General features: G+C 65.9%; 54 protein-coding genes and 3 pseudogenes (1 of these 57 only partly in view). 32 read left to right on the top strand and 25 right to left on the bottom strand.

Translation table 11 applies throughout. From position 1 onward, the window contains the following. On the bottom strand, positions 1 to 1,183 hold the beginning of the coding sequence (locus tag K0O64_RS25840) for a PQQ-dependent sugar dehydrogenase (RefSeq protein ID WP_096312371.1). 1,373 nt of this gene lie to the left of the window's left edge; 1,183 of the gene's 2,556 nt are visible here — the first part of the coding sequence; it begins with the start codon at positions 1,181 to 1,183; its stop codon lies off the left edge, out of view. A 195-nt stretch (positions 1,184 to 1,378) separates the two neighbouring features. Here K0O64_RS25840 and K0O64_RS25835 point away from each other — a divergent pair, with 195 nt between their 5' ends. Then, positions 1,379 to 1,783, top strand: a complete 405-nt coding sequence (locus K0O64_RS25835) for a hemophore-related protein (RefSeq protein WP_071948995.1) — start codon at positions 1,379 to 1,381, stop codon at positions 1,781 to 1,783. Here K0O64_RS25835 and K0O64_RS25830 read toward each other — a convergent pair whose 3' ends face one another. Beyond that, the gene (locus K0O64_RS25830; RefSeq protein ID WP_071948996.1) at positions 1,784 to 2,692 is read right to left on the bottom strand and encodes an IclR family transcriptional regulator; all 909 of its coding nucleotides are present in this window, start codon (positions 2,690 to 2,692) and stop codon (positions 1,784 to 1,786) included. Positions 2,693 to 2,816: 124 nt separating this feature from the next. On the opposite strand from K0O64_RS25830, the gene K0O64_RS25825 reads away from it, so the two are divergent. From K0O64_RS25825 to K0O64_RS25815, 3 genes are read left to right on the top strand one after another with little or no spacing between them, the layout of a single operon-like run. Beyond that, a complete protein-coding gene (locus tag K0O64_RS25825; RefSeq protein ID WP_071948997.1) occupies positions 2,817 to 3,944 on the top strand; it encodes a hypothetical protein in 1,128 nt (375 codons plus the stop codon). Between the two features lie 3 nt (positions 3,945 to 3,947). Beyond that, the gene (locus K0O64_RS25820) at positions 3,948 to 4,730 is read left to right on the top strand and encodes an SDR family oxidoreductase (protein WP_096312370.1); all 783 of its coding nucleotides are present in this window, start codon (positions 3,948 to 3,950) and stop codon (positions 4,728 to 4,730) included. Continuing rightward, complete coding sequence (locus K0O64_RS25815; protein ID WP_096312369.1) at positions 4,730 to 5,869, top strand: sulfotransferase family protein; 1,140 nt, start codon at positions 4,730 to 4,732, stop codon at positions 5,867 to 5,869. Before K0O64_RS25820 ends, K0O64_RS25815 begins: the two co-directional genes overlap by 1 nt. 77 nt (positions 5,870 to 5,946) lie before the next feature. Here the strand turns inward: K0O64_RS25815 and K0O64_RS25810 are convergent, their stop codons facing one another. Both K0O64_RS25810 and K0O64_RS25805 read right to left on the bottom strand, forming a co-directional pair. Further along, complete coding sequence (locus K0O64_RS25810) at positions 5,947 to 6,408, bottom strand: hypothetical protein (RefSeq protein ID WP_096312368.1); 462 nt, start codon at positions 6,406 to 6,408, stop codon at positions 5,947 to 5,949. A 2-nt stretch (positions 6,409 to 6,410) separates the two neighbouring features. Beyond that, positions 6,411 to 7,553 carry a 3-ketosteroid-9-alpha-monooxygenase, oxygenase component gene (locus tag K0O64_RS25805; protein WP_071949001.1) on the bottom strand — a complete coding sequence of 381 codons (1,143 nt, stop codon included), beginning with the start codon at positions 7,551 to 7,553 and terminating at the stop codon, positions 6,411 to 6,413. 119 nt (positions 7,554 to 7,672) lie between these two features. Between K0O64_RS25805 and K0O64_RS25800 the strand changes: the two genes are divergently transcribed. Together K0O64_RS25800 and K0O64_RS25795 are read left to right on the top strand one after the other, a co-directional pair. Next, complete coding sequence (locus K0O64_RS25800; RefSeq protein ID WP_096312367.1) at positions 7,673 to 8,197, top strand: gamma carbonic anhydrase family protein; 525 nt, start codon at positions 7,673 to 7,675, stop codon at positions 8,195 to 8,197. A gap of 251 nt (positions 8,198 to 8,448) precedes the next feature. Beyond that, the gene (locus K0O64_RS25795) at positions 8,449 to 8,718 is read left to right on the top strand and encodes a DUF2510 domain-containing protein (RefSeq protein WP_071949003.1); all 270 of its coding nucleotides are present in this window, start codon (positions 8,449 to 8,451) and stop codon (positions 8,716 to 8,718) included. A gap of 20 nt (positions 8,719 to 8,738) precedes the next feature. Here K0O64_RS25795 and K0O64_RS25790 read toward each other — a convergent pair whose 3' ends face one another. Genes K0O64_RS25790 through K0O64_RS25770 form a run of 5 tightly spaced genes read right to left on the bottom strand, consistent with a single transcriptional unit; the run spans position 8,739 to position 13,275 of the window. Further along, positions 8,739 to 9,140, bottom strand: a complete 402-nt coding sequence (locus K0O64_RS25790; protein WP_256385462.1) for a nuclear transport factor 2 family protein — start codon at positions 9,138 to 9,140, stop codon at positions 8,739 to 8,741. Then, entirely contained in the window at positions 9,137 to 10,018 is an 882-nt protein-coding gene (locus tag K0O64_RS25785; protein ID WP_096313027.1) for a TIGR03619 family F420-dependent LLM class oxidoreductase, read from the bottom strand. Before K0O64_RS25785 ends, K0O64_RS25790 begins: the two co-directional genes overlap by 4 nt. 5 nt (positions 10,019 to 10,023) lie before the next feature. After that, a complete protein-coding gene (locus tag K0O64_RS25780) occupies positions 10,024 to 11,205 on the bottom strand; it encodes a thiolase family protein (RefSeq protein WP_096312366.1) in 1,182 nt (393 codons plus the stop codon). Beyond that, entirely contained in the window at positions 11,205 to 12,269 is a 1,065-nt protein-coding gene (locus tag K0O64_RS25775; protein WP_071949005.1) for a thiolase family protein, read from the bottom strand. Before K0O64_RS25775 ends, K0O64_RS25780 begins: the two co-directional genes overlap by 1 nt. Positions 12,270 to 12,282: 13 nt before the next feature. Continuing rightward, positions 12,283 to 13,275 (bottom strand): Zn-ribbon domain-containing OB-fold protein, encoded by a 993-nt coding sequence (locus tag K0O64_RS25770; protein WP_225933546.1) that lies wholly within the window; start codon positions 13,273 to 13,275, stop codon positions 12,283 to 12,285. A 67-nt stretch (positions 13,276 to 13,342) separates the two neighbouring features. Between K0O64_RS25770 and K0O64_RS25765 the strand changes: the two genes are divergently transcribed. Beyond that, a complete protein-coding gene (locus tag K0O64_RS25765; protein WP_096312365.1) occupies positions 13,343 to 14,374 on the top strand; it encodes an LLM class F420-dependent oxidoreductase in 1,032 nt (343 codons plus the stop codon). 58 nt (positions 14,375 to 14,432) lie between these two features. Here the strand turns inward: K0O64_RS25765 and K0O64_RS25760 are convergent, their stop codons facing one another. Next, positions 14,433 to 15,152 (bottom strand): acetoacetate decarboxylase family protein, encoded by a 720-nt coding sequence (locus K0O64_RS25760; RefSeq protein ID WP_096313026.1) that lies wholly within the window; start codon positions 15,150 to 15,152, stop codon positions 14,433 to 14,435. 74 nt (positions 15,153 to 15,226) lie between these two features. Between K0O64_RS25760 and K0O64_RS25755 the strand changes: the two genes are divergently transcribed. Beyond that, entirely contained in the window at positions 15,227 to 16,438 is a 1,212-nt protein-coding gene (locus tag K0O64_RS25755) for a cytochrome P450 (protein ID WP_096312364.1), read from the top strand. A gap of 204 nt (positions 16,439 to 16,642) precedes the next feature. Next, complete coding sequence (locus K0O64_RS25750; protein ID WP_225933786.1) at positions 16,643 to 17,329, top strand: cutinase family protein; 687 nt, start codon at positions 16,643 to 16,645, stop codon at positions 17,327 to 17,329. Here K0O64_RS25750 and K0O64_RS25745 read toward each other — a convergent pair. After that, positions 17,316 to 18,116: a crotonase/enoyl-CoA hydratase family protein gene (locus K0O64_RS25745; RefSeq protein WP_071949009.1), complete on the bottom strand. Its 801-nt coding sequence runs from the start codon at positions 18,114 to 18,116 to the stop codon at positions 17,316 to 17,318. The two genes, K0O64_RS25750 and K0O64_RS25745, sit on opposite strands and share 14 nt — an antisense overlap. A gap of 69 nt (positions 18,117 to 18,185) precedes the next feature. On the opposite strand from K0O64_RS25745, the gene K0O64_RS25740 reads away from it, so the two are divergent. The 4 genes from K0O64_RS25740 to K0O64_RS25725 are packed head-to-tail and all read left to right on the top strand — an operon-like array spanning position 18,186 to position 23,374. After that, positions 18,186 to 19,838 carry a medium/long-chain-fatty-acid--CoA/3-oxocholest-4-en-26-oate--CoA ligase gene (locus K0O64_RS25740; RefSeq protein ID WP_071949010.1) on the top strand — a complete coding sequence of 551 codons (1,653 nt, stop codon included), beginning with the start codon at positions 18,186 to 18,188 and terminating at the stop codon, positions 19,836 to 19,838. Next, positions 19,838 to 20,959, top strand: coding sequence for an NAD(P)H-dependent flavin oxidoreductase (locus tag K0O64_RS25735; RefSeq protein WP_071949011.1), 1,122 nt, complete (start codon positions 19,838 to 19,840; stop codon positions 20,957 to 20,959). Before K0O64_RS25740 ends, K0O64_RS25735 begins: the two co-directional genes overlap by 1 nt. Before the next feature lie 28 nt (positions 20,960 to 20,987). After that, positions 20,988 to 21,821: an amidohydrolase family protein gene (locus tag K0O64_RS25730; protein WP_096312362.1), complete on the top strand. Its 834-nt coding sequence runs from the start codon at positions 20,988 to 20,990 to the stop codon at positions 21,819 to 21,821. After that, positions 21,818 to 23,374, top strand: coding sequence for an acetolactate synthase large subunit (locus K0O64_RS25725; RefSeq protein WP_096312361.1), 1,557 nt, complete (start codon positions 21,818 to 21,820; stop codon positions 23,372 to 23,374). The genes K0O64_RS25730 and K0O64_RS25725 overlap by 4 nt, the downstream gene beginning before the upstream one ends. Here K0O64_RS25725 and K0O64_RS25720 read toward each other — a convergent pair. From K0O64_RS25720 to K0O64_RS25705, 4 genes are read right to left on the bottom strand one after another with little or no spacing between them, the layout of a single operon-like run. Then, positions 23,371 to 24,033 (bottom strand): cutinase family protein, encoded by a 663-nt coding sequence (locus tag K0O64_RS25720; protein WP_071949014.1) that lies wholly within the window; start codon positions 24,031 to 24,033, stop codon positions 23,371 to 23,373. The two genes, K0O64_RS25725 and K0O64_RS25720, sit on opposite strands and share 4 nt — an antisense overlap. A gap of 18 nt (positions 24,034 to 24,051) precedes the next feature. After that, positions 24,052 to 25,575 carry a long-chain-fatty-acid--CoA ligase FadD17 gene (gene fadD17 / locus K0O64_RS25715; RefSeq protein WP_096313025.1) on the bottom strand — a complete coding sequence of 508 codons (1,524 nt, stop codon included), beginning with the start codon at positions 25,573 to 25,575 and terminating at the stop codon, positions 24,052 to 24,054. Between the two features lie 8 nt (positions 25,576 to 25,583). Continuing rightward, positions 25,584 to 26,681: an acyl-CoA dehydrogenase family protein gene (locus K0O64_RS25710; protein ID WP_096312360.1), complete on the bottom strand. Its 1,098-nt coding sequence runs from the start codon at positions 26,679 to 26,681 to the stop codon at positions 25,584 to 25,586. Between the two features lie 33 nt (positions 26,682 to 26,714). Then, the gene (locus K0O64_RS25705; protein ID WP_096312359.1) at positions 26,715 to 27,899 is read right to left on the bottom strand and encodes an acyl-CoA dehydrogenase; all 1,185 of its coding nucleotides are present in this window, start codon (positions 27,897 to 27,899) and stop codon (positions 26,715 to 26,717) included. A gap of 177 nt (positions 27,900 to 28,076) precedes the next feature. On the opposite strand from K0O64_RS25705, the gene K0O64_RS25700 reads away from it, so the two are divergent. The 12 genes and pseudogenes from K0O64_RS25700 (at position 28,077) to K0O64_RS25645 (ending at position 39,787) form a co-directional block, all read left to right on the top strand. After that, positions 28,077 to 28,268: a ferredoxin gene (locus K0O64_RS25700; protein ID WP_071949017.1), complete on the top strand. Its 192-nt coding sequence runs from the start codon at positions 28,077 to 28,079 to the stop codon at positions 28,266 to 28,268. Positions 28,269 to 28,293: 25 nt separating this feature from the next. Beyond that, entirely contained in the window at positions 28,294 to 29,202 is a 909-nt protein-coding gene (locus K0O64_RS25695; protein ID WP_096312358.1) for a 3-oxoacyl-ACP reductase, read from the top strand. A 320-nt stretch (positions 29,203 to 29,522) separates the two neighbouring features. After that, positions 29,523 to 30,238, top strand: a pseudogene (locus tag K0O64_RS25690) (MlaE family ABC transporter permease). After that, the gene (locus K0O64_RS25685; RefSeq protein ID WP_096312357.1) at positions 30,235 to 31,077 is read left to right on the top strand and encodes an MlaE family ABC transporter permease; all 843 of its coding nucleotides are present in this window, start codon (positions 30,235 to 30,237) and stop codon (positions 31,075 to 31,077) included. Before K0O64_RS25690 ends, K0O64_RS25685 begins: the two are co-directional and overlap by 4 nt. 4 nt (positions 31,078 to 31,081) lie before the next feature. Beyond that, on the top strand, positions 31,082 to 32,281 hold the full coding sequence (locus K0O64_RS25680) for an MCE family protein (RefSeq protein ID WP_071949020.1): 1,200 nt from the start codon (positions 31,082 to 31,084) through the stop codon (positions 32,279 to 32,281). Then, positions 32,281 to 33,318 carry an MCE family protein gene (locus tag K0O64_RS25675; protein WP_071949021.1) on the top strand — a complete coding sequence of 346 codons (1,038 nt, stop codon included), beginning with the start codon at positions 32,281 to 32,283 and terminating at the stop codon, positions 33,316 to 33,318. Before K0O64_RS25680 ends, K0O64_RS25675 begins: the two co-directional genes overlap by 1 nt. Then, positions 33,311 to 34,392: pseudogene (locus tag K0O64_RS25670) on the top strand (MCE family protein). Before K0O64_RS25675 ends, K0O64_RS25670 begins: the two are co-directional and overlap by 8 nt. After that, positions 34,389 to 35,756, top strand: a complete 1,368-nt coding sequence (locus K0O64_RS25665) for a virulence factor Mce family protein (protein WP_096312356.1) — start codon at positions 34,389 to 34,391, stop codon at positions 35,754 to 35,756. Before K0O64_RS25670 ends, K0O64_RS25665 begins: the two are co-directional and overlap by 4 nt. Next, a pseudogene (locus K0O64_RS25660) lies at positions 35,753 to 36,937 on the top strand (MCE family protein). The gene K0O64_RS25665 and the pseudogene K0O64_RS25660 overlap by 4 nt, the downstream one beginning before the upstream one ends. After that, positions 36,937 to 38,622 carry a virulence factor Mce family protein gene (locus K0O64_RS25655; RefSeq protein WP_096312355.1) on the top strand — a complete coding sequence of 562 codons (1,686 nt, stop codon included), beginning with the start codon at positions 36,937 to 36,939 and terminating at the stop codon, positions 38,620 to 38,622. Before K0O64_RS25660 ends, K0O64_RS25655 begins: the two are co-directional and overlap by 1 nt. After that, on the top strand, positions 38,622 to 39,305 hold the full coding sequence (locus tag K0O64_RS25650; protein ID WP_096312354.1) for an Rv1363c family protein: 684 nt from the start codon (positions 38,622 to 38,624) through the stop codon (positions 39,303 to 39,305). Before K0O64_RS25655 ends, K0O64_RS25650 begins: the two co-directional genes overlap by 1 nt. After that, positions 39,305 to 39,787, top strand: coding sequence for an Rv1363c family protein (locus tag K0O64_RS25645; RefSeq protein WP_096312353.1), 483 nt, complete (start codon positions 39,305 to 39,307; stop codon positions 39,785 to 39,787). Before K0O64_RS25650 ends, K0O64_RS25645 begins: the two co-directional genes overlap by 1 nt. On the opposite strand, the gene K0O64_RS25640 is transcribed toward K0O64_RS25645, so the two are convergent. The 5 genes from K0O64_RS25640 to K0O64_RS25620 are packed head-to-tail and all read right to left on the bottom strand — an operon-like array spanning position 39,784 to position 42,659. Further along, positions 39,784 to 41,241 carry an alpha,alpha-trehalose-phosphate synthase (UDP-forming) gene (locus K0O64_RS25640; protein ID WP_096312352.1) on the bottom strand — a complete coding sequence of 486 codons (1,458 nt, stop codon included), beginning with the start codon at positions 41,239 to 41,241 and terminating at the stop codon, positions 39,784 to 39,786. The two genes, K0O64_RS25645 and K0O64_RS25640, sit on opposite strands and share 4 nt — an antisense overlap. A 3-nt stretch (positions 41,242 to 41,244) precedes the next feature. Continuing rightward, on the bottom strand, positions 41,245 to 41,409 hold the full coding sequence (locus K0O64_RS25635; RefSeq protein ID WP_096312351.1) for a hypothetical protein: 165 nt from the start codon (positions 41,407 to 41,409) through the stop codon (positions 41,245 to 41,247). A 31-nt stretch (positions 41,410 to 41,440) separates the two neighbouring features. Beyond that, complete coding sequence (locus tag K0O64_RS25630; protein WP_096312350.1) at positions 41,441 to 41,884, bottom strand: hypothetical protein; 444 nt, start codon at positions 41,882 to 41,884, stop codon at positions 41,441 to 41,443. 27 nt (positions 41,885 to 41,911) lie between these two features. Then, positions 41,912 to 42,298, bottom strand: a complete 387-nt coding sequence (locus tag K0O64_RS25625) for an intersectin-EH binding protein Ibp1 (protein ID WP_071949029.1) — start codon at positions 42,296 to 42,298, stop codon at positions 41,912 to 41,914. 52 nt (positions 42,299 to 42,350) lie between these two features. Then, a complete protein-coding gene (locus tag K0O64_RS25620) occupies positions 42,351 to 42,659 on the bottom strand; it encodes a hypothetical protein (RefSeq protein ID WP_071949030.1) in 309 nt (102 codons plus the stop codon). 412 nt (positions 42,660 to 43,071) lie between these two features. Between K0O64_RS25620 and K0O64_RS25615 the strand changes: the two genes are divergently transcribed. After that, positions 43,072 to 43,902, top strand: coding sequence for an SDR family oxidoreductase (locus tag K0O64_RS25615; RefSeq protein WP_071949031.1), 831 nt, complete (start codon positions 43,072 to 43,074; stop codon positions 43,900 to 43,902). Here the strand turns inward: K0O64_RS25615 and K0O64_RS25610 are convergent. Both K0O64_RS25610 and K0O64_RS25605 read right to left on the bottom strand, forming a co-directional pair. Further along, a complete protein-coding gene (locus tag K0O64_RS25610; RefSeq protein WP_071949032.1) occupies positions 43,885 to 44,775 on the bottom strand; it encodes an NAD(P)-dependent oxidoreductase in 891 nt (296 codons plus the stop codon). The genes K0O64_RS25615 and K0O64_RS25610 overlap by 18 nt on opposite strands. Before the next feature lie 25 nt (positions 44,776 to 44,800). Then, on the bottom strand, positions 44,801 to 46,369 hold the full coding sequence (locus K0O64_RS25605) for an LCP family protein (protein ID WP_071949033.1): 1,569 nt from the start codon (positions 46,367 to 46,369) through the stop codon (positions 44,801 to 44,803). A 292-nt stretch (positions 46,370 to 46,661) separates the two neighbouring features. Between K0O64_RS25605 and K0O64_RS25600 the strand changes: the two genes are divergently transcribed. Together K0O64_RS25600 and K0O64_RS25595 are read left to right on the top strand one after the other, a co-directional pair. Next, positions 46,662 to 47,537 carry an FAD binding domain-containing protein gene (locus K0O64_RS25600; RefSeq protein WP_071949034.1) on the top strand — a complete coding sequence of 292 codons (876 nt, stop codon included), beginning with the start codon at positions 46,662 to 46,664 and terminating at the stop codon, positions 47,535 to 47,537. Beyond that, positions 47,530 to 48,012, top strand: coding sequence for a (2Fe-2S)-binding protein (locus K0O64_RS25595; protein ID WP_071949035.1), 483 nt, complete (start codon positions 47,530 to 47,532; stop codon positions 48,010 to 48,012). The genes K0O64_RS25600 and K0O64_RS25595 overlap by 8 nt, the downstream gene beginning before the upstream one ends. Here K0O64_RS25595 and K0O64_RS25590 read toward each other — a convergent pair. After that, on the bottom strand, positions 48,009 to 50,324 hold the full coding sequence (locus K0O64_RS25590) for a xanthine dehydrogenase family protein molybdopterin-binding subunit (protein ID WP_220045827.1): 2,316 nt from the start codon (positions 50,322 to 50,324) through the stop codon (positions 48,009 to 48,011). The genes K0O64_RS25595 and K0O64_RS25590 overlap by 4 nt on opposite strands. Before the next feature lie 101 nt (positions 50,325 to 50,425). Next, a complete protein-coding gene (locus K0O64_RS25585; protein ID WP_425574809.1) occupies positions 50,426 to 50,851 on the bottom strand; it encodes a YkvA family protein in 426 nt (141 codons plus the stop codon). Positions 50,852 to 50,868: 17 nt separating this feature from the next. Here K0O64_RS25585 and K0O64_RS25580 point away from each other — a divergent pair, with 17 nt between their 5' ends. The 4 genes from K0O64_RS25580 (at position 50,869) to K0O64_RS25565 (ending at position 54,011) form a co-directional block, all read left to right on the top strand. Continuing rightward, the gene (locus tag K0O64_RS25580) at positions 50,869 to 51,369 is read left to right on the top strand and encodes a DUF427 domain-containing protein (RefSeq protein WP_071949037.1); all 501 of its coding nucleotides are present in this window, start codon (positions 50,869 to 50,871) and stop codon (positions 51,367 to 51,369) included. A gap of 99 nt (positions 51,370 to 51,468) precedes the next feature. Then, complete coding sequence (locus K0O64_RS25575) at positions 51,469 to 52,788, top strand: ammonium transporter (protein WP_096312347.1); 1,320 nt, start codon at positions 51,469 to 51,471, stop codon at positions 52,786 to 52,788. A gap of 7 nt (positions 52,789 to 52,795) precedes the next feature. Next, positions 52,796 to 53,470, top strand: coding sequence for a GAP family protein (locus tag K0O64_RS25570; RefSeq protein ID WP_164520143.1), 675 nt, complete (start codon positions 52,796 to 52,798; stop codon positions 53,468 to 53,470). Positions 53,471 to 53,612: 142 nt separating this feature from the next. Continuing rightward, positions 53,613 to 54,011, top strand: a complete 399-nt coding sequence (locus K0O64_RS25565; protein WP_125477501.1) for a hypothetical protein — start codon at positions 53,613 to 53,615, stop codon at positions 54,009 to 54,011. Between the two features lie 2 nt (positions 54,012 to 54,013). Here the strand turns inward: K0O64_RS25565 and K0O64_RS25560 are convergent, their stop codons facing one another. Continuing rightward, positions 54,014 to 55,789 carry an Ig-like domain-containing protein gene (locus K0O64_RS25560; RefSeq protein WP_220045826.1) on the bottom strand — a complete coding sequence of 592 codons (1,776 nt, stop codon included), beginning with the start codon at positions 55,787 to 55,789 and terminating at the stop codon, positions 54,014 to 54,016. Positions 55,790 to 55,989 lie beyond the last annotated feature (200 nt).

Below are 55,989 nucleotides of genomic sequence, written 5' to 3'. Positions count from 1 at the left end.
TCCGAAGGATCTTGCCGAAGATGTTGGACAAGTTCTGGCCGTTGGTGTTCAGGCTGTCGTCGCCCATGGCGAAGTAGATCTTGCCGTCGGGGCCGAACAGCATGGTATTGCCCTGGTGCATCGACCCAGATTGGATCGAATCGATGAGCACCACTTCCGATTTCGGGTCGACGGTGTCGTTGACCATCGTGAACCGCGACAGCCTCGCGTGTGAATCAGTCGAATTGTAGGTCGTGTAGAAGTACCCGTTGGTCGCGAAGTTCGGGTCGAGTTCGAACGCGTCCGACGGTGGGATCGTAGCGATCTTGACCGCTGTGGCGCCTTCGGTGTTGGGGGCGATCAGCAGCGACCCGTCCCGCTGCAGAATCAGGATGTGACCGTCGGGCAGGAACCGGAAATCGGTCGGCTGGTCCAGTCCGGAGACGATGGACGTGCGGTCCAGGTCGGCCGGAAGCGGCTGCGTTTGAACGGGGTTGGCGCACCGGATCAGGTCTTGAGCCGCGAACGTGAACCGGTCCAGGGCGAGCTTCATCTGCTCGTTGACGATCTGGACGGCATGGGCGACCGGCGGGAGAGCCAGGATCTGGTTGACACTGCGACGCGCGAATTCCGCCACGGCGGCCAAGATCGGATTGTTGATGGGCGGCAGTGCGGGACCGCCGCCGCTACCTTCACCGCCGACCACGTTGCCGATGGACTCGATAACCTTCATGACGAGCTTGCAGGCGCAAACCTTCAGCGGCTGAAGCAGATCCGCCAGGGGATTGCCCGGCGTCGGCGTCGTCGGTGTGGGCTTGCCGGTGTGACCGGTGTCGTTGAGATCAGGCCCGAAGATCAGGGACGCGGCGCTCGGCGTTCCGGGATCTGCGGTGGCCGTCGGCGTCGTGGTGGACGCCGAGCCGCGGGGAGCGGTTGCGGCCGAGTTGGTTTGGCTGCTGCGGAGCCGTGGTGGCACGACACCCGCCGCCGCATGCCCTCGCGCGCGGCGGGCAGGCCCGGCATCCCCAGATCGCGCGGTGCGTGCGCTGTGGCCGGTACTGCTGTCAGCCTTCGCCGATGAGCTCGACGCGGGATCGTCGGCCCACGCGGTCGGTGGGGCGTAACCCAGGCCGACGCCGATTCCCAGGGCCACCGCCAGGGTGCCTACCCGGCCGACATATCGTCCGTACCCGTGTGATCCCATACGACTGCCCCCCAGGCGTTGTTCTCCCGGGGGAATCGTCAGTTGCAGGTGACGGGACGAAAGCAGTAGTGCACTACTGCATTTTCTTCAGCTCGCGCAGCAGGACTACTGAGGTAACACCTGACGCCCCATGCGCGACGTTCCAGTCAGTGGCTGCGCAGCCGTACCGCTGTGCGCCGTGAAGGGAGAAACGCAATGTTGGTCCGTCGTGCCGTTCTCGCAGTGCTGGCCACAGCCGCTGCAAGTGCCGTCGTGTCGATTCCGTCCGCCGTCGCCGACCCCACGCCCGAGCCGACGCCTGCGCCCGCCCCTGCGGCCACATCCGATTGCTCGGCCGCGGGCCTGTCGGCCACGATCAGCTCGGTGACCAAGAACCTCTCCGACTACTTCGCCGTGCATCCCGATGCGAACCAGGCGCTGATCGATGCCACCCGGCAGTCGGCGTTCAGCGCGATCGGCGCGTTCAACACCTACTTCAACGACCATCCGGACCAGGCCAACGACATCCGGGCCATCAAGGCGCCGCTGAACGCCTTCCAGGAGCGCTGCGGCCTGCAGGTTGAGCCCGCCGAGGCGCTCGTCGTCATCGGCGAGCTCTAGTCACCACTGCGGCTTGGTGCCGCCGAGCTGCGCGGTGAGCGCATCAGCGGTGGCTACCAAACCCTTTGCGTGCTTGACGATTTCGGAGTCGGTGAGCGCGCGCCCGATTTGAAGCGACACCACCATCGCCTGCCGGTGGTGATGGTCGTAGACCGGAGCGGAGATGACGCTGACGTCGTGGCGCTGGCGTGATCCCGGCCCCTCGGACTCGCTGCGCAGGTACACCCGCTCACCGATGTCGGAGATCAATTCGCCTAACAGCGCCCGCAATTCATCGGGCATCGTGGCGGACATGCCCGCCATGAGCGCGTAGAGCCGGCGGCCGCCAGGGGTGAGTTGCTCGACGAGATATCCGGCGGTCCGGCATTCGGCGATCACCCGGTCGAGCCGCTCAGTGGCCGTCCGCAGCGGGATGGTCGGTGTGCGGCCCAGCCAGCCGCGTAGCGCTTCGTCGTCCCACAGCACGAACATCAGACCCACCGGTGGGGCGAAGGGATAGCTCTGCCCCACCCGTACCCCGACGTCGGAGCCGGGTGGACCAACCAATTCCAGCAGCGTGATCCGGTCGTCGACGACTCCGGCCAGCGCCGCGGTGGTATCGAAGGTCTTCGACAGCCGGGTGAGTTCGGCGCGGGCAGCCGGATTGACCCGCAGGGACTCCTGGGCCAGATGACCCAGGGTGATCAGGCTGGGCCCCAGCCGGTAGGTCTTGTCGGCCGCGTCGCGGACGAGGTAGCCCGACTGGGTCAGGGTCGTCACGATGCCCAGGCAGGTCGGCTTGGCCAGGTCCAATCTGCGGGCCAGCTCGGACAGGCCGAACCTGTCCTGCGGGTGCTTGGCCAGGAAATCCAGGATCGCGACGACGCGTTGCGTGGGAGGCGACGACCGAGAGACGGAACCGTCCGACATTGCAAAATCCTACCTCTGCGTTCCATATACGGACCGCCTACTTGGTTGACGGAGATTAGAACGCGTTCTAGTCTCAGTCCCAACAACGTACCAGTGCGGTCCAATTTTGAAACGCGAGGCGGTTATGTACACACAGCCCTTGTTGGACGCCATTGCCGAATCCGAGCGTCTGGTCAAAGAGGCTTCGTTCATCGAGAGCGAGGCGGATCTGCTGGAGGGTCTGCAGTATCTGGCGGGCTGCGTGGCGGCCTGCACGCATGTGGCCTTCGACTACGACCGCGACCATCCGTTCCTGCATTCGGGTACCGGTCCCTTCACCAAGATGGGCCTGGACAACCCCGACACGATGTACTTCGGCACCCGGGTGGTGGCCGGCCACGAGTATGTGGTCACCGGTAAGCGGGGGACCACCACCGACGTCAGCTTCCAGCTCCTCGGCGGCGAGTACACCGACGAGGTGGTCCCCGACAGCGAGACCGCGTTCGACGACCGCAGGCTCGACATCGCGACCGACGGCACATTCGAGTGGCGATTCACCCCGGACACCAACGCGCAGCTGGTGATTCGCGAGGTGTACAACGACTGGTCAGCTCAGCGGGGGAGCTTCGCGATCGCACGCACCGACACCGCCGGCACCGCACCGCCGCCGCTGACCAAGGAATTGATCGAAAGACGTTGGGCGACAGCGGGTAAGCAGCTGGTGCAGCGCGTGAAGACCTGGCTGCAGTTCCCGAAGTGGTTCTACGACTCCCTGCCCGTCAACACGCTGACGGCGCCGCGCCTCACCCCGGGTGGGCTGGCCACGCAGTACTCCTCGGTGGGGCATTACGACATCACGTCCGATCAGGCGATCGTCATCACGCTGCCGGTCACTGACGCCCCGTACCTCGGATTCCAGCTGGGCAGCCTCTGGTACATCTCGCTCGACTACATCAACCACCAGACCTCGCTCAACGGCACTCAGGCGCAGGCCGATCCCGATGGCAAGATCCGCATCGTCGTCGCCGACAAGAACCCGGGCGTGACGAACTGGGTCGAGACGCTCGGGCATGCCAAGGGCTATCTGCAGTTCCGCTGGCAGCGAGTTTCGCGCGAGCTGACTGAGGCCGACGGCCCCACCATGGAGATCGTCGATCTCGACGCGGTGGCGGTCAAGCTGCCCTACTACGAGCAGAACAAGATCTCCGAAGACGATTGGCGGGAGCGGATCGCTCTGCGTCAGAAACTCATTGGCAACAGGATGGTGGGATAACACATGGCCGGTCTGCTGGCGAACAAGGTCGTCGTGATCAGTGGCGTCGGTCCGGCACTGGGCACGACGCTGGCGCGACGATGTGCCGAGGAAGGCTCCGATCTGGTGTTGGCCGCTCGGACCGTCGAGCGCCTCGAGGACGTGGCCAAGCAGGTCACCGACCTCGGCCGGCGCGCGCTGTCGGTGGGCACCGACATCACCGACGAGGCCCAGGTCGACAACCTCGTCAAGGAGACCCTGGACGCGTACGGCAAGGTCGACGTGTTGATCAACAATGCGTTCAAGGTGCCGTCGATGAAGCCCTTCGCCAACACCAGCTTCGACCACATCCGCGAGACGGTGGAGCTCACGGTGCTCGGCGCGCTGCGGCTGATCCAGGGCTTCACCCCGGCATTGGTCGAGGCCAAAGGGTCGGTGGTGAACGTCAACTCGATGGTGCTGCGGCATTCCGATCCCAAGCAGGGTGCCTACAAGCTGGCCAAGGCGGCGCTGCTGTCGATGTCGCAGTCGTTGGCCAGTGAACTCGGGCCGCAGGGCATTCGCGTGAATTCCGTTCTGCCGGGCTATATCTGGGGCGGTACCCTGCAGGGCTACTTCGAGCACCAGGCCGGCAAGTACGGCACGACCGTCGACGAGATCTACAAGGCCGCCGCGGTCAACAGCGATCTCAAGCGGCTGCCCACCGAGGACGAGGTGGCCTCGGCCATCCTGTTCATGGCCAGCGATCTCTCCAGCGGGATCACCGGCCAGACCCTGGACGTGAACTGCGGGGAGTATCACAACTGATGAGCTCAGATTTCCTTACCGTCGAGAGCCTGAAGGCCTCGGCCATCAAAGCCTGCGGCATGGATGACTTCGGCGTCGACGATGACAACTACGAAGAAGCGCTGAGCGTGCTGCTCGAGTCGTTCCGCAACGACGCGGACCTGACCGAGCTCGGCAGCAAGATGCACCGCTTCTTCGTGCGAAATGCGTTGGTGGCCAGGCTGGTTTCCGAAGCGGCCTTCAAGCAGTATCCGCAGCACGTCGATGTCCCGATCGAACGACCGATCTTCGTCACCGGCCTGCCCCGCACCGGCACCACCGCGATCCACCGGCTGTTGACCGCTGACCCGCGGCACCAGGGTTTGGAGCTGTGGCTCGCGGAGTTCCCCCAACCCCGGCCGCCGCGGGAATCCTGGAAGGACAATCCGGTCTTCCAGCAGATCGACGCGCAGTTCGCGAAAGCCCATGCAGAGAACACGGATTACACCGGGTTGCACTACATGACCGCCGACGAAGTGGAGGAGTGCTGGCAGCTGCTGCGGCAGTCACTGCACTCGGTGTCCTACGAGACGCTTGCGCACGTACCGACATATGCGCAGTGGCTCGCTCGCCAGGACTGGACGAAGTCATACGCACGCCACCGCAAGAATCTACAGCTGATCGGGCTCAACGACGCCGAGAAGCGCTGGGTGCTCAAGAATCCCAGCCACCTGTTCGCACTCGACGCGGTGTTCGCCGTCTATCCGGACGCGTTGATCGTGCAGTGCCACCGGCCGGCCGAGACCATTATGGCGTCGATGTGCTCGTTGGCTCAGCACACGACCGAGGGCTGGTCGAAGACCTTCACCGGCGATGTCATCGGCGCCGACTCGCTGGAGACCTGGTCGCGCGGGTTGGAGTTGTTCAATGCCGAACGCGCCAAGCAGAATCCGGCGCAGTTCTTCGATCTCGATTACTTCGAGCTCATCCGCGAACCGATACGTACCGTGGAGAAGATCTACGACGCGTTCGGAATCGAGATGACCGACGATGCGCGGGCGGCGATCCAGCGCACCGACGAGGAGAGCAAGCAGGGTCCGCGAGCACCCAAGCACACGTACTCGCTGGCCGACTACGGGTTGACCGAGGAGCAGGTCAAGGAGCGCTTCAAGGGGCTCTAGTTGCCCCCGCGAGCAGACGTAAAGTCCCCGCACGCCCGGCGTGTCGGGGACTTTTACGTCTGCTCGCGTACAAAAACTCAGCCGTCGCCGGGGGCGGGTGCGCTGGAGTACTCCTCCAGACATCCTTCTGCCACAGCATGTCTGATGCTGTCCGACAGCTTGGGGCAGGACCGGGTGCGGGCGCTGCTGCCGCCCGCCTCCCGGATCTCGGCGAAATAGGCGCAGCGCTGCTGGGCTTCGCTGCTCCACTGCACGGCGGTATGGGCGGCGCCGAGCTTCTTGACCTTCACCGCGATGTGGCAGAACCGGCAGTCGATCTCCACCAGGCCGGACGACAGGTAACGCTCCCTGTCCCGGCGGGTCGCCTCCTGAACAGCGGCCAACCGTTGTGGATCCGCGGCGAAATTTGGTGCCTTCGACCACGATCCGGACGCATCGTCGCTGTGCTCGTGCTGCTCGTCGTGCTCGTGGACGCCAAGCAGCTCGAGCATCGACCGCGCCAGATCGTCGACGTCAGGCGGTGGATCCTCGGGGGTCATCGTCACACCTGGGTCGGCTGACCTTCGGCTTCGGCCTGCTTCTTGAGGTTCTCTTGGACCTCGACCTGCCACTTCTCGTTGGCGGGTGCGGTGTCCACCTCGAGCTCGAAGCGGTCGACCATGTCGGGCGTGATGTCGGCGACGTCGACGTAGAACTGCTGATACCAGCGGCGCATCTGGTAGACGGCACCGTCTTCCTCGACGAGCAGCGGGTTGTCGATGCGGGTCTTGTGTTTCCAGATCTCGACGTCCTGCAGGAAGCCCTTACTGACGCCGGTGACCATCGCGTCCGAGAGCTTGTCGCTCATGGAATCGTCCATGCCCTTGGGCTTTTCGACGATCACACCCCACTGCAGCATGAACGAGTCCTGCGTCACCGGGTAGTGGCAGTTGATCAGAATCGACTCGGCCTTGAAGCCACCGTAGTTGTTGTGCAGCCAGTTGATCATGAAGGACGGCCCGAAGTACGACGCCTCCGAGTCCAGGTGCGATTCGGTGTAGGCCGAGCCGCCGAGCGTGACGTCGGGGCGCCCGACGTTGTGCAGGTACTGCGAGGCGATGTGGCCCTCGAAGACGTTCTTGAAGTACGTCGGCAGGCCGAAGTGGATGTAGAAGAAGTGCGCCATGTCGGTGACGTTGTCGACGATCTCCCGGCAGTTGGAGCCCTCGATCAGCATCGAGTTCCACTTCCACTCGGTCCACTCACCGCTGGTGTACTCCGGGATCTCCGGAATGCGCACCTCGGGCTGCGGGGGATTGCCCTCGGCGTCGTGCCAGACGAACAGCAGCCCGCTGCGCACGTCGGTCTCCCAGGACCGGGTGCGGGCCAGCCGTGGGGTGCGCTTGGCGTAGGGCACCAGCTTGCACCGGCCGTCGCCGCCCCAGCGCCAGTCGTGGAACGGGCAGGCCAAGGCGTCGTCCTTGACGGTGCCCTGCGACAGGTCCCCGCCCAGGTGGCGGCAGTACGCGTCAAGAACGTGCACATCGCCGTGGGAATCGGCGAAGACCACCAGTTTGGTGCCGAACGCATTGATCGGGTGGGGCTTGCCGTCGGTGTAGTCCGTGACCGGGCCCAGGCAGTGCCAGCCCCGGGCGTACCGGTCCGGCAGGGTTCCGGTGTCGATCTCGCGAATGCCGCTTGTCACCTCGCGCCCCTCCAACTCGTAGGTTCTAACTAGAACACGTTACAGTTTTGACGTCTGATCGCGCAATGAGAGCTGAGCTACCTGCGGATTACCCACCTGAAGTGCGGTATATCTGAACGATGCCGATGTATTCGTTCGAGGGCCGATCACCCCGGGTGGATCCGACTGCCTTCGTCGCACCGACTGCCGTGCTCATCGGGGACGTCACCGTGGAGGCCGGCGCATCGGTCTGGTTCAACGCGGTACTGCGCGGCGACTACGCACCGATCGTGATCCGGCAGGGCGCCAACGTGCAGGACGGATCGGTATTGCATGCCCCGCCGGGCATCCCGGTCGATATCGGTCCGGGGGCCACGATCGCGCACATGTGCACCATCCATGGCGTGCACGTGGGTGCCGAGGCGTTGATCGCCAACCACTGCACCGTGCTCGACGGGGCGGTGATCGGCGCGCGCAGCATGGTCGCCGCGCATTCGCTAGTGGTCGGTGGCACACACATACCGGACGAGGTGCTGGTCACCGGAGCCCCGGCGAAGGTGAAGGGGCCGATCGCCGGCACCGGCGCCGAGGTCTGGGTGAACATCAATCCCAAGGCGTACCAAGATCTCGCGCAGCGGTATCTGACGGGTTTTGAAGAAATCTGACTCCGTCGTTATTTTCGCCGGCGCAGACGCGTTTGGCCCCTCAGGGGGTGGGGTATCTCCGCGTTAATTGAATTCATAGTGTGGCGCGTGGAGGGACGACAATGGCACTCACTATTTGCCCGGCGTGTGGTTATCCCACCATTGACGCGGTCATCTGCGCTGCTTGCTCGTTAGCTCCCGCAGCACCCGCGGAGTGGCGCGTTGTCTACGAAGACGCTCCCGCGTCCGCTGCCTAAGCGAAGGAGTTCACCATGTCCAATGTCGTCGGGTCGCTCAACTCGCTGATCTGGATCGTGTTCGTCATCGTGATCATCGCCGTGGTCGTATGGGCGGTTCGCTTCGCCTTGGCGCCGCGTGAGCGGCCGTATCGCGAGCGGACGGTTGTGCAGCAGCAGCCCGTTCGGCAGGAGCCGGTCGGCTCGGGAGGCTTGACGCCGGGCTGGTATCCGGACCAGAACGATCACCGCATGGTGCGCTACTACGACGGCCGGGTCTGGACGTCGGAAACGCGTCACGCCTAGTCAGCCAGGCGGGTAACGGCCTAGATCTTCTGCGCGCTCGCCGTGGCTTTGTCGAGCTCCCAATAAGCCCGTAGCGCAACGATTTTGCCGTCGTCGTTGACGCGATAGGTGAATACGCCCTCGGCGATCACCCGGTAACCGCTCGACTCGATCACGATGTGGCCGACGTTGGCTTCCTCGTTACCGCACTGGTAGGTCTTCTCGAAGTTGAATGTCAGCGTGCTCGGGGCTATCGCCATGTCGTAGAACTTCGCGATCGCATCCTTGCCGCGGTGGCCCTTGCCCTCGGGGTCGAAATGCGATGGGCCGATGGGGTCTTCGACGATCGCGTCATCGGCGAACACCGCCAGCCATGCCTCTTTGTCGCGAGCCATCGCCGCCTCGCGGGATCGCCGCCCCGCCTCGTGGGCCGGTGAACTCACTGCTCCTGCCAACCCGAGTGGATGTAGGTGTCGGCGAACCGCTTCATCGAGTCGATCTTCTTGTCCACCGGGGCATCGAACGGCAGGCCTTCGAACACCCACGGAATCCCGATGTAGTCGGTGACTCCCGCCGCGACCAAGTCGCGGTGACCATCGACACCGAACTTGTCGATGCAGACGGCTTGGTACTCGAATGGGTCGTCGGCGCGGCCGGCCTCGGCCAGCAGCTTCTTGAGCGTTGAGATCGTTTCGGCCAGCTCGTCGCAGGTCATCATCGCGCTGGTCCACCCGTCACCGATCCGCACGGCGCGTTTCAGCGCGACGTCGGTGTGGCCGCCGACGTAGAACGGAACGGGCTCGGACGGCGCCGGGCTCATCTGCAGCCGGTCGAAGTCGTAGAACTCGCCGTGGTGTTCGACCATCCCGCCGGCGAGGACCAGCTTGATGATGTCGATCATCTCGTCGACGCGCTTGCCGCGTTTGGCGAAGGGCACCCCGCACCACTCGAATTCCTCGGGCGCCCAGCCGATCCCGACACCGAAGCCGAACCGGTTGTTGGTCAGGTTCGCCACCGAACCGACCTGGCGGGCCAGCAGCAGCGGGTTGCGCGAGCCGAGCTTCATCACGTTGGTGTAGAAGCGCAGCTTCGAGGTCACCGCACCCAGCGCACCGGCCAGGATCAAGGGATCGACCCAGGGTGAGTTCTCGTCGAACATTCGCTTGCCGTCGGCCGTGTAGGGGTAGTCGACGGACTGCTTCTCGAAGTAGAAGATCGAATCCGGCAACGCGATGTTGTCGAAACCGAGTTCCTCTGCCGCCTTGGCGATCTCGATGAGCTGGTCGAGCGGGCTGAACGCGATGCTGACCGTGTACTGCATGCGGGTCATGGCTTGGCGGCCGGCTTATCGGAGCTGACCACCCACATCGAGTAGTACTGGGCGCCGCCGCCGTACGCGTGGCCCAACGCCTTGCGGGCACCTTCGACCTGATGCGCCCCGGCCTTGCCCATCACCTGGATCGCCGACTCGGCGAACCGGATCATGCCCGATGCCCCAATGGGATTGGAGCTCAGCACGCCACCGGAGGGATTGAACGGAATCCGTCCACCGATCGCCGTCTCGCCGGCCTCGGTGAGCTTCCAGCCGTCGCCCTCGGCCGCGAAGCCGAGGCTTTCCAGCCACATCGGCTCGTACCAGGAGAACGGGACGTAGACCTCGGCGACGTCGATCTCGTCGATCGGGCTGGTGATCCCGGCCGCCTTCCACAGCGCGGCGGCCGCGTCACGGCTGGCCTGCGGATTGACCTGGTCACGTCCGGCGTACGCCAACGGCTCGGTGCGCAGCGCGGTGGCGTGCACCCACGCGACGGGATGTCCGTCGGCCACCCGGGCGTCGGCGGCTTCTTCGTCGCCGATCACCATGGCCGCCGCACCGTCCGAGGACGGGCAGGTTTCGTCGTAGCGGATGGGATCCCACAGCATCGGGGACTCCATCACCTTCTCCACGGTGATGTCGGGCTGATGCAGGTGCGCCAGCGGGTTCTTGGCGCCGTTGTGCCGGTCCTTGACCGCGACGATCGCGCCGATGTTGAGTGGCGCGCCGGAGCGGCGGATGTAGGCGCGCACATGCGGCGCGAAGTAGCCGCCCGCGCCTGCGCCCACCGGCTTGGTGAACGGGACCGGAATGCTCAACGCCCACATGGCATTCGACTCGGACTGCTTCTCCCACGCCATCGTCAGCACGCGCTTGTACTTGCCCGACTGCACCAGGCTTGCGGCGACGATCGCGGTCGACCCGCCGACCGAACCCGCGGTGTGCACCCGGATGAGCGGCTTGTTGGTTGCACCGACGGCGTCGGCCATGAACAGTTCGGGCATCATCACGCCCTCGAAGAAGTCGGGCGCCTTGCCGACGACGACAGCGTCGATGTCGTCGAACGTCGATCCCGAGTCTTCCAGTGCACGGTCGATCGCCTCGCGCACCAGACCGTTCATCGAGACGTCTTTGCGTTTGGCGACGTACTTCGTCTGTCCGGTGCCGAGAACAGCAGCGAGCTTTTTAGCCATCAGTTCTTGCCCTCCAGGACCGCGACCAGATTCTGTTGCAGCGCAGGGCCGCTGGTGGCATGAGCCAGGACGCGACCTGCTGAACCGTTGAAGATGTGCCGGGCGGCGAAGCCGATCCGCTCCAGGCCGGCCGAGAACATGGGGTTGGCGGCCAACGCCCCGCCCGACGGGTTGATCTTCGTCGACTCCGGCAGGCCGATGGCCTCGGTGAGGATCAACTGCTGGTGGCTGAACGGAGCGTAGATCTCGGCGATCTCGATCGAGCCGGTGTCTCCGCCGGTGGCCACCTTGGCTGACGCCGCCGTGGACGGCGAGGTCGTGAGGTCACGGGCGCCGAGCACCGGTGTCTCGATGCGGTGCTCGAAACCGGTGATCCACGCCGGGTTCTCGCGAAGCTCGCGGGCCTTGTCCCCGGCCGCCAGCACGATGGCCGACGCACCATCGGTGATCGGCGCGATGTCGTGGCGCCGCAACGGATCTGCGAAATACGGCCGTGACAGCAACTCGTCGATGCTCTTCGCCGGCTTCTCGGAGTCGACGCGCTGGGCCGCCGCCAACGAATCCAGCGCGACCTGGGCCATCTGCTCTTCGGTCCACTTGCCCGAATCCAGCCCGAACCGCGCCTGAAGTCCCGCCATCGACACCGAATCGGGCCACAGCGGCGCGACGGTGTACGGGTCGGTCTGCAGGGCCAGCACCCGGCGCAGCGTGCCTGCCGAGGACTTGCCGAAGCCGTACACCAGGGCGGTGTCGACCTCACCGGTCAGGATCTTGATGTAGGCCTCGTAGAGCGCCCACGCGGCGTCCATCTCGACGTGCGATTCGTTGATCGGCGGCACCGCGCCGATCGAGTCGATCGCCGAGATGAACGAAAAGGCACGTCCGGCAAGGTAATCCGACGAGCCAGAGCACCAGAAGCCGATGTCGGTCTGCTTCAGGCCGAGCTCTTCGTAGAGCCGGTGGAAACACGGCATCAGCATCTCGACGCCGTTGGTGGTGCCGTCGGTGCGCCGCACGTGCGGGGCGTGTTCGAAGCCGACGACCGCTACATCGCGAAATGTCATGTGGCGATTCCCTTTAGAGGTGGTGCTTGTAGGTGTCGTAATCGGCGTCGGGTTCGCCGGTCGGTTTGAAGTACTCGATGTTGTCGATGCCCAGGCCCCATTCCTCGCGGGGCTTCCACACCGCCTGCACCCGCATGCCCATGCGCACGTCCGCGACGTCGATCTCCTGAATCAGGTGCAGGAAGGGGATATCGGCGCCGTCGAGCAACACATACGCCGCGACATAGGGCGGCTTGATGCGCTGACCGGCGAACGGGATGTTGATGATCGCGAACGTGGTGACGGTGCCCTTGTCGGGTAGCTCGACAAAGTTGTCGAGCTCCAGCCCGGTCGCGGGATCGGCTTCCTTGGGCGGGAAGTAGACCTTGCCGTTCTCTCCGGTACGGGCGCCGAGCAGCTTGCCGTCCTCGAGGCCGCGCAAGAACGTCGTCTCGGGAAGTGATGCCGTGTGCTGGATTTCGATGCTGCTGGGCGAGACCAAGATGGTCACCGGCTCGCGGTCGTCATCACCGGCGGGCACGCTTTCCTCAGTGTCCCCGAGCTCGAAGTACGCGATGTCGGTGATCGCGCCGACCGGTTCGTCGATCCAGTGCGCGTGCACGCGCGCCCCGGTGCTGATCTGCTCGGATGAGTCGGCGGCGACGGCATGGAGCATCGTGGTGTCCGCGCCGTCGAGTTTGATCAGCGCCCACGCGAACGGCTTGTCCAGCGGCTGGCCCTCCAGCGGCTCGGACTGCCACGTCCACGACTCAATCGTCCCGACGCTGGCGACCGGTACCACCTCCGTCAACGGCGCATAGGTGACGGGGTCATACTCAGCGGGTGGTACGAGCACTCGCCCGTCCGAGCCGCGGACACCGAGGATGCGTCGCTCACGCAGTGCGGTGAAGAACTGGCCGAGGAGTGGTCCGACTGAACGGGTGTAGTCGAATGACAGCTTCAGCGGTGCCGAAAGGGGCTTCTGATGCGCGTCGATCTGCACCGGGCTGCTTTGGCTGGTGGTCACATCATCGAGTAGAACAGGTTCTAAGAATCGTGGCAAGGACCGTGTCCCGGCCAGAAAGGCGGCACCGATGAAGCTGGGTCTGCAACTCGGATACTGGAGCGCACAACCCCCGACAAATCACGCCGAACTCGTGGCCGTGGCCGAGGAGGCCGGCTTCGACACGGTGTTCACGGCCGAGGCATGGGGGTCGGATGCGTTCACCCCGCTGGCGTGGTGGGGCCGGGAAACCACCCGGATGCGTCTGGGCACCTCGGTGGTGCAACTCTCGGCGCGCACCCCGACCGCGTGTGCGATGGCGTCGCTGACGCTGGACCACCTTTCCGGTGGCCGGCACATCCTCGGCCTGGGTGTGTCCGGACCGCAGGTCGTCGAGGGCTGGTACGGGCAGAAGTTCCCGAAGCCGCTGGCGCGCACCCGCGAGTACATCGACATCATCCGGCAGGTCTGGGCGCGCGAAGCTCCGGTCACCAGCGCCGGCCCGCACTACCCGCTGCCGTTGAGCGGTGAGGGCACTACCGGTTTGGGCAAGCCGCTCAAGCCGATCGTGCATCCGCTGCGCGCCGACATCCCGATCATGCTGGGTGCCGAGGGCCCGAAGAACGTCGCGTTGGCCGCCGAGATCTGCGACGGCTGGTTGCCGATCTTCTACTCCCCGCGGCTGGCGCCGATGTACAACGAGTGGCTCGACGAGGGCTTCGCCCGCCCCGGCGCGCGCCGCAGCCGGGAAGACTTCGAGATCTGCGCGACCGCGCAGGTGGTCATCACCGATGACCGCTCGTCGATCCTGGACTTGATCAAGCCACATCTTGCGCTCTACATGGGCGGAATGGGCGCTGAGGACACCAACTTCCACGCCGACGTCTATCGACGGATGGGCTATGCCGAGGTCGTCGACGAGGTCACCAGACTGTTCCGCAGCGACCGCAAGGACGACGCCGCCAAGGCCGTTCCCGACGAACTCGTGGACGACTCGGCGATCGTCGGCGACACCGACTACGTGCGCAAACAGATCGCCGCATGGGAAGCCGCCGGCGTGACGATGATGGTCATCGGCGCACGGACTCCCGAGCAGATCCGCGAAGCTGCCGACCTGCTGTAGACACTTCTTGCGAGTTGTCTAGTCCGGGCTCTAGATTGACCGGATGACGTTCGGGCGCTCAGCGCAGGATTTGGGCGTCGCCGAACGTCATCTCGACGTGGGCGACCGAACCCGACACCATCGCGCGCTTCGGCAGCCCCAGTGTGGCCAGCTCTTTGGCGTACGGATGATCGCCGAGGCGCAGCGTGGCGCCGCCCGGGCGGAAGCGAACTCCGGAGTTCTTCATCTCCCACGGCACCTCGCGGGTGGTGCCGTCGGCGAAGGTGTAGGTCTTGAGCACCTGGGTGCGCGGCCGCAGCGATGGGATCGGCAGACCCCGGTGGAACTCGATGCCGGCGATCAGCGACCCGTTCTCGCTCACGTCAAAGGTGAACGGGTTGGATTCGCGAACGTTGAAGTCCGCCATGATCTTGGGGAAGCCCCAGATCGTGCGGCCGGCCTCCAGCGTGAAGGACTGATCGACGGGCAGGTGGTGGATGAACGCCGCGGCGTCGCCGAGTGCCCTGAGGCCAGAGGCATTCGAGCCCGGGGGATTGACCATCACGCACGTGCCGAATTCGTGGTACTTGCCCAGATCGCCGTCGATGTAGCGGGCCAGCATCAGGTTGACCACCGCTCGGCCGGGCCGGAATTCGCAGACCTTCAATCCGCTGTAATCGACAAGTCGCTGCGCGGCATCGGCCGGAACCGAGAACATAGCCGTGTGGACGTCGGCCTTGCGAATTCGCACCGGCATGGTGAGCACCGTGCCGGCAATCGTGTGCTGCGAATCAGACATGCGGTCACTGTAAACCGCTTTCACATCCGAGTGGACAGAACCCGCGTTGAGAAAGTTTTAGTGGAGGGAACGAGATGACAGGCACTCTGGCGCCGGCCAAGCCGGACGTCGATCTGACCGACGGTAATTTTTACGCCGACGGCGGTGCGCGCGAAGCGTATCGCTGGATGCGGGCCAACGAGCCGGTGTTTCGCGACCGCAACGGCCTGGCCGCCGCGGCGAGCTACCAGGCCGTGATCGACGCCGAGCGCGATCCCGAAACCTTCTCCAATACCGGAGGTATCCGCCCGGACAACCCCGGCATGCCGTACATGATCGACATGGACGATCCCGGACATCTGTTGCGGCGCAAGCTCGTCAACGCCGGCTTCACTCGTAAGCGCGTGATGGACAAGGTCGCCGGGATCGACACCCTGTGCGACACGTTGATCGACGCGGTCTGCGAGCGGGGGGAGTGCGATTTCGTCCGCGACATCGCCGCGCCGCTGCCCATGGCCGTCATCGGCGACATGCTGGGCGTACTGCCCGAAGAGCGCTCGACACTGTTGAAGTGGTCCGACGACCTGGTGTGCGGCTTGAACTCCGCCGCCGACGCCGAGACCCTGCAAGCCGTCATGGACGCGTTCGCCGGGTACTCCGCCTACGCCACCGAGACGATCGCCAAGCGTCGGGCCGAGCCGACCGACGATCTGTTCTCGATCCTGGTCAACTCCGAGGTCGAAGGCTCGCGCCTGGACGACCAGGAAATCATCATGGAGACGCTGCTGATCCTCATCGGCGGGGACGAGACCACCCGCCACACGCTGTCGGGCGGCACCGAACAGCTTGTGCGCCATCATGATCAGTGGCAGCGCCTGGTGGCCGACCACAGCCTGTTGCCCGGTGCGATCGAGGAGATGCTGCGCTGGACCTCCCCGGTGAAGAACATGGCCCGAACCGCCATGCGCGATGTCGAGTTCCACGGGACTCAGTTGCGTGAGGGCGAGAAGATGCTGTTGATGTTCGAGGGCGCCAACTTCGACGAATCCGTGTTCGGCGATCCGGAAAATTTCCGGATTGATCGAAACCCGAACAGCCACTTGGCATTCGGCTTCGGAACGCACTTCTGCCTCGGAAATCAGCTGGCCCGCCTCGAGCTGAGCACCATGGTGCGCAAGGTGCTCGAACGGCTGCCGGACCTGCGGTTGGCCGACGAATCCGCGCTGCCCCTGCGGCCGGCGAATTTTGTCAGCGGCCTGGAGGCGATGCCGGTGGTGTTCACCCCGTCGAAGCCGGTGCTGGTGTAGGCGAGGTACTCGCGCTGATCATCCGGTCAGGCGATGGTTTGAGTGCCGTGAATTAGGGGAACCACGACCCCACCTCCGGGGGAAGCGGTGCTGCTTGCCGGACCGGGGCAACACCGTAGGAATTTGTGGGGCGAGATGAACGGCATCAAATCCGATCAGGTTCGATATGTCTGCGCACTGTTGTTCGTCGCACTGCTGCTTGCGATGGCGCTGGTGTTGTCACCACGCGGCATTCCGAGGGCGGGAGCGGACGAGGGATGTCCGGACGTCGAGGTGATCTTCGCCCGCGGAACGTTCGAACCGCCGGGTGTCGGCGGCATCGGCCAGGCGTTCGTCGACGAACTGCGGGCACAGCCCCAGCTCGCAGGCAAGTCCGTCGATGTGTATGCGGTCAATTACCCAGCCTCGCTGAACTTTTCCACCGCGGCGGATGGTGTGATCGACGCCAGCAACCGGGTCCGCGATATGGCGACGCGATGCCCGAACGCCAAGATGGTGCTCGGCGGCTATTCGCAGGGCGCCGCGGTGGCCGGCTACGTCACCGCCGACAAGATCCCCGACGGCTACGTCCCGCCGGATGGAATCACCGGGCCGATGGCCCCGGCGATCGCCAACCACGTCGCCGCTGTCGCACTGTTCGGGAAACCCTCGAACGGCTTCCTGAACAGCATCGACCGCACGGCGCCGCCGATCACGGTGGGCAACCTGTACGCAGCGAAGACCATCGATCAATGCATCGCCGAGGATCCGATCTGCTCACCGAGCGGCGGGGACAACGGGGCCCATCAGGCCTATGCGCTCAACGGAATGACCGAGCAGGCGGCCGGTTTCGCCGCGGCCAAGGTGGCCGCGGCGGTAGCGACAACCCCGAAACCGGCTAACGCATCTTGAACTGAGGGGCCCGCTTCTCCTTGAAGGCCAGCGGGCCTTCCTTGGCGTCCTCGCTCAAGAACACCGGGATGCCGTTGGCGGTGTCGGGCTTGAACGCGTCGAGTTCGTGCATGCCCTCTGCCTCGCGAATGGTCTTGAGGATCGCCTGGACGGCCAGCGGGCCGTTGTTGTTGATCACCTCGGCGATCTCGAGCGCCTTGTCCAGCGCGGTGCCGTCGGGCACCACGTAGCCGATCAGGCCGTAGGAGAGTGCCTCGGCGGCGGTGATGTGACGTCCGGTCAGCAGCAGGTCGCAGGCGATCGTGTACGGGATCTGCCGCGGCAGCCGCACCGCCGAACCGCCCATCGGGTACAGGCTCCACTTTGCCTCGGAGATACCGAACTTCGCGCTCTCGCCGGCCACCCGGATGTCGGTGCCCTGCAGGATCTCGGTACCACCGGCGATGGCCGGGCCCTCCACTGCCGCGATGAGCGGCTTGGTGAGCCGGCGGCCCTTCAGCAGGCCCTCGATCTTCGTCGGATCGAAGGCACCACTCTTGAACGAGTCGCCCGGAGGGGCCTTGGTGGCGCCCTTCAAGTCCATGCCCGCGCAGAAATAGCCGCCCGCCCCCGTCAGAATGCAGGTGCGGATCTCCGGATCGTTGTCGACGCGGTCCCAGGCCTCGACCATGATCGAGAGCATCTCGGTCGACAGGGCGTTGCGGGCCTCGGGGCGATTGAGCGTGACGATGAGAGTGTGTCCGCGCTGCTCAATGAGGGCGTCGGGGCCCTTCTGGCTCTCGCTCACAAACAGACCGCCTTCCTGCGTCGATGCTGGGGACTTGAACTGAAATGTAACACGTTCTAATTTGGGTCCGTGGCCCTGAACATAGCCGATCTAGCCGAACACGCCATCGACGCCGTCCCCGACCGCGTCGCCTTCATCTGTGGCGAGGACAAAATCACCTTCGCCGAGTTGGAGGAGAAGGCGAACCGCTTCGCGCACTATCTCCTCGACCACGGCGTCAAGAAGGACGACAAGGTCGGGTTGTACTGCCGCAACCGCATCGAGATCGTGATCGCGATGCTCGGCACCATCAAGGCGGGCGCGATTCTGGTCAACGTCAACTTCCGCTACGTCGAGGGTGAACTGCGCTACCTGTTCGAGAACTCCGACATGGTCGCCCTGGTGCACGAACGCCAGTACTCCGATCGGGTGGCCAACGTGCTGCCGGATACTCCGAACGTCAAGACGATCCTGGTCATCGAAGACGGCAGCGACAACGATTACCAGCGCTACGGCGGCGTGGAGTTCTACTCCGCCCTCGCGGAAAGCTCACCCGACCGGGACTTCGGCGAGCGCAGCGAGGACGACATCTACCTGCTCTACACCGGCGGGACCACCGGCTTCCCCAAGGGCGTGATGTGGCGTCACGAGGACATCTACCGGGTTCTGTTCGGCGGCACCGACTTCGCCACCGGCGAGTTCGTCAAAGACGAGTACGACCTGTCCCGGGCCGCGGTCGAGAACCCGCCGATGGTCCGGTACGCGATCCCGCCGATGATCCACGGCGCCACCCAGTCGGCCACCTGGATGTCCATCTTCTCGGGTCAAACCACCGTGCTGTCACCGGAATTCGACGCCGACGAGGTGTGGCGCACCATCCACGAGCACAAGGTGAACCTGCTGTTCTTCACCGGTGACGCGATGGCCCGGCCGCTGCTCGACGCGCTGCAGTCCGCACTGGACAGCGGCAAGGATTACGACCTCTCATCGCTGTTCCTGCTCGCCAGCACCGCCGCGCTGTTTTCCACCAGCCTCAAGGAGAAGCTGCTCGAACTGCTGCCCAACCGGGTGATCACCGACTCGATCGGCTCGTCGGAGACCGGGTTCGGCGGCACCAGCATCGTCGCCAAGGGCGAGCACCACATGGGCGGCCCGCGGGTGACGATCGACCATCGCACCGTCGTGCTCGACGAGGACGGCAACGAGGTCAAACCAGGTTCTGGTGTCCGCGGCGTGATCGCCAAGAAGGGCAACATCCCGGTCGGCTATTACAAGGACGAGAAGAAGACCGCCGAGACGTTCAAGACCTACAACGGCGTGCGCTACGCGATTCCCGGCGACTACGCCGAGGTCGAGGCGGACGGCACCGTGGTCATGCTGGGCCGCGGCTCGGTGTCGATCAACAGCGGCGGCGAGAAGATCTACCCCGAAGAGGTTGAGGCCGCGCTCAAGGGCCATCCCGACGTGTTCGACGCCCTGGTGGTCGGTGTGCCCGATCCTCGCTTCGGCAACCATGTCGCCGCGGTCGTCGCTCCTCGCAAGGGCGCCCGGCCCTCGCTTGCTGACCTGGACACGTTCGTGCGCAAGGAGATTGCCGGTTACAAGGTGCCGCGCAGCCTCTGGATCGTCGACGAGGTGAAGCGCTCGCCGGCCGGTAAGCCGGACTACAAGTGGGCCAAGGATCAGACCGAGCTCCGCCCGGCCGACGAGGTCCACGCCAAGCACGCGGGAGCTGCCAGCTGATGCATACCGAGCTCTGCGATCGGTTCGGCATCCAGTACCCGATCTTCGTTTTCACCCCGTCGGAGAAGGTGGCCGCCGCGGTCAGCCGCGCCGGCGGCATGGGTGTCCTGGGGTGCGTGCGGTTCAACGATCCCGATGACTTGGAAGCCGTCCTGCAATGGATGGATGAGAACACCGACGGTAAGCCCTACGGTGTCGACGTCGTGATGCCCGCGAAGGTGCCCACCGAGGGCACCGCCGTGGACATCGACAAGCTGGTGCCGCAGACGCATCGGGACTTCGTCGCCAAGACGCTGGCCGACCTGGGTGTGCCGCCACTTCCCGACGACGCCGCCCGTAGCCAGGGGACGCTGGGCTGGCTGCACTCCATCGCGCGCAGTCACGTCGAGGTCGCGCTGCGGCATCCGATCAAGCTGATCGCCAACGCGCTGGGATCGCCGCCCAAGGACGTCATCGATGAAGCACACGCCGCCGGCGTTCCGGTGGCGGCTCTGGCCGGTTCGGCCAAGCACGCCCAACGCCATGCCGACAACGGTGTCGACATCGTGATCGCACAGGGGCACGAAGCGGGTGGGCACACCGGCGAGATCGGTTCGATGGTGCTGTGGCCGGAGATTGTCGATGCGGTTTCGGACCGCGCCGCCGTGCTCGCCGCCGGCGGAATCGGCACCGGTAGGCAGGTGGCGGCGGCGCTAGCCCTTGGCGCACAAGGTGTTTGGATGGGGTCGGCGTTCCTGACCGCAGAGGAGTACGACCTCGGCGTGCGCAGCGGCGAGGGACCGTCGGTGATCCAGCAGGCGCTGCTGGGGGCGACGTCCGCCGACACCGTGCGCCGTCGGATCTATTCCGGCAAGCCGGCCCGACTGCTCAAGAGCCGTTGGACCGACGCCTGGGATGCCGAGGGCGCACCCGAGCCGCTGCCGATGCCACTGCAGAACGTCCTCGTGAGCGAGGCACATCAGCGGATGAGCGCGTCGGCGGATCCGACGACCGTCGCGATGCCGGTCGGCCAGATCGTCGGCCGGATGAATGAGATCCGCCCGGTCGCCGACATCATCGCCGAACTGGTCAGCGGCTTCGAAGCCGCGACGCGGAAACTGGACACGATCCGCGACAGCTGAGCAGGGTGCGCGTCTACAGTCGAACGCGATGACGATCGACGTGTGGATGCAGCATCCCACTGCGCGGTTCCTGGCCAGCGACTTCCTTGCCTCGCTGCGCCGCTGGACCGGCGGGCAGATCCCCGAGGGTGACCTGCCGATTGACCTGACCGTCCAATCGATGGATGCCGCCGGTGTCGATGTCGGCCTGCTGAGCGCCTGGCGCGGTCCGCACGGCCAGGACTTGGTGTCCAACGACGAGGTCGCCCAGTGGATTCGTCAGTACCCGACGCGGCTCGCGGGGCTGGCAACCGTGGATCTCGACCGACCGATGATCGCGGTTCGCGAACTGCGCCGACGGGTGCGTGACGAGGGCTTCGTGGGCCTGCGGGTCGTGCCGTGGCTGTGGGGCGCACCGCCGACCGATCGGCGCTATTACCCCCTGTTCGCCGAATGCGTCGAACTCGGCGTGCCGTTCTGTACCCAGGTGGGTCATACGGGTCCCTTGCGATCCTCGGAGACGGGGCGCCCGATTCCCTACATCGATGAAATCGCCTTGGACTTCCCCGAACTCACCATCGTCTGCGGACATGTCGGGTATCCGTGGACCGAGGAGATGGTCGCGGTCTGCCGCAAGCACGAGAATGTCTACATCGACACCTCGGCCTACACCTCCCGGCGGCTACCGAAGGAGCTCGTGAGCTTTATGAAGACAGGCACTGGTGCGCGAAAAGTGTTGTTCGGCAACAACTATCCGATGATCGGACACGCCCACGCGCTGGACGGCCTCGACGAACTCGAGCTGCCCGAGTCGGCCCGCTCGGCGTATCTGCACGACAACGCCGCGCGGGTCTTCACCAAGCTCGGGGATCTCGCCGCATGAATGGCGCACAGGCACTGATCTCGACGTTGGTCGACCACGGTGTGCGGGTGTGTTTCGCCAACCCGGGCACATCGGAGATGCACTTCGTCGCCGCGCTGGACACCGTGCCCCAAATGCGGGGCGTGCTGACCCTTTTCGAGGGAGTGGCCACGGGTGCGGCCGACGGGTACGCGCGCATCGCAGGGGAGCCCGCCGCCGTCCTGCTGCACCTCGGCCCCGGACTGGGCAACGGTCTGGCCAACCTGCACAACGCACGACGGGCGCACGTACCGGCGGTCGTGGTCGTCGGCGACCACGCGACCTATCACAAGCAGTACGACGCACCGCTGGAATCCGACATCGACTCGGTGGCCGGGACGGTGTCGGGCTGGGTCCGGCGCACGATGGCCGTCGCCGACGTGGCAGCCGACACCGCCGAGGCCATCGCGACTGCCCGCGCCCACAAGCACATCGCCACGCTGATCCTGCCCGCCGACGTCTCCTGGGACGAAGGGGCGTCCCCGGTGAAAGAGGTTGCGGCACAACCGAGTGCGATCCAGTTCAAGTCTGAGCAGATCGAGTCGGCGCTGCGCTCCGGTGAGCGATGCGTGATCATGGTCGGCGGCGATGCCACCGGTGTCGAAGGATTGTCCGCCGCGGTCAGACTCGGCCAGGCATGCGGGGCGCGGGTGCTGTGCGAGACCTTTCCGACCCGGCTGGAGCGCGGCGCGGGTCTGCCTGCCGTCGAGCGGCTGGCGTACTTCGCCGAAGCGGCCACCGCCCAGCTCGCCGGCGCCCAGCACCTGGTGCTCGCGGGTGCGCCGCACCCGGTGTCGTTCTTCGCCTACCCCGGCAAGCCGAGTGATCTGGTGCCCGACGGTTGTGAGGTGCACACGTTGGCCGGACCCGTGGGCGCCGCGACGGCGTTGAGCGTGATGGCCGGGCGGATCGCGCCGGCCGAGACCGCCGCCGTCGCGCAGCTGTCGCGACCGTCCTTGCCGAGCGGTCCGCTCAACGTCATGACCTCAGCCGACGTGATCGGTGCACTGCTGCCCGAGCGCGCCATCGTCGTCGACGAGTCGAACACCTCGGGAGTCCTTCTGGCGCAAGCGACGGCGGGTGCCCCCGCGCACGACTGGCTGACTCTGACCGGGGGCGCGATCGGCTATGCGCTGCCGGTGTCCGTCGGTGCCGCCATCGCCGCGCCGGATCGGCCGGTGGTCTGTCTGGAGTCCGACGGTTCGGCGATGTACACCATTTCGGCGTTGTGGACCCAAGCCCGCGAGCAGCTCGACGTCACCACCGTCGTCTACGCCAACCGCGCCTATGACATCTTGCGTATCGAACTGCAGCGCGTCGGTGCGGAAGCGGTCGGGGAGCGGCCGGGCCCGAAAGCCGAGTCGCTGCTCGACTTGACCAGCCCCACACTGGATTTCGTGCGCATCGCCAAGGGCATGGGAGTGCCGGCGCGCCGCGTCGGCAGCGCCGAGGAATTCGCCGACGCGCTGCGGTGGGCGTTCGACGAACCGGGACCGCACCTCATCGAGGCGGTCATGCCGTCGATCACCGGCTAGAGACGCCTGGCCACGTAATCCGCCGCCTGCTGGACCATGCCGTTGCCCGCGTACATCGAATGCGCGGCGCTGTTGCCGCCTTCTTGCGAGCAGATCGGGTCGCCCCCGGCGCACAGGTCGATCGTCTTGTTGGCGTAGGCCGGGCCGAGCGGCACTGCCGGCTCGTCGATGGCGGCCATGAACTTCGGCGACGGCTTACCGAACAGCGCGACCGCGGCCACGCGGTCGGCGACTGCGACCGGCAGCGGTAGCGGGGTCCCGGGTGGGACGGCGTACCCGGCCGGGATCGCGTCGGCGGTGACGAAGCCGACGACCGCGGCGCCTTGCGAATATCCACCCAGCACCAGCTTGGTGTTCGGACAGCTCGCGGCCGTGGCGGCGACATGCGTGCTGCCGTCGACGACACCCTGGACCCCGGTCGGGAAGTCCGTGCTGGCCGGGTAATTCACTGCATAGACGCCGACGGTTTTCGTGCCGAGATCGCGGCGTAACGCGTCGACGAAGGCCTGCCCGGTGCGCCCGATACCCGGCGGCTCCGTCGTGCCGCGGGCGAAGACGACCTCGATATCAGGGCAGGTCGCGGCGTGTGCGGCCGGCGGTGTGCCCAGCAGACCGGCGGTGGCTGCGGTCAGCGCGACGACGAGACTGGCGCATTTCATCTCCGCAACGGTTCCCGGTCAGCGCGGTATCTCAAACACCGGGTCGGCGCAGTCCAGTGCTTCGGCGGACAGGCGGCGCTTGATGATCTTGAATGTCTCGGTGCGCGGCAGCGCTGCGCTGACCCGCACGAACGCCGGCCACTGCTTGGGCCCGAGGTCGTTCTGCTCGGCCAGGAAGCGACGGAAATCTTCCACGTCGAATCTGGCCCCTTCGGGCATCACCAGCGCGGCCATCACCCGGTCACCGACCGCGGGGTCTGGGATGGCGTAGACGGCGGCCTCGGTCACGTCGGGGTAGCGCATCAGCACCCGCTCGATCGGGGCGGTGCCCAGGTTCTCGCCGTCTACCCGCATCCAGTCACCGAGCCGTCCGGCGAAGTGCACGTAACCGGCGTCGTCGCGGTAGGCCAGGTCACCGCTGTGGTAGACCCCGCCGGTCATGCGCTCCGATTCGGCGGCGGGGGCGTTGTAGTAGCCACGGAAGTTGCCAGGCCCGGTGAGGTTCACCAGCTCACCGATCACGCCGGGCGGACACGGCTCGCCGGTGTCGACGTCCACGATCTCGAGGCCTTCGGGCAGTGGGCCCAGCGCGCCCTCCGGGGTGTCCGGGGTGCGGGCGATGTTCACGCCGCCCTCGGTGGACCCGAAGCCGTCGACCACCGTGACTCCGAACCGTGTTGCGAAGCGGTCGATGTCGCGCGGTGCAGCCTCGTTGCCGTAGACGATCCGCAGCGGATTGTCGGCGTCGTCCGGCTGGGGTGGGGTGGCCAGGATGTAGGACATCGGCTTGCCCACATAGTTGGCGTACGTGGCGTTGAATCGGCGGGTATCAGGAATGAACTGGGAGGCGGAGAACTTGCGCCGCAACGCGATCGATGCACCCGCCGCCACCGCCACGGCCCAGCCGGCCATCACCGCGTTGGAGTGGAACAGCGGCATCGACAGGTAGCAGGTGTCGGCCGGTCCGAGCCCGAACCGTTCGGCCAGCATCACGCCAGGGACGGCGACCTTTTCGTGGGTGCACCGCACTGCCTTCGGGTCACCGCTGGTGCCCGAGGTGAAGATCAGCATGAACAGGTCGTCGAACGTGCTGGGCGCTAACGTGATCGGGGAGCCACGGTACCCCGCGAGCTCGTCAGCCCACGCTGGTGAACCGACGTCGATGACGGCCATTCCCTCGGGGGCGAACCCGGCGCCGTACGTATCGAGCTCGCCATCGGCGAGCACCAACTGACAGTCGGCGGTCTCGATGTCGCGCCGCAGCGCAGCGCCGCGGCGGGTGGGGTTCAACCCGACCGGGACCAGCCCGGCCATGGCGGCGGCCACCAGCAGCGAGGAGAAAAACGGTGTATTACCCAGCAGCACACCGATGTGCGGCGGGCGCCCCGGATCGAGCCGCGCCTTCAGCGCAGCCGCGAGGTCGGCGGCGTCCTGAATGTGTTGGCGCCAGGTCGAATACGAGCCATCGTCGGCGTGGATGCCGCGATCCTCGACATCAGCCAGCCGCACCAGCAGGTCGGTGACGGTGGGCTCGTCGCTCACGGGTTCGGTCAAGCCGGCGTGTCAGCCAGCTCGCGGCCGATCTGCCGCAGCTGTGCGGTGGCACCGCCCAGTGCGAACTCGATCTGCTTGGCGGTGAGGAAGTAGCGGTGAATCGGATGGTCCATGTCGATCCCGACGCCGCCGTGAACGTGCACGGTGGTGTGGGCGACGCGGTGGCCGGCCTCAGCCGCCCAGAACGCGGCCGTGGCCACTTCGGGGTCGGCGGGCAGGTCTTCCGACAACCGCCAAGACGCCTGCACGAGTGCGAGTCCCAGCCCCTTGATGTCGATGTAGTCGTCGGCCAGTCGCGCGGAGACCGCCTGGAAGCTGCCGATCGGGCGATCGAACTGCTCGCGGGTGCGGGCGTACTCGGCGGTCAGCTCCAGCGCGCGCTCGAGCACACCGAGCTGTAACGCGGTGTAGCCCAACGTCTTATGGGTGGACAGCCAGGCCAGAACCTCGGCGTCACCGACGATCCGGTCAGCTCCGAGCTCGACACCGGACAGGTCGAGCTCGCCGGCGCTGCTCAGGCCGGTGGTCAGCAGCGGTGTCACCGATACGCCGGCGTCGTCCTTAGCCACCAGGAACACCTGTGTGCCGGAATCGGTTTCGGCGGGGACGAGGAACGCATCGGCGACCGGGCCGAACGCGACCTGGGTGCGGGTGCCGGTCAGCCGGAAGCCGTCACCGGACGCGGTCGCCTGCACCGGACCCTGACCGAATTCCCCCTCGAGGGCGACGGTCAGGATCTTGTCGCCGGCAACCGCCGGGGCGCCCCACTGCTCTTGCAGTTCGGGCGTGCCGACCCGGCCCAGCACTCCTGCGCCGAGGACGACCGATTCCAGGTAGGGCACCGCGGCCAGCTGGCGGCCCAGCGCCGCCAGGATCGCGGTCTGCTCGAGCACGCCGAATCCCGCGCCGCCCACCGACTCCGGTGCTGCGGTGGACAGGATGTCGGCGTCGATCAGCTTGCGCCACAGCTCGGTGTCGAAGCGCTGCTCGAGCTTGTCGAGCTCACGCTGATGCTGCGGTGTGCACACCGCGTCGACGATCGTGCCGACCAGCCCCGAGAGATCCTGTGCGGCTTCTGTTCTGGTGAAATCCATGTCAGTCCTAAATCCTTGGGTCTTCTCAGGTCGTCAGCGGTTGACTCGGGGCAGGCCCAGCGCGACCATGCCGATGATGTCGCGCTGGATCTCGTTGGTGCCGCCACCGAAGGTGAGGATCAGGGCGGCCCGGTGCATACGCTCGACGCGCCCGCGCAGCAGGGCGCCGGGCGAATCCTGGCGCAGGGTGGCCGACGGGCCGAGGATCTCCATCAGCAGCCGGTAGGCCTCGGTCGCGAGTTCGGTGCCGAAAACCTTGGCGGCCGATGCGTCCGCCGGGCTCAGGGTTCCGCTCTTGGCGGAGGCCAGCTCCCAGTTGATCAGCTTGAGGTATTCGGCCTTGGCCAGCACGCGGGCGAGGTTGAGCTGCACCCATTCGGAGTCGATCAGGCGATTGCCGTGGGCATCCTTGGTGTTCTGTGCCCACTCGCGAACCTGGTTGAGCGCCAAGAAGATCGGCTGAGCGGACACCAGCGCGACGCGCTCGTGGTTGAGCTGGTTGGTGACCAGCTTCCAGCCGCCGTTCTCCTCGCCGACCCGGCTGGACACCGGCACGCGGACATCCTGGTAGTAGGTGGCGCTGGTGCCGACCCCGGCCATCGTGTGCACCGGAGTGAACGAGAAGCCGTCGGCGGTGGTCGGCACGATCAGCACGGAGATGCCGCGGTGCTTCTTGGCTTCTTGGTTGGTCCGCACCGCCAGCCAGACGTAGTCGGCGTACTGGATCAGGCTGGTCCACATCTTCTGGCCGTTGATCACATAGTCGTCGCCGTCGCGCACCGCCGCGGTGCGCAACGCGGCGAGGTCGGTGCCGGCGCCGGGCTCGGAGTAGCCGATCGCGAAGTGAAGATCACCGGAGGCGATCTTGGGCAGGTAGAACTTCTTCTGCTCGTCGGTGCCGAACGCCATGATCGTCGGCGCGACGCTGTTGATCGTCAGGAAGGGCACCGGCGCGCCGGCGATGGCGGCCTCGTCGGTGAAGATCAGCGAGTCCATGGGGTCGCGGTTCTGGCCGCCGTACTCCTCGGGCCAGTTCAGCGTGAGCCAGCCGTCCTTGCCCATCTGCGACACGGTCTCGCGGTAGACGTTGCCGGTGCCGATCTCGCCGCCCGAGGTCGAGGACAGCGCTTCCTGGCGCTCGGGGGTCATCAGCTTGCCGAAGTACGTGCGCAGCTCGCGGCGCAGCTCCTCTTGTTCAGGGGTGTAACTGATCCGCATCGCACTCGATCCTTCGCTGAAGTTTGCAAGCCGTCGGCGACCCGCCGACACTCCTGGTTGTAACACGTTCTAGTCTTGTGGTCCAGCGCCCGTTAGGCCCAGGTATCGATCGATCTGGTCGTATCGTGGTGCTGCGAACGCCCCGGCCGCCGGGGTCTGTCAGCCAAGGAGGTTGTCGTGCGAGTCGAAGTCGACCGTGATCGTTGTGAAGGTAACGCTGTCTGTGTGGGAATCGCGCCGGACCTGTTCGAATTGGACGACGAGGACTACGTGATCGTGACCAAGGATCCGATCCCCGCCGACCGGGAGGACGTGGCCGAGCAGTCCATCGCCGAATGCCCACGCGCCGCCCTGACCCGCAAAGACTAGAGGTATTAGTAAGTTGACTGCAGATGTGACTGGCGACGCCACCGATCTGTCCGGACGCGTCGCCGTGGTTACCGGCGCTGCCTCGGGCCTCGGACGGGCCGAAGCCATCGGGCTGGCCCGGTCCGGCGCGACCGTCGTCGTCAATGACATGGCCAAGGCGCTCGACGAATCCGACGTGCTCGACGAGATCAGCAGCGCGGGCTCGAAGGGTGTCGCGGTCGCCGGCGACATCAGCCAGCGTGCGACAGCCGACGAACTGGTGGCGACGGCCGACGGGCTCGGTGGACTGAGCATCGTCGTCAACAACGCCGGCATCACCCGCGACCGGATGCTGTTCAACATGTCCGACGAGGACTGGGACGCGGTCATCGCGGTGCATCTGCGCGGACACTTCCTGCTGACCCGCAATGCCGCCACGTATTGGCGCAACCAGGCCAAGGACAACGGGGGTTCGGTCTACGGGCGGATCATCAACACCACCTCGGAGGCCGGCCTGTCGGGACCGATCGGCCAGGCCAACTACGGCGCCGCCAAGGCGGGCATCACGGCGCTGACGCTGACGGCGTCGCGCGCGCTCGGCCGCTACGGCGTGCGTGCCAACGCAATCGCCCCGCGAGCACGGACCGCGATGACCGCCGACGTGTTCGGTGACGCTCCCGCACTCGCCGAGGGCGAGGTCGATCCGCTGTCGCCGGAACACGTGGTGACGCTGGTGCGCTTCCTGGCTTCGCCGGCCTCGGACAAGGTCAGCGGTCAGGTCTTCATCGTCTACGGGCCGCGCGTCACGCTGGTCGCCGCTCCCACGGCCGAGCACAGGTTCGACGCCGACGGCGCGGCCTGGGATCCGGCATCCCTGGGCGCCTCGATGCAGTCGTACTTTGCTGACCGCGATCCGGAGCGCACGTTCGGCGTGATGGGCCTGATGGGCGACTGATCGCTTGCACAGGCAATGACGCCCGCCATAGGGTAGAACACGTTCTAGAATGAGCTGGATCACACAGCCCCTGACCTGCTGAAATAGGCGTAAGTTGGCTTATTTTTTGGGCTTTGACACCCCGAAATTGTTCTAGTTAAAATTCCACAGTCGCGTTCAAAAACGCGACGCCTGGGTCGGGGGACGAACAGCGCGAGAGCGTTAGAAGGCCGGTTGGCTTCGCTAATGCTGCGCGTCAGCGGTGAGCCTGGCGAGGAGGAGATTCGATCGTAATCGGTCAGCTCACGGTTCCCGCGCGGGCCGTGGGCGGGTTCTTCGAGATGTCACGCGAAACCCTGGCGGCGACGTTCCGACGGCCCTTCCAATTCCGTGAGTTCCTCGACCAGACGTGGATGATCGCCCGGGTTTCGCTGATCCCGACCCTCTTGGTGGCGATTCCGTTCACCGTCCTGGTTGCCTTCACGCTCAACATCCTGCTGCGCGAGATCGGTGCGGCTGACCTTTCCGGCGCGGGCACCGCGTTCGGCACGCGATCACCCAGCTGGGGCCGGTCGTGACGGTTCTCGTGGTCGCCGGCGCCGGCGCGACCGCCATCTGTGCCGACCTCGGGGCGCGAACGATTCGCGAAGAGATCGACGCGATGCGCGTGCTGGGCATCGACCCGATCCACCGGCTCGTCGTTCCCCGTGTGCTGGCCTCGACGTTCGTGGCGCTCCTACTCAACGGCTTGGTCTGTGCCATCGGCATTTCCGGCGGCTACGTGTTCTCCGTCCTGCTGCAGGGCGTCAACCCGGGCGCCTTCATCAACGGGCTGACCGTGCTGACCGGTCTGCCCGAACTCATCCTGGCCGAGATCAAGGCGCTGTTGTTCGGTGTGATGGCCGGGCTTGTCGGCTGCTATCGGGGCCTGACGGTCAAGGGCGGCCCGAAGGGCGTCGGGGTGGCGGTGAACGAAACCGTCGTCTACGCATTCATCTGTCTTTTCGTCATCAATGTCGTCACCACGGCGATCGGTGTCCGGGTGCTGGCCAAGTGAGTTACGACGCGACACTTCGGGTCCGGCGGTTCTTCCGCGGTCTGCCAAGGGCGGTCGACACGTTCGGCGAACAAGCGCTGTTCTACGGCCAGACCATGGGCTACATCCCGAATGCGCTCACCCGCTATCGCAAGGAGACCATCCGGCTGATCGCCGAGATGACCCTGGGCACCGGTGCATTGGTGATGATCGGTGGGACGGTCGGCGTGGCCGCGTTCCTCACCCTGGCCTCCGGTGGCGTCATCGCGGTCCAGGGGTACTCGTCGCTGGGTGACATCGGGATCGAGGCGCTCACCGGATTCCTGTCGGCGTTCCTCAACGTGCGCATCGTCGCACCGGTGATCGCGGGCATCGCACTGGCGGCCACCATCGGCGCGGGCACCACCGCGCAATTGGGCGCCATGCGCGTCGCCGAGGAGATCGATGCCGTCGAATCGATGGCCGTGCACTCGATGTCGTATCTGGTGTCCACGCGGTTGATCGCCGGGCTGATCGCGATCATTCCGCTGTACTCACTGTCGGTGCTGGCCGCGTTCTTCGCGGCGCGCTTCACCACCGTGTACATCAACGGCCAGTCCGCCGGCCTGTACGACCACTACTTCAACACGTTCCTGATCCCCACCGACCTACTGTGGTCGTTCCTTCAGGCGATCGCCATGTCGGTGGCCGTGATGCTGGTGCACACCTATTACGGCTACACCGCATCCGGCGGTCCGGTGGGCGTGGGAATCGCAGTGGGGCAAGCGGTTCGCACCTCGCTGATCGTCGTCGTCGTGATCACCCTGTTCATCTCGCTCGCTGTCTACGGCGCGTCCGGCAACTTCAACCTCTCCGGGTAGCGCGATGGCTGACTGGTCGAGAACCACCTACGTGCGCATCGCCGCCGCCGTGCTGGCCGTGCTGCTGCTGGTGTTCGTCATATTCACCTACCTGGCCTACACCGCGGCGTTCACCTCCACCGACAAGGTGACCGTCACCTCGCCGCGAGCGGGCCTGGTGATGGAGTCCGACGCCAAGGTCAAGTACCGGGGAATCCAGATCGGCAAGGTCAAAGACATTGCCTACGTTGGCGATCAGGCGAAACTCACGCTCGCGATCGACAGCAACCAGTTGCGCTACGTCCCGGCCAACGCCGGTGTGCGCATCGCAGGCAACACGATCTTCGGCTCGAAGTCCGTCGAATTCATCACGCCGGCGCAGCCGATGGGTTCGTCGATGCGGCCGGGTGCCACCGTGCAAGCCTCGTCGGTGCAACTCGAGGTGAACACGTTGTTCCAGACTCTTACCGACGTGCTGCACAAGATCGACCCGGTGGATCTCAACGCCACCTTGAGCGCTCTGGGGGAGGGCCTGCGCGGTCACGGTGAGGACCTGGGTGACCTGCTGACCGGTACCAATCAGCTTGCCGCCCAACTCAACCCGAAGATGCCGGCGCTGCAGTCGCGGCTGCGCCAGACCGCTACCCTGGGCGACATCTATGCCAGCGCAGCCCCGGATCTCGTGACCGTCTTCAACAACACCCCGACGATCAGCAAGACGATTGTCGACGAGCAGGACAACCTGAACGCCACACTGTTGTCGACGATCGGCTTGGCCAACAACGGATATGACACGTTCGCCCCGGCGCAGGACGACTACATCGCGGCGATTCAGCGGCTGCGGGCCCCGCTGAAGGTGCTCGGCGACTACTCGCCCGAGTTGGGCTGCCTGCTGCAAGCCGTCACCAAGGCGATTCACGACTTCGCCCCAGTCCTCGGTGGCACCAAACCCGGCCTGTTCACGTCGTCGAACTTCATTCTGGGCGCGCCGAATTACACCTATCCGGAAAGCCTGCCGATGGTGAATGCCACCGGCGGACCGAACTGCCGTGGCCTGCCGCACATGCCGAGCAAGCAGCTCGGCGGCTCCTGGTACCACTCACCGTTCCTGGTCACCGACAACGCCTACATCCCGTACGAGCCGTTCACCGAGTTGCAGGTCGACGCGCCATCCACTTTGCAGTTCCTGTTCAACGGGGCGTTCGCCGAACGGGATGACTTCTGATGGACACGCATCGGTCGAATGTCGTCAAGGTCAGCATCTTCGCGGTGGTGATGATCCTCGTGGCCGCCGGACTGGTGGTGGTATTCGGCCAGTTCCGGTTCAGCTCGACCCGCGACTACCACGCCACCTTCGCGAACGCGTCGCGATTGAAGTCGGGCAATGACGTACGTATTGCGGGCGTGCCGGTCGGTTCGGTCACCGGTGTCGCGCTGAACCCCGACAACACCGTCGACGTCTCGTTCAACGTCGACAAGCGCTACCAGCTGTACACCTCGACGCGGGCGCTGATCCGATACCAGAACCTCGTCGGTGACCGCTTCCTCGAAATCGCTTCGGGACCCGGCGATCTGCGCAAGATCGGACCGGGTGCGACGATTCCGCAGGCCAATACCCAGCCCGCCCTCGATCTCGACGCGCTGCTCGGTGGACTGCGGCCGGTCCTGAAGGGCTTGGACGGCAACAAGATCAACGAGATCAGCAACGCGATCATTCAACTGCTGCAGGGTCAGGGCGGAGCACTGTCTGACCTGCTGGCCAATACCGGCGCGTTCACCCAGAACCTGTCGGCCCGCTACCAGGTGGTCTCGGACGTGATCAACCACCTCAACACGGTGCTGGCCACCGTCGACTCCAAGAGCGCCCAGTTCAACGCCAGCGTCGACGAACTGCAGAAGCTGATCACCGGGCTGGCCCAGAACAAAGACCCGATCGCCGGCGCCATCGCGCCGTTGGCGTCGGCTGAGAACGATCTCACCGAGATGCTGCAGAACTCCCGACGACCGCTGCAGGGCGTCATCGAGAACGTGCGGCCGTTGGCCACCGAGATCGACAACCGTAAGGCCGAGGTCAATACGGTGCTCGATCCGCTGGCCGAAAACTACCTGCGGCTCAACGCACTTGGCGCCTACGGCGCATTCTTCAACATCTTCTACTGCTCGGTGCGCATCAAGATCAACGGCCCGGCCGGTAGCGACATCCTGATACCGTTCGGCGGTCCGCCCGACCCGTCGAAGGGCAGGTGCTCAGAAAATGGCTAGCCCGCGTACTGAGCGTGATCCGGTCCGCACCGGCATCTTCGGCATCGTCCTGGTGCTGTGCGTCGTGCTGGTGTCGTTCGGCTACAGCAAGTTGCCGTTCTGGCCGCAGGGTAAGCCCTATGAGGCTTACTTCAGCGACGCCGGCGGGATCACGCCGGGTAATGACGTCAACGTGTCCGGTATCAACGTCGGCAAGGTGACCTCGGTGTCGCTGGCGGGAGACAAGGCCAAGGTGACGTTCACCGTCGACCGCAAGGTCCGCGTTGGCGACCAATCGCTGGTGGCGATCAAGACCGACACGGTGCTGGGTCAGAAGTCGTTGGACGTAACCCCCCAAGGGCGCAGGCGAATCCACGACCATCCCGCTGGGACGGACCACCGCGCCGTACACGCTCAACACCGCGCTGCAGGACCTGGGCCGCAACACCGCCGAATTGGACAACGACCAATTCACCAAGGCGTTGACCGTGCTCACCGACTCGCTGCGCGATGCCACTCCTCAATTGCGCGGCGCGCTCGACGGCGTTGCGGCACTGTCGCGCAGCATCAATGCCAACGACCAGGCATTGGCCGAACTGCTGTCCCATGCCCGTGCAGTCAGCCAGACATTGGCCGACCGCGCCAATCAGGTCAACCAACTCGTCGTCGACGGCAATCAGCTGTTCGCCGCGCTCGACGAGCGCCGCGCCGCGCTGAGCAATCTGATCGCCGGTATTCAGGGTGTGGCCGAACAGATTTCGGGCTTCGTTGCCGACAACCGGCGCGAGTTCGGGCCGGCCTTGCAGAAGCTGAACCTGGTGCTGGACAACCTGCTGTCGCGCCGCGACCAGATCAGCTTGGCCCTCAAACGGCTGCCGCCGTATGCCACCGCCCTCGGTGAGGTCGTGGCCCCTCGGTGAGGTCGTGGCGTCCGGCCCCGGCTTCCACATCAACCTCTACGGCCTGCCGCCGGCACCCATCGCCGAAGTGCTGTTCGACACCTACTTCCAGCCCGGCAAGCTGCCGGACAGCCTGTCCGATTATCTGCGCGGTCTGATCTCGGAGCGCCTCATCTTCAGGCCGAAGTCGCCATGACCGGGTCGAGGAAGGTCTGGCGCTTCGGCGCGGTCGCGCTGCTGGTGGCCGCGCTGATCGGCGGCATCTACCTGGTGTGGCCCGGCGCGAAGTCCACCACGGTTGTCGGCTATTTCAGCTCGGCCGTCGGCCTCTACCCGGGTGACGACATCCGCATCGTCGGCGTCCCCGTCGGCACCATCGCCGCGATCGAGCCGCAGCCGCAAGCGGTGAAGATCACCATGTCGCTGAACAACGGGATCAGGGTGCCTGCCGACGCCCACGCCATCATCGTCGCACCGAACCTGGTGTCCGCCCGCTTCATTCAGCTCACCCCGGCCTACACCGGTGGGCAGGCGATGGCCGACGGCGCGACCATCGGGCCCGACCGCACCGGCGTTCCGGTGGAGTGGGACGAGGTCAAAGAAGAGCTGACCAAACTGAGCCGCACGCTGGGCCCGCAAACCGGAACCCAGGGTCCGCTGTCGGAATTCGTCAATCAGGCCGCCGACACCTTCGACGGTAACGGCGACTCGTTCCGGCAGGCGATGCGCGAGCTATCGCAAACGGCCGGCCGCCTTGGTGATTCGCGAACCGATCTGTTCGGAACCGTGCGAAATCTGCAAGTGCTCGTCAACGCCCTGTCCAACAGCAACGAGCAAATCGTCCAGTTCTCCGGTCATCTGGCCTCGGTGACCCAGGTGCTGGCGGACAGCTCGAACAACCTCGATGGCACTCTCGGCACCCTGAACCAGGCGCTGTCGGACGTGCGGGGCTTCCTGCACGACAACAACGACACGCTGATCAGCCAGGTCAACAAGCTCACCGATTTCACGAAGATCCTGTCCGATCAGCACGACGACCTCGAGCAGCTACTGCACGTCACGCCCAACGGGCTGGCCAACTTCTACAACATCTACAACCCGGCCCAAGGCACGCTGGCCGGCTTGTTGTCACTGCCGAACTTCCAGAACCCGGTGCAGTTCATCTGCGGTGGTTCTTTCGATGCCGGTGCGACGGTGGACAATTACAAGCGCGCCGAGATCTGCCGGGAGCGGATGGCGCCGGTGCTGCGCCGCCTGACGATGAACTTCCCGCCGCTGTTGTTCCACCCGATCAACAGCATCACTGCGTACAAGGGCCAGATCATCTACGACACACCGCAGACGCAGGCCAAGGCGCAGACGCCGATTCCGGATCTGCACTGGCAGCCCGCTCCCGGTGTGATGCCGCCGCAGGCGCCGCAGAGCGGTGACCTGAGCGCGTTCATGGTGCCCCCGGCGCCGCCGGCCGCCGAACCGTCGGCCGCGGCCGGCCAGAGCGCACCCGCGGCTCCGCTGCCCGCCGAGGCGCCGTCGCCGCCGCCGGCTGGAGGTGGAGGATGACCGCGGCGAGTTGGCGGCGACGCGTATTCCGGCTCACCGCACTGAGTTCCGGCGCGGTGGTGGTGGCCGGCTGTCAGTTCGGCGGCCTGAACTCGATGGACATGCCCGGCACCGCGGGACACGGCCGTGGCTCCTACACGGTGTCGGTCGAATTGCCGGATGTCGCAACGCTTCCGCAGAACTCGCCGGTGATGGTTGACGATGTGACGGTCGGCAGCGTCTCGGGTCTGCAGGCCGTGCAGCGTCCCGACGGCTCGTTCTACGCCGCGGTCAAACTGTCCCTGGACAGCTCGGTGAACCTGCCTGCGAACTCGACCGCCAAGGTCGCGCAGACGTCGTTGCTCGGCTCGCAGCACATCGAATTGGCTGCGCCCGCAGACCATCCCGCGTAGAGCCGACTCGCGGAGGGCTCGGTCATCCGGATCGCGCAGACCGGCCGTTACCCGACCACCGAGGAAGTGCTGTCCTCGCTCGGCGTGGTGGTGAACAAGGGCAACCTCGGTGCGATCCAGGACATCACCGACGCCGCGTACGCGGCGGTGGCCGGGCGCACGGACACGTTCGTCGACCTCATCCCGCGCCTGGCCGAGCTGACCTCAGCGCTCAACGCACAGACCAATGACATCCTCGCCGCCGCCGACGGCCTCGACCGGTTCGCCTCGATCCTGGCCCAGAACAAGGACAGTTTGGGCCGGACGCTGGACAGCCTGCCGCAGGCACTGAAGGTGCTCAACAACAACCGAGCCAATATCGTCGACGCCTTCACTGCCTTGCAGAGGTTCGGCACCGTTGCGGCCAAGATGTTGTCGGAGACCAAACAGGACTTCGCCGCAGACCTCAAGGACCTCTACCCGGTCATCAAGGCGCTCAACGACAATCGAGGCGATGTGGTTTCATCCCTGGACCTGTTGCCCACGTTCCCGTTCACCACGAAGTATCTGCGGCGCGCCGTCCGCGGCGACTATCTCAACGTGTTCGTCACCTTCGACCTGACATTGCGCCGCCTCGGCGAGTCAATCTTCACCACGTCGCTGGGGCTCGACCCCAACATGCGACACCTGGACGAGGTCGTCAACGCCCCGGACTGGCTGCTGGGCGAGACCGCCAACCTTTCCGGGCAGGCAGCCGACCCGTTCAAGATCCCGCCCGGGACGGCGTCCGGACAGGAGGCGCCGAAGTAATGCTGGATCGCCTGACCAAGATTCAACTGAGTATCTTCGCGGTCGTCACGGTGCTCACCGTCACCGCGATCACGCTGTTCTACCTGCACCTGCCCGCCAAGCTCGGGCTCGGCTCGTATCGCATCACCGCCGACTTCGTCACTGGCGGAGGGCTTTACCAGAACGCCAACGTGACCTATCGCGGGGTGACCGTCGGCCGGGTCGAATCCGTCCAATTGACCGGCGACGGCGTCGACGCCAATATGCGGCTCAACAGCGACGTGAAGATTCCGTCGAATGTCACCGCGACGGTCAAGAGTGTGTCGGCGGTGGGCGAGCAGTACATCGACTTGGTGCCGCCTGGCGAGCCGTCGAAGGACGCGCTGAAGAACGGCTCGCGCATCGGTCCGGACCGCACCGCCGTCGGCCAGGACATCGCCGACTTGCTGCGCGACGCCGACAATTTGGTCAGCAGCATCGGCAACACCAAACTTCAGCAGCTGCTCAAAGAGACGTTCAAGGCCTTCAACGGCTCGGGCCCTGAACTTGCCCGGCTGATCCAGTCGTCTCGTCAGCTGGTCGACGAGGCCAACGCGAATTGGCCGCAGACCGACCAGCTGATCGACCAGGCCGGACCGTTCCTGGACGCGCAGATTCGCAGCGGCGACAACATTCGTGAGCTGGCCGACGGGCTCGCCCGCGTCACCACCCATGTCGCACAAGCGGATCCGCAGTTGCGTCAGACGTTGGCGACCGTGCCCGGTGCGGCCTCGGAGGTCGACACCGCGTTCACCGGGATCCGGCCGTCGTTCCCGGTGTTGGCCGCCAACCTGGCAAACCTCGGCCGGGTCGGCGTGATCTACCACAAGTCGATCGAACAGGCGCTGGTCATCCTGCCCGCGTTGTTCGCGGCGCTGATCACGGTCGCCGGTGGTGAGCCCCTCGATGAGGGCGGCAAGCTGGACTTCAAGGTCGACCTCGGCGATCCGCCGCCGTGCGTGACCGGATTCATCCCGGCACCGTTCATCCGTTCGCCGTCGGACACCACCGTGCGCGACTTGCCGACCGACCTGTACTGCAAAGTGCCGCAGAACGATCCGAGCGCGGTGCGCGGCGCCCGCAACTACCCGTGCCAGGAGTTCCCCGGTAAGCGGGCACCGACGGTGCAGCTGTGCCGGGACCCGAAGGGTTACATCCCGATCGGCAACAATCCCTGGCGCGGACCGCCGATCCCGGCCGGCACCCCGGTGACCGACGGCCGAAACATTCTGCCGCCCAACAAGTACCCCTACATTCCGCCGGAGAACGACCCGGATCCGGGCCCGCCGGTGGTGGGGCCGTTGCCGCCCGGCGTCCCCGAGGGGCCGGGGCCTGCCCCGCATCAGCCGTGGCCGGTGCAACCGCCGCCCAACGATCCGCGTCAGCTTCCGGTGCCGCTGCCGTATCTGCCGCCGGCTCCGTACCCGCCGCAGAACCCGATGCTGCCGTACCCGGCCACGATCCCGCCGCCGCCACCGCCGGTCGGCACCGGACCGGCCGACGCCGGCCCGCAGCCGCAGGCCAGCGCCCGGTATGGGACTTACGATCAGCACAACGGAACGTTCGTCGACCCGGCGGGCGGCACCGGCGTGTACGCCCCGGCGGACCCAAATCTTCGTCCGGCTGAAAACTGGGTGGACCTCATGCTCGACCCGAGGCAGGTGTGATGACCTCAGATACGACCACGACCGAACGGCCGGTGCGCCGGCGCGCATCACGCGCCGCCGGACCCACCGCCGACGCTGCCGCCGCGGTCACCGCGGTGCCGCTGGAATCCGCGGCGCGGCCGGCGCCGAAATCCGCCAAGCCGGTCGGGCCGCCGCCGCGGCGCCGCGCGAACGCCCGTCGCGTCGCGATCATCGGCGTGCTCGCCGTCGCCTTGCTGGCGGCGGGCGTCGGCGGGACAGTGGCCTGGCTTGCCGTGCAGCACAAGGACGTTGCGGCCGCGCAGGATCGCGATCAGCGCTTCATCGACACCGCCAAGCAGACCGTGATCAACATGTTCAGCTTCACGCAGGACAACATCGACCAGAGCGTGAATAGGTTTGTCGGCGACACCAGCGGCCCGCTGCGGGACATGCTCAGCCAGAACAACAATGTCGACAACCTCAAGGCGATGTTCCGCGACACCAACGCCAGCTCCGAAGCGGTGATCAACGGTGCTGCGCTGGAGGGTGTCGACAACGTCAGCAACAACGCCTCGGTGCTGGTGGCCGTTCGGGTCACCGTCACCGATATGCAGGGGGTCAACAAGCCGTCGGCGCCTTACCGAATGCGGGTCATCGTCCACGAGGACGACAACGGCCGGATGACCGGATACGACTTGAAGTATCCCGACGGAGGCAACTGATGCGCCTGTTCGTCACGTCAATCGTGGCCGTGTTGGCCGCGGTGTTCATCGGCGGCGCGGCTGTCGCAGGCGCGCTGTACTGGGATCGGGTGCAGAGCCGGGCGGAACAGTCGACGCGCGCGGAGTTGCCCGGCATCGCCAAGCGACAGATTCCCGAGGTGTTCGGCTACGACTACCAGACCGTCGAGCGCAGCCTGACCGACGCCTACCTCCTGCTGACCCCGACGTACCGCAAGGAATTCGAGCAGCGGGCCAACGCCGACATCATCCCGCAGGCCCGGCAGCGTCAGGTCGTCAGTCAGGCGAATGTCGTCGGCGTGGGAGTGATGGACGCACACCGTGATTCGGCGTCGGTGCTGGTGTATCTGAACCGCACGGTGACCGACAAGAGCCGTCAGCCGCTCTACGACGGCAGCCGACTTCGGGTGGACTACCAGAAGATCGACGGCCGCTGGCTGATCAACTACATCACGCCGATCTAGTCGGCGTCGGTGGTCGGCTTGCCCGCCAGTGCGTCGAGGAATGACCGCGCCCAGCGATCGACGTCGTGGGCGAGTACCTGGCGCCGCAGCGCCCGCATCCGCCGTCGGCCCTCCTCGGGCGTCTGGTTGAGCGCGGCTTCGATAGTGTCCTTGACACCTTCGAGATCGTGCGGGTTGGCCAGGTAAGCCTGCCGGAGTTCGGCTGCGGCACCGGTGAATTCGCTCAGGACCAGGGCGCCGCCGAGGTCGCTTCGGCAGGCGACGTACTCCTTGGCGACCAGGTTCATGCCGTCGCGCAGGGGCGTCACCAGCATGACGTCCGACGCGACGAAGAAGGCGATCAACTCGTCGCGCGGTACCGGGCGGTGAATGTAGTGCACCACCGGGTGTCCGACTTCGCCGTATTCACCGTTGATGTGTCCGACCTGCTGCTCGATCTCACCGCGCAGCACGCGATAGCTCTCCACCCGCTCGCGACTCGGGGTGGCCAGCTGCACCAGAACGGTGTCGTCTCGTTTGGCGCGGCCCTCGGCGAGCAACTCCGAAAACGCTTTCAGCCGAACGTCGATGCCTTTGGTGTAGTCCAGCCGGTCGACGCCGAGCAGGATCTTGCGGGGGTTGCCGAGTTCGGCACGAAGCTCTTTCGCCCGTCTTCGGACGTCGCGATTGCGGGCCTTGCTGTCCAAATCGGCGGAATCGATGGAGATGGGGAAGGCACCGACTTTCACCGTGCGGAAGCCCAGCTGCACCTCACCGAATCGGGACCGCACCCCGACCGACGCGCGAGATGTGTTGGCGCCGACCAGCCGTCGGGACAGGAACAGGAAATTTTGCGCCCCGCCGGCGAGGTGGAATCCAACCAGGTCGGCACCCAGCAGTCCTTCGATGATCTCGGTGCGCCATGGCATCTGCATGAACAGTTCCACCGGCGGGAACGGAATGTGCAGGAAGAATCCGATGGTCAGATCGGGGCGCAGCATCCGCAGCATCTTGGGAACCAGTTGCAGCTGGTAATCCTGCACCCACACCGTGGCGCCTTCGGCGGCGGCACGCGAAGTCGCTTCGGCGAAGCGACGATTCACCTCGACGTAGCGATCCCACCACTCGCGGTGGTAGATCGGCTTGACGATCACATCGTGATACAGCGGCCACAGCGTGGCGTTGGAAAGTCCTTCGTAGTACTCGGCGACGTCCTCGGCCGACAGGCGCACCGGGACGAGTTGCATATCGTCCTCGATGATGGGTTCCTCGGGCCCGTCGACGATGCCCGGCCACCCGATCCACGCGCCGCGCTGACGGCGCAGCAGCGGTTCCAGCGCGGTCACCAGACCACCCGGGCTGCGCTTCCAGGTCACACTGCCGTCCGGCAGCCGCTCCATGTCGATCGGTAGCCGGTTGGCGACCACCACGAAGTCAGAATTTCCGGAGCGGGCGGCGTCGTTGCCCCCGGACACCGGCTACGCCTCGAGCTTTGAGGGTCCAATGCCGAGCATCGACAGGAAGACCCGACACTCGTCGGCGTCATTGGCGTAGGCCGCGACGACGCGACGGGCCTGGCGCGCGGTGCTGTCGGCCAGCGGCTCGACGTCCTCGATGTCCGTGGGATTTGCTTTTGCAGGCATTCTTCAACCTTAGCGAAGGGGCGATGAGCCGCTACGGGCTCGATGAAATGGTCGACCTGGGCTGGACGGCCACCTCGTCCTGGCTGGTCTCGTAGCAGGCCGCCGACTCCCAATAACCGGTGCAGGGAGTGCCGTTGATGTTCGGGACCAGGTCGGCTCCGACACCGGTAGCGGCGGTGGACGTCATGTCCTGAGTGGTCCGCGGCTGCAGATCGTCGAACGCCTGATCCCCGTTGGTGGTGGCGACGGGGGTCATGGTCGGGGTGCAGTTGCCTGTCGATGGGTCCAGCGACTCACCCGCCTGGCAGCCGGCCGATCCGCCCGGCTGCGAATCCACGGCCTGCGGTCCCGGCACCGGCTGCGGTTCCGGAATCCCACCCGCGCCTTCGGCGTGCGCCAGTGGGGCCGCCGCGACCGCGAGCGTGAACACGCCCGCGGTCACCAGCTGTGTCACCCGGGTGAAGTGGATCGGCATCGTTGCCCTCTCTGACCTGCTCCCCGGCTAGGGGCTGGACGAAATGCTGGAGTGCGGAGTGACGGCGGGAACCTGATTCTCCTGCAGACCGATGCACTGGCCGGTGTTGGCGCCCGTGCACGGGATGCCCTGAACCTCGGGCAGGCTGCTGGAATCACCCGGCGTCGAGTAGGTGACGTTACCGCCGCCGCTGGACGTGGTGGGGTAATTGCCGCCCGGCTGGTTGGGCACCAACTCCGGAATGCACTGATCGGTGTAGAGATCCTCGGACTCGCCGGCCGGGCACGCGATGGCAGGCCCCGCCGGCGCACCCGACGGCGCCATGACGAACGCAACGGCCGGCGCGGCAGCGATGGCAACGCTGAATCCACCGGCGAGGAGGATGCGGCGGCCGACTGAGGAGGAAATCGCCATACTTCACACTTTCTCGAGAAGTCGACGGAGTTCCGAAGTCGGCCCTCCGTTTCTACGGACTGACGGTTGAACGGGGTTGCACCACAGGAGCTTGCTGCTCTTGCTGCAATCCTATGCACTGACCGGTGTTTGCGCCTGTGCAAGGGATTCCCTGGACCTCGGGCAGGCCGCCCTGCGGGCCGGTGGCGGGCTGCACTTCACACCCACCGGTTGCCGCGTTGACGACCTGTCCGGGCGGGCAGGCCGCCATCGGCCCGGCCGACGGAACGGTGACGACGGCCAGCGCGGGTGCTGCCGCCACGGCGAGCGCGAAGCTGCCCGTCAGTGCCAGGCGCCGCGCTGAAATCTTCACGTGAGTCATGTTTGTGCCTTCTCTGTAGTTTGCTGAGTGGCCGTGTGAGGCAGTGTATGGCTGCCTTCGGAGTCCCGCAGTTGTTCGGCGGTTTTATCGCCGGCCAGCGACCGCGTGTTACGCAGGAGTCAATATCCGGGCGCGAAAAAATGGCCGACAGCTCAAGTGCTGCTCACAGGAGCCGTCGACAGCATGGAGAAATTGTTCGTCGCAATTCCGGCGGCAGCGAGGGACGAACTGAATTACTGGCCCCGATTGTTCGGGACGCGGCTTCTCGCCACCTCAAAGGACACCGCAGAAACGGTGGCACAGTGGCGTCTCGATGTTCGCTGGCTTCGGCGGTGGGACGAGCACTATGCGGCTACGCGGCGCCGTGCTTCTATACGTAGAACCTGTTGAAGATTTGTGTGAGGAGTGCGGCGTGCAGCTCTCGTTCGAGGATCGGACCTACCTGGTCACCGGTGGTGGCAGCGGCATCGGCAAGGGTGTGGCGGAAGGTCTGGCGAAGGCCGGCGCAAACGTCATGATCGTCGGGCGTGGCGCGGATCGGTTGGCCGCGACCGCCGACGAGATCAATGCCGCCGCGCCGTCGGGCAGTGTCAGGTATGAACCGGCCGATGTCACCAACGAGGACCAGATCGCCGCGGTCGTCGACGCCGCAACCGCGTGGAACGGGCGGCTGCATGGCGTGGTGCACTGCGCCGGCGGATCGCAGACCATCGGCCCGATCACCCAGATGGACTCCGAGGCGTGGCGCGCCACCGTCGACCTGAACATCAACGGCTCGATGTACGTGCTCAAACACTCGGCCCGCCAGATGGTGCGTGGCGGGGGCGGATCCTTCGTCGGCATCTCCTCGATCGCGTCGAGCAACACACATCGGTGGTTCGGGCCGTACGGCGTCACCAAGTCGGGCCTCGACCATCTCATCAAGCTGGCTGCCGACGAACTCGGAGCGTCGTGGGTGCGGGTCAACGGCATCCGGCCCGGGTTGATCCGCACCGAACTGGTGCAGATGGTTCTCGACTCGCCGGAGATCAGCGGCGATTACGCCGAGTGCACTCCGCTACCGCGCCCCGGCGAGGTCGAGGATGTCGCGAATGCGACGCTGTTCCTGCTCAGCGATGCCGCTCAGTGGATCACCGGACAGATCATCGGCGTCGACGGTGGACAGAATCTGCGCCGGGGGCCGGACTACTCGGCGATGCTCGAGCCTGCCCTGGGTGCCGACGCGCTACGCGGAGTGGTCTGAGGTCCCGGCGTCGGCGGCCGCGAGGCTGCTGATCGCCGACCAGTCCAGCTGCTCGCCGCCCTCGGCGAGCAGGCGCAGGAACCGATCGCGCAGCAGGCTCGCGATCGGCAGCGGCACCCGCAGTTCCTCGGCGGCCGACAAGACCAGCCCAATGTCCTTGTGCCCCAACGGCGCTGCGAACCCGGCCGGCTCGAACTGCTCGTTGGCGATAAGCCCGCCGTAGGTCTTGTACACCGGGGCGGAGAACAGTGTCGAGGTCAGGATGTCCAGGTACTGATGCCGGTCGACGCCGCCCTTGGCCACCAGAGCCATCGCCTCGCCGAGTGATTCGATCACCGAGCCGATCAGGAAATTTCCGCTGAGCTTGACCAGGTTGGCCGCGGACGGGTCCTCGGCCACCACGAAGGTCCGCTGCCCGATCGCATCGAAGACCGGTGTCACCGCACTCACGGTGGCGGCGGGCCCGGCGGCGACGACGAACAGCTTTGCGGCAGCGGCGGCTTCGGGCCGCCCGAACACCGGCGCGGCCACGAACTTCTGGCCGGCTGCGCCGTGCGCCTCGGTCAAGCGTTGCGACATTGCCACGCTGATCGTGCTCGAGGAGATATGGACGGTGTCCGATACGGACGAGGCGATGATGCCCTCGTCACCGAATGTCACCCCGGCCACCGCGGCGTCGTCGGCGAGCATCGTCAGCACGACGTCACCTCCGCACGCGTCGGCCACGGTGTCGGCCGCCTGCGCTCCCTGCGCAGCCAGCGCGTCCACCTTCGGCCGTGACCGGTTGTAGACGGTCACCTCGTGCCCGGCCTTGATCAGATTCGCGGCGATGCCCGCGCCCATGTTGCCCAGTCCGATGACTCCGATACGCATGGAACCCAAACTAGGTCAATCGGGCTCAGTTGACGCAGGGCACCTTGCCGCCGTCGATGGGAGCGCCCTGATCGGGGGTGGGCGTGATCGTCATCTCCGACCATTTGTCGGTCGTCGATGTCGTGCTGGTGTCCTGGGTCTGCGGTTGCTCCAGCGGAAGGTCGTAGCCCTGGCCGAGCACCACCCGGACATGATCGGCAGCCACCGCACTGGTGGACTGTGGGGCGTTCTCCACGCCGAGCAGGCTGGCCACCGACTGCGCATCGGTCTGCGCGCCCGCGCCGTAGGTGATCACCGTGTCGATCGGTTCGCCGGACTCGCGGTCGCGGACCTCACTGACGGTGAAGTCGTGCTTACCCAGGACGGTCGCGGCTTGTGACGCCAGACCTGAGGTGTCGCTGGCGTTGACGATGCTGACGACCGTGTTCGGATTGGGCGGCGGAAGTGGTTGCGGCGCAGCGGTAGTGGTCACTGATACCGAGTCGCCGCCGATGGCTTGCGCGATCTCGGCACGGATCTTGGCCGGGTCGACGATGTTGACATCCTGGCCGTTGATGTTGTCGTAGCGCACCACCGGCAACGTGCGGAATTCGACGTTGCCGCCGGCCAGGGCGGCCATTCTGCGGAACTGGTCCTCGCCCCAGCCCTGGGACAGCACGATGTCTTCGCGGGCCACCGCCATCAACTGCTTGAACTTGTCCAGATCGGTGAACGACCCCGACTCCTGCAGTTGGTGCGTCACCGACAGCAGGAAGGCCTGCTGCCGATGAGTGCGATCGAGGTCGCCGTTCTCCAGCCCATGCCGCTGCCGCACGAACGCCAGGGCCTGTGCGGCGTTCAGTGTTTGGCGACCGGCCGGGAAATCAGCACCGGAGTAGTCGTCGTGCACGGCATGGTTGAGGCAGACGTCGACGCCGCCGAGGCTTTCGGCCAGGTGATAGAAGCTCGCGAGATTCACCTCGGCGAAGTAGTCGATCGGCTGGCCGGTCAGATTGCGCACCGCACGGATGGTCGCTTTGCGTCCTGCTTCCCGGCCGGCGCGCTCGAGTTCCTTGCGGTCGGCGATGCCCTCGTCGACCAGCTTCTGCTCGGTCTGCGCCTTCGTTAGTCCGTAGGCTTCCTTGATCTTGATGTGGTTGTAGCCCTTGATGCCAGTGACCGCCACGTAGTCGTCACGCGGTATCGAGAACGCGACGACGCGGTCGTCGGCGCTGATGTGCACCAGGATCAAGGTGTTGGTGTTGTAGCCGCCCGCGTCGGAATCGCCGGCGTGCAGCTTGTCGAGCAGGTCGTCGGGCAGCTCGTTGCCGTCCTGGTCTTTGCGGCTATCCAGCCCGATCAGCAGGATGTTCATCGCGCCACCGCTGGACCGGGGCTCGTCCGAGCCCAGGGCTTGGGACACCGTGATGCCGCTGAGCAGGCCGTGCGCCTGCGAATACGCCACCCCGGTCAGCGTCACCACCACGACCGAGATCAGGCCGATCGCGGTTCGGATGACGGCGCGAAGCGCCCGCCGGCCGGTGTTGGACCGCTCTCGATGACGGCCGCGGCGGTTGCCCGTGGCGGCCGCACGCGGGGGCGGCGACGGATCCATGATCGACAGTATGCGGGCTTATGCTGGCTGGGCCCCAGCTGACCAGGTCTCCTTCCGGTCAAGGAGCTGGATACCCCCGGGCCGTACAACCGTCGTTGCAGATCAAAGCTTTGCGACGCGGCCGCAGTCAGTGGCCGAATCTGCCGCCGCCGAAAGCTGGACAGCGGTGATTCTCACAGTCGGCGGCGCCCTCGGCGTCCACTCAGAGCCTCTCGGGCAACTCCGGGAAGCGGGCGACTGCGGCACGCTATGCTGAGCATGTGCTTAGCATGATGCGCTGCGGCGGCCACCGATGAAGCCGGCGCCCTTCGACTATCACCGTCCTGACAGTGTCGCCGCGGCGGCACAGCTGCTCACCGAACTCGGGGACGACGCCAAACTGCTCGGCGGCGGACAAAGCCTGGTCCCGATGCTGTCGATGCGCCTGGCGTTCTTCGACCATCTGATCGACATCTCGCGTCTCGAGGAGATGAAGGGCATCGAAGCCACGGGTGACACCCTGCGGATCGGTGGCGGCACCACCCATGCCACCGTCGGCTCGGACGAGCAGGTCCGCGCGGGCGTGCCGCTACTGACTCGCGCCACCCCGTTGATCGGACACTTCCAGATCCGCAGCCGCGGCACCATCGGTGGTTCGATCGCCCACGCCGATCCCGCCGCGGAATACGGCGCCGTCGCGCTGGCGCTGGACGCCACGATCGAGACAGTGTCGACATCGGGTGGTCGGGAGATCGCGGCCAAGGATTTCTTCGCCGGTGTGTGGGAGACCGCGATGGAGCCCGACGAGATTCTGGTCGGCGTGCGGTTCCCGATCTGGTCCGGCCGATGCGGCTTCGCGGTCGAGGAATTCGCCCGTCGTCATGGTGATTTCGCGATCGCCGGTGCGGTGGCGGCCGTCGAACTCGACGACGACGACAAGGTCCGGCGCAGCGGCATCGGGTTGCTGGGGCTCAGTGCCACACCGAGGCGTGCCTCGGCAGCCGAAGAGGCCATCGTCGGTCGGCCGGTCGGCGACATCACGGCAGAAGAAATCGGTGAGCTCGCGATGAGCGGGCTCGACGACATCCCGGCCGACCTCCAGGGTTCGGCCGACTATCGACGCAGAGTCGGGGCGGCCATGGCCGCACAGGCATGGCGGGCTGCGGTCAAGGAGGCTTTCGATGCATGATCGGTCGATCCAGGTGTCGGTCAACGGAATTCCCGTTGAGGCGACCGTCGAGCCGCGACTGACGTTGGCCGACTTCCTGCGTGAGCGCTGCGGCCTCACCGGTACCCACCTCGGGTGTGAACACGGCTCGTGCGGCGCGTGCACGGTGCTGCTCGACGGGGCGGCGGTGCGGTCCTGCCTGGTGTTCGCGGTGCAGGCGGAAGGCTCCGAGGTCGCTACCGTCGAGGGTGAGGCGTCAGCCGACGGCGAGCTGTCGCCGGTGCAGGCGGCGCTGCGCGACTGCCACGGCCTGCAATGTGGTTTCTGCACACCGGGATTCGTCATGTCGATCACGGCGCTGCTGCGCGACAACCCGCATCCGACCGATGAAGAGATTCGCGAAGGTCTGTCCGGCAACTTCTGCCGCTGCACCGGGTATCAGGGCATCATCAATGCCGTGCACCAAGCCGCTGAAACCGGCGCGGCAGCAACCTAACTCCCGGCCGCCTCGATCAGCGCCACGATCTGCGCGGGCGTGGCCGGGAGCTTGGTGACCGTCACCCCGAGCGGGGCCAGGGCGTCGTTGATCGCGTTGATCACCGCTGGGGTGGAGCCGATAGCGCCGCCCTCTCCGCATCCCTTGTAGCCGCCGACACCGGGGCTGGGCACCTCGACGTGCCCGTACTCGATCGGCGGCACCTCGGTGGCGGTGGGCAGCAGGTAGTCGACGAACGTGGTGGACAACGGGTTTCCGTCGTCGTCGTAGACCAAATTCTCCAGCAGTGCGCCGCCGATGCCCTGCACCGTGCCGCCGGCGATCTGCCCCTCGACGATGTTGGGGTTGATCATCGGGCCGACGTCCTCGCTGACGATGTAGCGGGTCAGGGTGACACGGCCGGTGGTGATGTCCACCTCGCACGTGCACGCATGAGTTACGTTGGCCCAGTGGATCATTGTCTGCGAGGTGAACCGGGCAGTGGCCTCCAGTGTGGCCGCCATCCCCGGTGCCAGGGACTGGGGCTCGTAATAGGACTTGTAGGCGAGATCCGCGAAAGTGACGCTCTTGGATGAATCCTCGCGTGAGGTGGCCCGCGAGTTGGCCAGTTCGATGTCCGACTCCTGTACGCCGAGCACGTGAGCGGCCATCGCCACCAGCTGGTTGCGCAGGATCGTGCCGGCCTCGTTCACCGCGCCGGCGGTCATCGGGCCGCTGCGGCTGCCTTGCGTTCCGGCGCCGTACGGGGTCACCGCGGTATCGCCCTGAATCGTTGACACATCGGCGATGTCGGCACCCAGTGCGTCGGCGGTCAGCTGCACCACCGTGGTCTCGATGCTGTTTCCGCTCGAGCCACCGTTGACGTAGACATTGATCTTGCCGGTGGGCTCCATCCGCATGGTGCAGCCCTCGGTGGCCAGGTGCCCGGTCGCCGCACCGGTCGGCTCGATGTAGGCCGAGAACCCCAGACCAAGGTAGCGACCCTGCGCCAGCGCCTCGGCCTGCTCCTTGCGGAACCCTTCGTGGTCAAGGATTTTGACCGCCTGCTCGAAGGTCTCCATCGGGGCGACGTGGTCATAGGGCATGCCGTTGGGATTGAAGAACGGCATCTCGTCGCGGCGCAGCAGATTCTTGCGGCGCAACTCGACCGGATCGATGCCCATCTTGCGGGCCGCAATGTCGAGAAGTATTTCGCGCGTGAGGGTTTCGTATTGCCAGGGGCCGCGGTAGGCGGCCAGCCCGCTGGTGTTGGTGAACACCGTTTTGTAGTTGAAGCTCGACTTGGGCACCCGGTAGGGCCCGGGGAAGAACATCCCGATGGCCGCGGTGGTCAGCACCGGATAAGGGGTGGGGTAGGCCCCGATGTCCTGAAGGAAGTCGATGGCGACGGCGGTGATGGCCCCGTCGGCGTCGAACGCCATCCGCGCGCGCCCGTCGACGTGGCGGGCCTGCCCCGCCGACATCAGGTTCTCGCGGCGGTCCTCGATCCACTTGAGCGGAGCGGGAACCTTGCGGGCCGCCAGCATGATGCACATGTCCTCGCGCATCGGGACGACCTTCTGGCCGAAGCCGCCGCCGGTGTCCCGGGTGATGACGCGTACGCCCTGGGCCGGGATGCCCAGCAGTCGCGCGGCGAACGCGCGCAGTTCGTGCGGGGTCTGAGTGGACGCCCAGAGGGTCAGTTCCTGCGTGGCGGCCACCCATTCGACGACCAGTCCGCGTGTTTCGATCGGGACCGGCACGTGCGTCTGCTGATAGATCTGCTCGTCGGTCACATACGCCGCCGCCGCGAACGCCTCCTCGTCCGGCGGTGCCCCGGCCAGTCCGCCGGCGACGTTGTCCGGATAGGCCTCATGCACCACCGCCTCGTGACCCACCGCCTGGGTGAAATCGGCGATCGCGGGCAGTGGGTCGTAATCGACGTCGACCAGTTCGAGGGCGTCCTCGGCGAGGTAACGGTTTTCGGCGATGACGATCGCGACCGGGTCGCCGACGAACTTCACCTCGCCCTCGGCCAGCGGCGGGCGCGGGGTGTCGGGAACGTCCTTGCCTGCCACCGCGTGCCAGGCCTCGTGGACGTCGTTGTTCAGGTCGGCCGCGGTCAGCACCGCGTGTACGCCGGGCAGTGCCAGTGCCGCCGACGCATCGATGCTGTTGATGCGGGCGTGCGCGAAGGGGCTGCGCACGAAGCAGGCGTGCAGCATTCCCGGCCGCACGATGTCATCGACGTAGGTGCCGTGCCCGGTGAGCAGGCGAGTGTCCTCGACCCGCGGGACGCGCGTTCCCGCGTAACGGGTGGCAGGTGCGGCCATGGTGTTGGCTCCAATGCGTTGTCGACGAGCGTTTCGCGACGAGCTAAGCAGTCGCTCAGCAGAGCGTACCGAAGCCTGTGAGCGTCGTCACCAAGGGTTGGTCATAGCGGGTCGGGCAATCGGCAGAGCCGGCACAGCGCGACCAGCCCGTCCGGTGTACCCGGCCAGTGTTTGGCGAGCGCTTGCGGTCCGGCGGTTCTCGTGACCCAGCGCAGAACCACCGCGGTGATGATGGCGTCATCGGCGTAGCCGAGCACCGGGATGAAGTCGGGAATGAGGTCGATGGGCGAGGCCAGGAATATCAGCAGGCCGGCGAGAACGACGCGAATCCGTCGATCCATCGCCGGGTCGGTGGCCAGGCGCTTGAGCAGCCGCAGGGTGTCCGGCAGCAGGCGCAGCAGGTCGGTGATGCCGACGTCGTCGGGTTTGACCAGCCATAACGTGACCGCGAGCGCCAGCCAGACGACGACCAGCGCGGCGGCGATCGACACCGGAATCATCCACCAATCGCCGCGCATATCGCCCATTTTCGTATCGTCGAGACATGAGTAGTTGGCCGACACCCGAGCACGCCGGTCCGGGCCAGGAATCGGTGTGGGACTACCCGCGTCCGCCGCGCCTCGAGCCGTTCAGCGGCACGATCACCGTCGAACTCGGAGGCCGCGTGATCGCCTCCACGTCGCACAGCTGGCGCGTGCTCGAGACCAGCCATCCGCCGACGTATTACCTGCCCCGTGAAGCGTTCGTGGACGGAGCTCTCCGAGACGCCCCCGGCGCTTCGATGTGCGAATGGAAAGGGCAGGCGCGCTACTACGACCTGGTGGCCGGGGCCACGGTGGCGAGCCGGGCGGCGTGGACGTACCCCCGGCCGACTCCTGCGTTCGCAGAGATCGCGGGATCCATCGCGGTGATGGCAAGCCTGGTCGATCGGTGCACCGTGGACGGTGAAACGGTGGTGCCGCAGCCGGGCGGGTTCTACGGCGGGTGGATCACGAGCAGGGTGGTCGGACCGTTCAAGGGAATTCCCGGCTCCATGGGTTGGTGAGGCCGACGTGAGGTTCGTGAAACACGGCTGAAACACGATCGCCGCACCGCCGAAACTTCGCGCCGACATTCTCGTCGGGACCGTCGAAGGAGCCGGACTTTGCAAGCGATCGATCCCGCCGCCACCGCGTGGCTGCTGGCCAGCACAGCGCTCGTCCTACTGATGACGCCCGGATTGGCCATTTTCTATGGCGGCATGGTCCGCACCACCGGTGTGCTCAACATGATCATGATGAGCTTCATCGCGATCCCACTCGTCACGGTGGCCTGGCTGCTGTTCGGTTACACCCTGGCGTTCTCCGGGACCAGCCTCGGTGGGGTGATCGGCGATCTGTCGCACATCGGTATGGCCGGCATCGGTCCGAGCACCGTGCACGGCTCGGTGCCGGAACTGTTGTTCTCCACGTTCCAGCTGAGCTTCGCGATCATCACCGCCGCACTCATCAGCGGGGCGATCGCCGACCGGGCGAAGTTCGCCGCCTGGATGATCTTCGTGCCGGTCTGGTCCATTGTGGTGTATGCCGTTGTGGCACATTGGGTTTGGTCCCCGGGCGGCTGGTTGTTCAAGCTCGGGGTGCTCGACTACGCCGGCGGCCTTGTCGTCGAGATCGTGTCCGGATCGTCGGCCTTGGCACTGGCACTGGTGCTGGGGCCGCGGATCGGATTCAAGGTCGACGCGATGCGTCCCCACAACCTGCCCTTCGTCCTCCTCGGCGTCGGGCTGCTGTGGTTCGGCTGGTTCGGCTTCAACGCCGGATCCGCGTTGGCCGCCAACGGGACGGCGGCGGCCATTTTCCTCAACACACTGGTGGCGGGCTGCCTGGGCATGCTCGGCTGGTTGTCGGTCGAGCAGATCCGCGACGGGCGCCCGACGACGTTCGGCGCGGCCTCCGGTGTGGTCGCGGGACTCGTCGCGATCACACCCTCGTGCGGGACCGTGAACACCCTCGGTGCCGCGATCGTCGGGGTGGCGGCGGGCGTGGTGTGTTCGTTCGCGATCGGGCTGAAATTCCGGTTCGGCTACGACGACTCCCTCGATGTGGTCGGTGTGCACTTCGTCGGCGGTGTGGTCGGCGTGCTGCTGATCGGCTTCCTGGCCACGGCGGTGATGACGGGCGGACCGCAGGGACTGTTCTACGGCGGTGGGCTGACCCAGCTCGGCAAGCAGGCACTCGCGATGGTCGTGGTCGCGGCTTACGCGTTCATCATGTCGTTCGTTCTGGCCAAGGTGATCGATCGGACCATCGGGTTCCGGGTGAGCGCCGAAGACGAGACGGCGGGGGTGGACTTCACCCAGCATGCCGAAACCGCTTACGCCGAAGGCGTTCACGGGCATCAGCCGTTGCGGCGTCCGTTGTTCGGCGACCATCGTCCGCTTGGTGAGTTGCGCCCGCGGCCGGACACCACCGACGAGGACTGACCCCCTGGTGTCGAGCGACTGGGCGGCGGTGTCCGCCGAGCTGATTCCACTGGCGTTGGTGGTGGCACTGTCGCCCATTTCGATACTGCCTGCCCTGTTGCTGGTGCTGTATTCGACGCGACCGCGCGCGGCAGGTCTGGCATTCGCCGCCGGGTGGGTGACCGGACTGACGGTGCTCACCGTGCTGTTCCTCAACGTCCCACGACTGCTGGGCGGCTCGGCCGACACGTCCTCGGTCTGGCAGCTGCGACTGCGGCTCTTCGGTGGCGCCGTGCTGATCGTCACCGGCGTGTCGTTGTGGTTGCGGCGCAACAAGGCGGTGCGATCGGCGCACTGGCTGGATGCCATCGGCAAGTGGTCTCCGGCCCGCACCGCGGCGATCGGGCTGGCATTCGGTGTCTTCAACCCGAAGATCATTGTGGCTTGTGCCGCAGCAGGATTGGCGATCGATGCCGCGAGGCTGGGACCCATCGGTCAGGGTGCCGCCGTTGGGTACTTCGTCGTGATAGCGGGTGCCGGAACGTTACTGCCGGTGCTGGCTCACGTCCTGGCGGCCAAGCGATTTGATCGGTCTCTAGAGCGGTTGCGCGCGTGGATCCAGCAGCGGCAAGCCGAGATCAGCGCGGTTGCGCTTGTCGTCATCGGCGCAGTGCTGATGGTCACGGGAATGCTCGGCCGCTGACGCCGGTTGAGTGTCTCGAAGGTTGCGCTCAGGCGAACATTGCGAGACGCCCCCAGCAAGATGGGCTGATCGGTTTTGCCGCTGCCGCGCAGGCAGATAAGTTTTTCCGGTCATGGTCAATGGTGGTGTCGGAAGGCATGGAATGAAGCAGTCGACGATGGTTTCACGTCAGCTCGCGCTGGCCGGTGGTCTTCTGACAATCGTTGCGGTAGCTGGTCTTTCGGCGGGCTGCGGTCAGTCCTCGAAGGAGAGCCCGAGCTCAACCACCTCCAGCAGCGCCTCGACGAGCAAGCCGGTACCTACGGAGAAGGGCATCATCCAGATGCCGCCGCGGGCCTTCAACCAGAATCAGAATGCCGCCGATGGCGCGCTGGCCTTACAAAGCCAGGGCTACAACGTGCAGTACAACTTCTCTGCCGGAAGTGGCACTGACCGGCCGCTGTCGGAATGCAAGATCACCAGCGTCGACGGCCTTCGTGGCGATCACCCACCAGCCAACACCACGGTGTTCCTTACGATCGACTGCCCGAGCAGTAACTGACCTCAGGCGCTCTTGGCCGTCTTGCGGCGGCGGACGAGCATCAGGCCGATGAACAGCACGGCGACGGTCGGGGACGCCGACACCATCGTGTAGCCGAGGTCCTTCATGATCGCGATCTCGATGGGGCTCAGAACGCGCACGCCCAGTCCGGTATCGGACGCCGCGTTCATCAGCATCTCCGGCCTAGTCAACGGATCTGAGCCGTTGTAGTAGTTGTCATTCAGGTGCGACATCGAGCTGCCGGATTCCCAGGGGCTGGGGGTGTACAGCGGCACCGGCTTGTTGCCGTTCTTGATCCACGCGTTCGACCCGGGAAGACCGAAGTACAGGCCGCCGTTGCCACCGGTCAGGTTCGAGTTGTAGGTGGTGTCGAAGGTGGTGCCGTTCGGTGGCGGGATGAACACCGAGTTGCCGTTCTTGTCGACGATGTTCTTGTCGAAGTCGGTCCAGTTCTCGATGGAGTTGTTGCCTGCGCTGTCGATGACTGACAGGAAGCCGTAGGTGTGCAGCAGCTCGTGCATTGCCGTTGACTGGAAGTCGTAGCTTCCCGGGGGCACGGTGTCGAAGTAGCCCCAGCCGTAGCCGAAATTCCAGTCGATGGTGCCGTCGGCGGCGACCCCGTTGGGGTCCTCCACGCCGGGGTGAAGGATCTTCTCCTGCACCACAGTTGTCGAGAAGCCGCTCTCACTGATCAGATCGCTGCCGGCCGACGCCAGTGTCGAGCCAGTGAGCGACCGCTGGCCGGTGACCGCATACGTGATGTTGACGTCCTGCGCGGGGGCGAAATAGCTTGACAGGTAGACGGCCGTCGCCGCCAACTCGGCCCGGGCGGCGCTCGACCAGTATTGCGACCCGTTTCCGTAGGTGAAGGTGTACGTGATCTTTGGCGCGCCCGCTTCGTAGACAGCGCCGGCCGCGTAAGTGCTGGGCTCGCGGAACCAGTTGAGCAGGTTGATGTGCAGACCGGTGTCGGTGGCGGAGACGACAAAGGAGTCAACGCCCTTGAAGTTCGAATTCGGGGTGTAGGTATATGCACCCGTTGCGGTATTTAGAGCAAGGGTGCCGTAATGCGGTTGCTGGGCCACCTTATAGACGAGGGTGTCGGCGTCCGGATCGGTCGCGTTGATCTGGCCGTTGATCGGATCCACCAACGTCTCACCGGTGAGCTGGATGGGGGCTACCGTCGGTGCCTCGTTGAAGAACGTTCGGCGCACCAGTAGCGCGGCGCCCCCGAAGAGTCCCTGAATCGAACTGAAGAAACCGGTGATCACATCGGCGGGCGAGGCGTTGGCCGATGGCACCCGCAGGGCCGTGATCGTCGAGTTCGTGGTCGCCGCGGTCGGGGTGGCCGACGCTTCGGCCACCTTCGGGGTGGAGGGTGTCGTGACGGCGGCAGTCTGCTGGCTGTCCGTCGTCTGCGCAGAACTGGAGGTAGCGGTCTCCACGGTCGCCGACGACTTCCCGTCGGAGACGGTCTTGCTCGACTGTGCCTTGGGTTTATCGGTCGTGGTCGCGTCGGGGGTGCTGGCCTGAACCCGCGCGGCGGATGTGGCCTTACGGGCAGGCGACGACCTCTTCGACGACGTGCTGCCCTGGGTGGGCTTTGCGGTGCGGGCTGAATGGGCTGTTCCAGTCGTCTTTGCCGGACCGGCGGAAACCGAGGACGAATCCCCGCCGGGGCTGTCCGCGCTGGCAATGGCGATGGTCGGCCACGCCAGCGACAGCCCCAGCGCGACAGCCGCTGCGCCAGCTCGCGCACCACGCTGGACATTTGCCATGGAAGTACCGCCCTGTCCGAATCAGTTGCCCGTGAAGTCGGCGGACCTCAGGCAAACCCCCCGATGTGGGTGCCAAACCGGCCATGCGGTCGAGCGCCCGTTTGCTTTCTCAGCGAATATTAAGCTAAGTCGGGCCTCCCGGGAAGCGTTTACGCGTGAACGTCGCGCGATCGCGACCAATGCCGCCTAGAAATGACGGT

Source organism: Mycolicibacterium pallens (assembly GCF_019456675.1).
GTDB lineage: Bacteria > Actinomycetota > Actinomycetes > Mycobacteriales > Mycobacteriaceae > Mycobacterium > Mycobacterium crocinum.
This window is presented reverse-complemented; position numbering and strand designations above follow the sequence as displayed.

Bases quoted from the DNA above. Each gene is read 5' to 3' on its own strand.
- K0O64_RS25815 (WP_096312369.1), top strand. From the start codon at position 4,730: ATGAGCTCAGATTTCCTTACCGTCGAGAGCCTGAAGGCCTCGGCCATC.
- K0O64_RS25580 (WP_071949037.1), top strand. From the start codon at position 50,869: ATGAGTAGTTGGCCGACACCCGAGCACGCCGGTCCGGGCCAGGAATCG.
- K0O64_RS25620 (WP_071949030.1), bottom strand. From the start codon at position 42,659: ATGACTCACGTGAAGATTTCAGCGCGGCGCCTGGCACTGACGGGCAGC.
- K0O64_RS25610 (WP_071949032.1), bottom strand. From the start codon at position 44,775: ATGCGTATCGGAGTCATCGGACTGGGCAACATGGGCGCGGGCATCGCC.
- K0O64_RS25590 (WP_220045827.1), bottom strand. From the start codon at position 50,324: ATGGCCGCACCTGCCACCCGTTACGCGGGAACGCGCGTCCCGCGGGTC.
- K0O64_RS25720 (WP_071949014.1), bottom strand. From the start codon at position 24,033: ATGAAATGCGCCAGTCTCGTCGTCGCGCTGACCGCAGCCACCGCCGGT.
- K0O64_RS25635 (WP_096312351.1), bottom strand. From the start codon at position 41,409: ATGCCTGCAAAAGCAAATCCCACGGACATCGAGGACGTCGAGCCGCTG.
- K0O64_RS25585 (WP_425574809.1), bottom strand. From the start codon at position 50,851: ATGGGCGATATGCGCGGCGATTGGTGGATGATTCCGGTGTCGATCGCC.
- K0O64_RS25600 (WP_071949034.1), top strand. From the start codon at position 46,662: ATGAAGCCGGCGCCCTTCGACTATCACCGTCCTGACAGTGTCGCCGCG.
- K0O64_RS25565 (WP_125477501.1), top strand. From the start codon at position 53,613: ATGAAGCAGTCGACGATGGTTTCACGTCAGCTCGCGCTGGCCGGTGGT.
- K0O64_RS25800 (WP_096312367.1), top strand. From the start codon at position 7,673: ATGCCGATGTATTCGTTCGAGGGCCGATCACCCCGGGTGGATCCGACT.
- K0O64_RS25730 (WP_096312362.1), top strand. From the start codon at position 20,988: ATGACGATCGACGTGTGGATGCAGCATCCCACTGCGCGGTTCCTGGCC.
- K0O64_RS25785 (WP_096313027.1), bottom strand. From the start codon at position 10,018: ATGCAGTACACGGTCAGCATCGCGTTCAGCCCGCTCGACCAGCTCATC.
- K0O64_RS25760 (WP_096313026.1), bottom strand. From the start codon at position 15,152: ATGTCTGATTCGCAGCACACGATTGCCGGCACGGTGCTCACCATGCCG.
- K0O64_RS25605 (WP_071949033.1), bottom strand. From the start codon at position 46,369: ATGGATCCGTCGCCGCCCCCGCGTGCGGCCGCCACGGGCAACCGCCGC.
- K0O64_RS25725 (WP_096312361.1), top strand. From the start codon at position 21,818: ATGAATGGCGCACAGGCACTGATCTCGACGTTGGTCGACCACGGTGTG.
- K0O64_RS25705 (WP_096312359.1), bottom strand. From the start codon at position 27,899: ATGCGGATCAGTTACACCCCTGAACAAGAGGAGCTGCGCCGCGAGCTG.
- K0O64_RS25710 (WP_096312360.1), bottom strand. From the start codon at position 26,681: ATGGATTTCACCAGAACAGAAGCCGCACAGGATCTCTCGGGGCTGGTC.
- K0O64_RS25650 (WP_096312354.1), top strand. From the start codon at position 38,622: ATGACCTCAGATACGACCACGACCGAACGGCCGGTGCGCCGGCGCGCA.
- K0O64_RS25680 (WP_071949020.1), top strand. From the start codon at position 31,082: ATGGCTGACTGGTCGAGAACCACCTACGTGCGCATCGCCGCCGCCGTG.
- K0O64_RS25665 (WP_096312356.1), top strand. From the start codon at position 34,389: ATGACCGGGTCGAGGAAGGTCTGGCGCTTCGGCGCGGTCGCGCTGCTG.
- K0O64_RS25820 (WP_096312370.1), top strand. From the start codon at position 3,948: ATGGCCGGTCTGCTGGCGAACAAGGTCGTCGTGATCAGTGGCGTCGGT.
- K0O64_RS25825 (WP_071948997.1), top strand. From the start codon at position 2,817: ATGTACACACAGCCCTTGTTGGACGCCATTGCCGAATCCGAGCGTCTG.
- K0O64_RS25795 (WP_071949003.1), top strand. From the start codon at position 8,449: ATGTCCAATGTCGTCGGGTCGCTCAACTCGCTGATCTGGATCGTGTTC.
- K0O64_RS25755 (WP_096312364.1), top strand. From the start codon at position 15,227: ATGACAGGCACTCTGGCGCCGGCCAAGCCGGACGTCGATCTGACCGAC.
- K0O64_RS25675 (WP_071949021.1), top strand. From the start codon at position 32,281: ATGGACACGCATCGGTCGAATGTCGTCAAGGTCAGCATCTTCGCGGTG.
- K0O64_RS25560 (WP_220045826.1), bottom strand. From the start codon at position 55,789: ATGGCAAATGTCCAGCGTGGTGCGCGAGCTGGCGCAGCGGCTGTCGCG.
- K0O64_RS25775 (WP_071949005.1), bottom strand. From the start codon at position 12,269: ATGACATTTCGCGATGTAGCGGTCGTCGGCTTCGAACACGCCCCGCAC.
- K0O64_RS25810 (WP_096312368.1), bottom strand. From the start codon at position 6,408: ATGACCCCCGAGGATCCACCGCCTGACGTCGACGATCTGGCGCGGTCG.
- K0O64_RS25655 (WP_096312355.1), top strand. From the start codon at position 36,937: ATGCTGGATCGCCTGACCAAGATTCAACTGAGTATCTTCGCGGTCGTC.
- K0O64_RS25750 (WP_225933786.1), top strand. From the start codon at position 16,643: ATGGCGCTGGTGTTGTCACCACGCGGCATTCCGAGGGCGGGAGCGGAC.
- K0O64_RS25595 (WP_071949035.1), top strand. From the start codon at position 47,530: ATGCATGATCGGTCGATCCAGGTGTCGGTCAACGGAATTCCCGTTGAG.
- K0O64_RS25780 (WP_096312366.1), bottom strand. From the start codon at position 11,205: ATGGCTAAAAAGCTCGCTGCTGTTCTCGGCACCGGACAGACGAAGTAC.
- K0O64_RS25765 (WP_096312365.1), top strand. From the start codon at position 13,343: ATGAAGCTGGGTCTGCAACTCGGATACTGGAGCGCACAACCCCCGACA.
- K0O64_RS25830 (WP_071948996.1), bottom strand. From the start codon at position 2,692: ATGTCGGACGGTTCCGTCTCTCGGTCGTCGCCTCCCACGCAACGCGTC.
- K0O64_RS25625 (WP_071949029.1), bottom strand. From the start codon at position 42,298: ATGGCGATTTCCTCCTCAGTCGGCCGCCGCATCCTCCTCGCCGGTGGA.
- K0O64_RS25645 (WP_096312353.1), top strand. From the start codon at position 39,305: ATGCGCCTGTTCGTCACGTCAATCGTGGCCGTGTTGGCCGCGGTGTTC.
- K0O64_RS25630 (WP_096312350.1), bottom strand. From the start codon at position 41,884: ATGCCGATCCACTTCACCCGGGTGACACAGCTGGTGACCGCGGGCGTG.
- K0O64_RS25735 (WP_071949011.1), top strand. From the start codon at position 19,838: ATGCATACCGAGCTCTGCGATCGGTTCGGCATCCAGTACCCGATCTTC.
- K0O64_RS25835 (WP_071948995.1), top strand. From the start codon at position 1,379: ATGTTGGTCCGTCGTGCCGTTCTCGCAGTGCTGGCCACAGCCGCTGCA.